Genomic DNA, 55,713 nt, shown 5'->3' with positions numbered 1-55,713 from the left:
TCCCGGTCTGTGCCGTGAAGTCGCTTCCGTCCGTCGCGGACCCGTCTATGGTTGCGTAGTCTACCGATACGTTCCCTGCGATGTCCCCGTTCAGGTTCACGGTGAACCTTGCGAATGCGTCTGTCCCCTCTGTCACGGTTACGTTGGTGCTGGCGAATGATATGCCCGTACCCGGTACCGCGTCGTCGTCGTTTATGTTCCCGTTGGCCGAATTGGTGGGCTGTCCGTCCACGAAGCCTATGCCCAGGTTGGAGACGATGTTGGATAGCTGTACGGAGAACGCCTCCTGTGGCTCTATCACGCTGTCGTCCAGGATCGGCACGTCGATGTCGAAGGACTTGGATGTGGGGGTGAAGGTAATGGTCCCGGTCTGTGCCGTGAAGTCGCTTCCGTCCGTCGCGGACCCGTCTATGGTTGCGTAGTCTACCGATACGTTCCCTGCGATGTCCCCGTTCAGGTTCACGGTGAACCTTGCGAATGCGTCTGTCCCCTCTGTCACGGTTACGTTGGTGCTGGCGAATGATATGCCCGTACCCGGTACCGCGTCGTCGTCGTTTATGTTCCCGTTGGCCGAATTGGTGGCCTGTCCGTCCACGAAGCCTATGCCCAGGTTGGAGACGATGTTGGATAGCTGTACGGAGAACGCCTCCTGTGGCTCTATCACGCTGTCGTCCAGGATCGGCACGTCGATGTCGAAGGACTTGGATGTGGGGGTGAAGGTAATGGCACGGCACAGACCGGGACCATTACCTTCACCCCCACATCCAAGTCCTTCGACATCGACGTGCCGATCCTGGACGACAGCGTGATAGAGCCACAGGAGGCGTTCTCCGTACAGCTATCCAACATCGTCTCCAACCTGGGCATAGGCTTCGTGGACGGACAGGCCACCAATTCGGCCAACGGGAACATAAACGACGACGACGCGGTACCGGGTACGGGCATATCATTCGCCAGCACCAACGTAACCGTGACAGAGGGGACAGACGCATTCGCAAGGTTCACCGTGAACCTGAACGGGGACATCGCAGGGAACGTATCGGTAGACTACGCAACCATAGACGGGTCCGCGACGGACGGAAGCGACTTCACGGCACAGACCGGGACCATTACCTTCACCCCCACATCCAAGTCCTTCGACATCGACGTGCCGATCCTGGACGACAGCGTGATAGAGCCACAGGAGGCGTTCTCCGTACAGCTATCCAACATCGTCTCCAACCTGGGCATAGGCTTCGTGGACGGACAGGCCACCAATTCGGCCAACGGGAACATAAACGACGACGACGCGGTACCGGGTACGGGCATATCATTCGCCAGCACCAACGTAACCGTGACAGAGGGGACAGACGCATTCGCAAGGTTCACCGTGAACCTGAACGGGGACATCGCAGGGAACGTATCGGTAGACTACGCAACCATAGACGGGTCCGCGACGGACGGAAGCGACTTCACGGCACAGACCGGGACCATTACCTTCACCCCCACATCCAAGTCCTTCGACATCGACGTGCCGATCCTGGACGACAGCGTGATAGAGCCACAGGAGGCGTTCTCCGTACAGCTATCCAACATCGTCTCCAACCTGGGCATAGGCTTCGTGGACGGACAGGCCACCAATTCGGCCAACGGGAACATAAACGACGACGACGCGGTACCGGGTACGGGCATATCATTCGCCAGCACCAACGTAACCGTGACAGAGGGGACAGACGCATTCGCAAGGTTCACCGTGAACCTGAACGGGGACATCGCAGGGAACGTATCGGTAGACTACGCAACCATAGACGGGTCCGCGACGGACGGAAGCGACTTCACGGCACAGACCGGGACCATTACCTTCACCCCCACATCCAAGTCCTTCGACATCGACGTGCCGATCCTGGACGACAGCGTGATAGAGCCACAGGAGGCGTTCTCCGTACAGCTATCCAACATCGTCTCCAACCTGGGCATAGGCTTCGTGGACGGACAGGCCACCAATTCGGCCAACGGGAACATAAACGACGACGACGCGGTACCGGGTACGGGCATATCATTCGCCAGCACCAACGTAACCGTGACAGAGGGGACAGACGCATTCGCAAGGTTCACCGTGAACCTGAACGGGGACATCGCAGGGAACGTATCGGTAGACTACGCAACCATAGACGGGTCCGCGACGGACGGAAGCGACTTCACGGCACAGACCGGGACCATTACCTTCACCCCCACATCCAAGTCCTTCGACATCGACGTGCCGATCCTGGACGACAGCGTGATAGAGCCACAGGAGGCGTTCTCCGTACAGCTATCCAACATCGTCTCCAACCTGGGCATAGGCTTCGTGGACGGACAGGCCACCAATTCGGCCAACGGGAACATAAACGACGACGACGCGGTACCGGGTACGGGCATATCATTCGCCAGCACCAACGTAACCGTGACAGAGGGGACAGACGCATTCGCAAGGTTCACCGTGAACCTGAACGGGGACATCGCAGGGAACGTATCGGTAGACTACGCAACCATAGACGGGTCCGCGACGGACGGAAGCGACTTCACGGCACAGACCGGGACCATTACCTTCACCCCCACATCCAAGTCCTTCGACATCGACGTGCCGATCCTGGACGACAGCGTGATAGAGCCACAGGAGGCGTTCTCCGTACAGCTATCCAACATCGTCTCCAACCTGGGCATAGGCTTCGTGGACGGACAGGCCACCAATTCGGCCAACGGGAACATAAACGACGACGACGCGGTACCGGGTACGGGCATATCATTCGCCAGCACCAACGTAACCGTGACAGAGGGGACAGACGCATTCGCAAGGTTCACCGTGAACCTGAACGGGGACATCGCAGGGAACGTATCGGTAGACTACGCAACCATAGACGGGTCCGCGACGGACGGAAGCGACTTCACGGCACAGACCGGGACCATTACCTTCACCCCCACATCCAAGTCCTTCGACATCGACGTGCCGATCCTGGACGACAGCGTGATAGAGCCACAGGAGGCGTTCTCCGTACAGCTATCCAACATCGTCTCCAACCTGGGCATAGGCTTCGTGGACGGACAGGCCACCAATTCGGCCAACGGGAACATAAACGACGACGACGCGGTACCGGGTACGGGCATATCATTCGCCAGCACCAACGTAACCGTGACAGAGGGGACAGACGCATTCGCAAGGTTCACCGTGAACCTGAACGGGGACATCGCAGGGAACGTATCGGTAGACTACGCAACCATAGACGGGTCCGCGACGGACGGAAGCGACTTCACGGCACAGACCGGGACCATTACCTTCACCCCCACATCCAAGTCCTTCGACATCGACGTGCCGATCCTGGACGACAGCGTGATAGAGCCACAGGAGGCGTTCTCCGTACAGCTATCCAACATCGTCTCCAACCTGGGCATAGGCTTCGTGGACGGACAGGCCACCAATTCGGCCAACGGGAACATAAACGACGACGACGCGGTACCGGGTACGGGCATATCATTCGCCAGCACCAACGTAACCGTGACAGAGGGGACAGACGCATTCGCAAGGTTCACCGTGAACCTGAACGGGGACATCGCAGGGAACGTATCGGTAGACTACGCAACCATAGACGGGTCCGCGACGGACGGAAGCGACTTCACGGCACAGACCGGGACCATTACCTTCACCCCCACATCCAAGTCCTTCGACATCGACGTGCCGATCCTGGACGACAGCGTGATAGAGCCACAGGAGGCGTTCTCCGTACAGCTATCCAACATCGTCTCCAACCTGGGCATAGGCTTCGTGGACGGACAGGCCACCAATTCGGCCAACGGGAACATAAACGACGACGACGCGGTACCGGGTACGGGCATATCATTCGCCAGCACCAACGTAACCGTGACAGAGGGGACAGACGCATTCGCAAGGTTCACCGTGAACCTGAACGGGGACATCGCAGGGAACGTATCGGTAGACTACGCAACCATAGACGGGTCCGCGACGGACGGAAGCGACTTCACGGCACAGACCGGGACCATTACCTTCACCCCCACATCCAAGTCCTTCGACATCGACGTGCCGATCCTGGACGACAGCGTGATAGAGCCACAGGAGGCGTTCTCCGTACAGCTATCCAACATCGTCTCCAACCTGGGCATAGGCTTCGTGGACGGACAGGCCACCAATTCGGCCAACGGGAACATAAACGACGACGACGCGGTACCGGGTACGGGCATATCATTCGCCAGCACCAACGTAACCGTGACAGAGGGGACAGACGCATTCGCAAGGTTCACCGTGAACCTGAACGGGGACATCGCAGGGAACGTATCGGTAGACTACGCAACCATAGACGGGTCCGCGACGGACGGAAGCGACTTCACGGCACAGACCGGGACCATTACCTTCACCCCCACATCCAAGTCCTTCGACATCGACGTGCCGATCCTGGACGACAGCGTGATAGAGCCACAGGAGGCGTTCTCCGTACAGCTATCCAACATCGTCTCCAACCTGGGCATAGGCTTCGTGGACGGACAGGCCACCAATTCGGCCAACGGGAACATAAACGACGACGACGCGGTACCGGGTACGGGCATATCATTCGCCAGCACCAACGTAACCGTGACAGAGGGGACAGACGCATTCGCAAGGTTCACCGTGAACCTGAACGGGGACATCGCAGGGAACGTATCGGTAGACTACGCAACCATAGACGGGTCCGCGACGGACGGAAGCGACTTCACGGCACAGACCGGGACCATTACCTTCACCCCCACATCCAAGTCCTTCGACATCGACGTGCCGATCCTGGACGACAGCGTGATAGAGCCACAGGAGGCGTTCTCCGTACAGCTATCCAACATCGTCTCCAACCTGGGCATAGGCTTCGTGGACGGACAGGCCACCAATTCGGCCAACGGGAACATAAACGACGACGACGCGGTACCGGGTACGGGCATATCATTCGCCAGCACCAACGTAACCGTGACAGAGGGGACAGACGCATTCGCAAGGTTCACCGTGAACCTGAACGGGGACATCGCAGGGAACGTATCGGTAGACTACGCAACCATAGACGGGTCCGCGACGGACGGAAGCGACTTCACGGCACAGACCGGGACCATTACCTTCACCCCCACATCCAAGTCCTTCGACATCGACGTGCCGATCCTGGACGACAGCGTGATAGAGCCACAGGAGGCGTTCTCCGTACAGCTATCCAACATCGTCTCCAACCTGGGCATAGGCTTCGTGGACGGACAGGCCACCAATTCGGCCAACGGGAACATAAACGACGACGACGCGGTACCGGGTACGGGCATATCATTCGCCAGCACCAACGTAACCGTGACAGAGGGGACAGACGCATTCGCAAGGTTCACCGTGAACCTGAACGGGGACATCGCAGGGAACGTATCGGTAGACTACGCAACCATAGACGGGTCCGCGACGGACGGAAGCGACTTCACGGCACAGACCGGGACCATTACCTTCACCCCCACATCCAAGTCCTTCGACATCGACGTGCCGATCCTGGACGACAGCGTGATAGAGCCACAGGAGGCGTTCTCCGTACAGCTATCCAACATCGTCTCCAACCTGGGCATAGGCTTCGTGGACGGACAGGCCACCAATTCGGCCAACGGGAACATAAACGACGACGACGCGGTACCGGGTACGGGCATATCATTCGCCAGCACCAACGTAACCGTGACAGAGGGGACAGACGCATTCGCAAGGTTCACCGTGAACCTGAACGGGGACATCGCAGGGAACGTATCGGTAGACTACGCAACCATAGACGGGTCCGCGACGGACGGAAGCGACTTCACGGCACAGACCGGGACCATTACCTTCACCCCCACATCCAAGTCCTTCGACATCGACGTGCCGATCCTGGACGACAGCGTGATAGAGCCACAGGAGGCGTTCTCCGTACAGCTATCCAACATCGTCTCCAACCTGGGCATAGGCTTCGTGGACGGACAGGCCACCAATTCGGCCAACGGGAACATAAACGACGACGACGCGGTACCGGGTACGGGCATATCATTCGCCAGCACCAACGTAACCGTGACAGAGGGGACAGACGCAACGGCAATATTCGAGGTGGTCCTTACAGGGAACTACCAAGAACCATTTGACGTATCTTTCGAGACAGCCTTTGGCACTGCCGATGCCACTGATTTTGATGCACAAGCAGATATCCTTTCCTTCCTAGGAAATGACGGAGAAACCCAGACAATTGAAATTACAATACTGGATGATACTATCATAGAGCCCACTGAGAATTACATTATAAGCCTTACCGGTGTCACCAACCCGTTGGTATTTATAAACACGCCACAGGCAAACGGTTCTATTCTAGATGATGATGCTGATCCTTCTCTTGGCGTTCAATTTGATGTTACATCTATTGATATTGACGAAGGTGCTGGAACTGTTTCGTTAAATGTTATCCTAAATGCTGATGTACAAAATGAGTTTACCGTAGCATTCAACACAACGGATGGCTTGGCAAATGATCCTTTTGATTATACGGGAGTCCCCGCAAACACTCAAATCTTGACCTTCGGTGGAGGAAATCCAAATACTCAGAATATTATCATTCCAATCATCGATGATATTATCATTGAGGATACGGAGGATTTCCAAGTCGTACTAAGCGATATTTCAACCAGTTTGGTGAATCTTTTGGCCAATGATACAGTTTCCATAAATATAATTGATAATGATGGCAATGAAGGTTACCCAACGGATAGTACCATTGAAGCTTGTGATACCATACCACCAGCAGCGGATATTACATCAAGTAGCTCTTGTGCCATCAATGTAGTACTTAACGAAGACATTTCGGGTCAAGATGATGAATGTGCCACTGAATATACAATTACAAGAACTTGGACAATTACGGATTGTGTCGGCAATGTACGGGAGCATGCGCAAGTAATTACGATTGAGGACACCGTTGCTCCAACCTTTGTAGAGGCCTTACCACAGGACATGACGGTAGCCTGTAATGAAGTGCCCGAAGCCATTGTTCTAACGGCTATTGACAGTTGCGAACCCAACATTGAAGTTATCTTTGATGAAGTAGTGACCAATAGCGCTAACTGCGCTACTGGATATACCGTTACACGTACCTGGAATGCAAGTGATTGCGCCGGTAATACCGTAAATCATATGCAGGTAATCACGGTACCCCCAACTGGCCCGATCATGGCTGATCCCTTTGAGGAAGAAATCACTATTCTTTGTGGCGACACCTTCCCGGAAATACCACAATTGACATTTACTGGCGGCTGTGGAGACTATCAAGTAGTTTTCAGCCAGGAACGACAGGATTCACAAGATTCGGATGACTTTATGATTATCCATACTTGGGACGTGACCGATTCCTGTGGAAATACGGCTTCCTTTGAGCAGATCATCTTTGTACTGCAACCACAATTGGTAGAAGTGACCATTGATATTTGTGTCGAAGACGAGGCAATAAATCTGTTGGACTACCTCCCAGAAGGATTCCATACCAATGGTGAATTCATGACTCTTGAGGGAGAGGTAATATTGAACGGCGCACTATTTGATCCTTTTGAACACAAGCCGGGGGAATATAAGATTGCCTATAGCTCAACAGGTGGAGAATGTAAATACTTTGTAGACTTTGCCATAGTTGTAAATACCGATTGTGTACCCTGTGGACGCGATGAAATTGAGATTTCAACAGCAGTTACCCCAAATGGGGATGGGACCAATGATCATTTCGAGATAAGAGGAGTCGATTTCTGCCAGTTTGTCTTTGATGTGATGGTCTTCAATAGATGGGGTGACAAAGTATATGCATCCAAAGATTACCAGAATGATTGGGGTGGTTCATCACCAGGAAGCTCTTTTGGTAATTCGGGAGTTCTTCCAGCAGGTACCTACTACTATATTATTACCGCGACCGATACAGAAGTTGGCAAAACACTTGAACCTTTCAATGGATACATATATCTAGGTTCCAATAGATAAAGTGCTCAAAACATGCAGGAAAGGTACAATCGTTAAGGATTGGCCTTTCCTCACATGTAATGCATAGATACGTTAGCCAAAAGCTTCTTCAAACGAATAGATCTGTAATTACATAAAACTGATTATCAATTGGTTATGAATTTTATGTCTTGTACATCCAGAGAAAATAACAGTTGGCCGAAACTAATGTATCAGAACGAATTTAGGGGTGGTTTAAACGTCTAAATTATTGATTAGCAGGGGTTCTTAATAGTTTTGAAGTATAAAATGACCTACTGCTAATTGTATAGTAAAATCTAAATCTTAACCTAGACATCATGTACAGTTTTAAAAAAGCATTGCTCTTTGTTGGTATTCTAAGTAGCGCTGTAATATCTGCACAGCAATTACCCCAATTTACACAATACATGTATAACACCATCTCGGTAAACCCGGCATACGCCGGAAGTAGGGAGACTATTAATTTGACCGTTCTCCACAGAAATCAGTGGGCAGGACTGGAAGGTAATCCGAGAACAAGTACATTTTCAATTCATTCACCATTGCGTAATGATAGGGTTGGATTGGGTTTTTCCTATATCAACGATAAATTAGGTTTTGAAAGCACCAATTACCTATATGGCGATTTTTCCTATACTGTTCCAGTAAGTGATGAAGTTAAGATGTCCTTTGGTCTTAAAGCCGGTCTTACCAATTATAATCTAAACAATCCAGATCCTAATGATAATTTTTTTAACCCCAACTTCAACAGTTGGAATCCAAATTTTGGCGCGGGCTTCTACATCGGATCAAATAGATGGTATGCCGGTGTATCCTCTCCTAGAATCTTGAATACGGATTTGAACGAAGGGGAATTCCAGGCACTGGAACGAAACAGCTATTACGCTATTGGAGGCCTGGTGTTTGATCTGTCCGAAAAAACCAAATTCAAACCCACCATGATTACAAAGTTCACCAATGGGGCCCCGGCTACGTATGACCTTACCGCCAACTTTTTGTTTAACGAGAAATTTTGGTTGGGAGCCTCATATCGTTTTAACGACGCCTCAAATTTTGGTGCAATAATGGACTATCAGATAACTAAGGATATTAGGGTAGGCTATGCCTATGATTTACCGACCTCCTCCATTAGACCATATACCGGCGGCACCCATGAAATTATTCTTATATACGAAGTAATCAAGCAAACAAAAGGACCTGCCAAATCTCCGAGATACTTCTAGGAACCAAAAAGATCAAATGATGAAAAACAACGCCAAAACATTCCTTATAGTGTTATTTCTTCTTGCCACCAATCAATCCCTGCAAGCTCAGTATGGTGCGCAAAAAAGAGCTGATTACTACTTTGGCCAATTTTCTTATGTAAAGGCCATACAGGAGTATGAAAAAATGGTTGCAGGGGGATTCAACGAGGCCTATGGCCACCAACAATTGGCTGAATGTTACCTATTGATCAGGGATTACAAGAAGGCTATTCCACATTTTGAAGCGGTTATACACAATTCAAGTCTACCTACGGACTATTACTTTAAATATGCAATGGCCCTATACAGCAATGGGGAACAGAAAGAAGCGGAAAAATGGTTGAAAAAATACAAGAAATACAATAAAAATGATTCCAGGTTAAAACGTTTTCTAAAAGATGGGAACTTGGCCTCTGTGGTTTTTAACAGTAGGGAACGGTATGAGGTAGAACTTGCAGATTTTAACTCTACCGAAAGTGATTTTGGGGTTTTCAAAAGAGGCGAACACATTTACTTCGCGTCCTCTAGAAAAGAAGATGTTGAAGGGAGTGCATATGGCTGGAACAACGAACCTTGGCTGGATCTTTTTGTATTAAGGGAAGGGGACTCACTTTCCGTCCCAGAAAAACTTCCAGGGGACGTAAATTCAAAATTTCATGAGAGTTCATTGATTTTCTCAACGGATTATAAAAATGATACGATCATTTACTTTACCCGTAACAATTATTACAATAACAAGGAAGGGTATGGTGCCCAAAAAGAAATAAATCTAAAAATATTCAGTGCCATTCAAAAGGACGGGGAATGGACCGTGAACCGGAACATTAGGATAAATAGCGACTATTATTCCAATGGCCATCCTACGGTAACTTCGGACAGGCTCAGAATGTATTACACATCCGATCGCCCCGGAGGATATGGCGGTACGGACATCTATTATTCTGAAATTCATGAACGAGGTGGCATAGGAACCCCAATAAATGCAGGACCTGTCATTAACACAGAGGGTAATGAGATGTTTCCTTTCGTAAATCAAGAAGGTAAGCTATTCTTCTCTTCGGATGGTCATGTAGGTTTTGGGCAATTGGATGTATTTTCCACTGTAACGGATGACGAAGGCAAGATTGTAGATGTCATTAATTTGGGAAGACCCATGAACAGTTCAAGCGATGATTTTGCGTTTTATGCGGACCCTAACGGGATTTCCGGTTACGTGAGTTCAAATAGGGAAGGTGGTATAGGAAGCGATGATATCTATGAATTTAAATTCACCCCATCTTTGGATATTGAGGGTTTTGTTACGGATGGTGTGAACAACAAACCTTTGGACAGTGTACAAATTAGATTGTTCGACCAGCAGACCAATACTTTGGCCGGAGAAACCGTGACGGACAAAAATGGTTATTATAGAATGCCCATCAACAGGAACGCAAATTATATGATTGAAGCGGTGAGAAGGACACATCCACATAAAAATACCTTCTTCAATACGCATAGCACTCCCCATGAAACCAAAATCATTAGGCAAGATATTGTTCTGGAACCTATTCTTGATTTAAAACTACTGGCTAATCTCAACAAAATTTATTTTGATTTCAATAAAAGTGATATAAGGCCAGATGCCGCTTTGGAATTGGACAAAGTGGTAAAACTTATGACCAAGACCTATCCAGATATGGTCATACGGCTCGAAGCACATACCGATCCCATAGGTAGCCATGCCTACAATGATAGATTATCGGAAAGTAGGGCAAAATCTACCTACGAGTACCTAGTCGCCAATGGTGTACCCCAGGAGCGTATATTGTCTTATAAGGGTTATGGCAAAAGGAAGCTTATAAATCATTGCACTAGCAAAAAGGACTGTTCTCCAGAAGAATTGGAACTCAATAGAAGAACCGAATTCCCTATAGTTCAAATCAAAAAAGGAATTTTAGCATCAAAATAAGGCAAACGACCATTACCAAAAAAGTCCTTCCCATGAAATTTGCGAAGGACTTTTTCAGTATTACAAATAACCGCTTTGACCAATTGGCCCGAAACTACTCCAAAATTCCATCGACAATTCCATATGCCACAGATTCTTCGGCGCCCATCCAGTAGTCGCGATCAAAATCTTTCATAACCTTTTCGAAAGTTTGCCCGCAATTCTCAGCCAAAATCTTGGCCCCCAATTCCTTGGTCTTGATGATTTCCTTGGCCTGGATTTCTATATTGGATGCCTGGCCCCTTGCACCACCACTGGGTTGATGAATCATTACCCGGGCATGAGGCTGGATGAACCGCCTACCTTTTTCGCCCACGGACAATAAAATGGAGCCCATTGAAGCGGCAAGACCTGAACATACCGTGGAGACCGGACTTTTTATTTGTTTGATAGTATCATAAATGGCAAACCCCGATGTTACATAGCCTCCAGGACTATTGATAATCAATTGTATTTCCTTGTTATTCTGAAGATCCAGATACAAGAGACGATCAATAACGTGTTTGGCCGAATCATCGTCCACCATGCCCCATAGAAAGACTTTCCGTTCATCGAGCAATTTTTCTTGAATGGCCTGCTGTACTTTTCCTTTTTTTGAACTCATTTTTTATTTTCTTGTGAAGTGGTAAAATTAATCAAATTATTGGGAATCTTGACTCCCCTAAATGAATGAATCGACATCTGGATAAAACTGATTATCTTTGAAAAAATCAAAGTATGAAACCATATCTATATTCCTTAATAGCTGCCTTTGCGCTGATTATAAGCTGTAAAAACGAAAAAAAAACGACCCCTGCCGAAGCTGAAAAAGAATTGACCGTTTTGGAAGAATTGGCCTATGCCAACGGATTCGAGAACTGGAACAAAGTCCAAGAACTAAAATTCACCTTTAATGTGGATAGGGACACCAGTCATTTTGAACGAACCTGGATATGGAAACCAAAGATCAATGAGGTTACCGCCATAAACGCTATCGACACCATTACCTACCTCAGAAAGGACATGGATAGTGTAACCCATAAAACCAACGGGGGTTTTATAAATGATAAGTATTGGTTGATTGCCCCGATTAACATTTTATGGGACAAGAATAGCATTGATTATGACCATTCCCAAAATACTGAGGCACCAATCAGTAAAAAACCGATGCAAAAACTCACGGTGGTCTACGGTTCCGAAGGGGGGTATACACCCGGAGACGCCTATGACTTTTACTTTGGAGACGACTATATAGTAAAGGAGTGGGTGTTCCGCAAAGGAAATCAGGCAGAACCCTCATTGACTACCACCTGGGAAGATTATGTGGATATGGGCGGTCTAAAAATTGCCAAGATGCACCAAAAAGAGGATGGTAGTTTTAAACTGTATTTCACGGATGTAGCGGTAAAAACCAATTAATGGCCAAGTCAGGATTTTATCCTTTTCTTGTTCATTGTAAAGGTGGCCCCTAAAATTAGCAGCGCACAGCAGGTTAATACTATAAAACAGGCTATTAAAGAAAAACTGTCCGCCAAAAACCCTAGGATGGGTGGGGCCAGCAAAAATCCAGTATATCCCGTTCCGGCAATAAAGGACACCCCTTGGGATGAATCCACACCTTTTACGTTACCTCCTATGCGAAAAATTTCAGGGACCATTACCGAAAATCCTAAGCCACTCAATGCAAATCCGGAAATGGCCAAGTATGTATGGGTAGATAGCACCAAAGCATACCCGGCAATAACGATTAAGGTACCCAAAGATACCATTTTCACCGAACCGATTTTGGAGCTAATACCATCACCCAAGAACCGTCCCAAGGTCATGGTTATCTGAAAGCCAAGAAATCCAGCACCCCAGAGTGCTTCCGGAGCAATGCTCACCTCCTTGAGATAAAGTCCGCTCCAGTCTACAATAGCGCCTTCGCTCCCCATGGAAACAAAAGAAATTAATCCCAATAACAATAAAGGCCTAAATAGTTTTAGGCTAAAAGGCTCCTTCTCTACGGGAGCCGCTGTTATATTCTTATAGCCGCTATAGAAAAAAAGGTTTACCAAAAACACCAGGGCAATGGCCATACCCATATGTAAAGCGGGGTTGCCCAATGGACCTATGAGAAAGCTCCCCAAGCCTGCCAAGACACCTCCTAAACTGAAAAAACCGTGAGAGGCGGACATGAATTTCGTCCCATCCTCCTTTTCCAATTCGGTAACCAAAGTGTTCATGGCTATATCCGTAAAGCCATTAGTGGCACCAAAAAGGAATAAGGCGGCCATAAGTGTGTAATAACTTGGGGCAATAATGGGCAGTATACCGGTTAAACAAATGAGTAGCACACCATACCCGGTGGCCTTACCTACGCCTATCCTATTTATTATCGTGGAGGCTATTGGAAATATGGTGAAAACCCCAAGGGATAGAAAAAAAATGGCGATTCCCAATTGGGCCTTATCAATACCTAAACTCTCCTTTACCGTAGGAATATATATAGCCCATGTTCCAAATAAAATATTTAAGCTGGCAAAAACCCAAGCAGGACCAAAATAACGGGCATTGGAAAGAATGAGTACTAGGGATTTCATCTACGGTCGGTACTATTAAAGGTTGGCGGTTTGTAATCGACGGCAAAGCTACTAAAAACCCACAACTATCCATTACTGATTCCAGAGAGAATGCCCTGTTTCAATAATTGCCCAAATTGGTACATATCCGTAAAAGAACAGTAAAAGGGTGCGGGCGCCAAACGAATGACATTAGGTTCCCGCCAATCCACAATTACGCCATTTTCCATCAGAAAATTAAAAAGGGGTCGCCCCTGCCCGTGCAACAGAACCGATAATTGACAACCTCTGTCCAAAGGGGTGATAATCTCAAAAGTACTATCCACTTCCTTGTCAATTTCCTTTAAAATAAATTCGAGGTAAGTGGTTAACCGATTCCTTTTTTCGATTAGAGCGGTCATCCCCACTTCATTGAACATTTCCAAAGAAGCCAAATAAGGGGCTAGAGCGAGAACAGGTGGGTTGCTTACTTGCCAGGCATCTGCATTGGGCATAGGTTCAAATTGAGGTTTCATTAAAAAACGGGTTTCTTTTTTGGTACCCCACCAGCCTTCTAACCTGGAGATAGTATCTTTTCCCAAATGCCTTTCATGTATAAAGATACCTGAAGCGTTACCCGGACCGCTGTTCATGTATTTATAGCTACACCACGCAGCAAAATCCACATCCCAACTATGTAACTCCAGTTCCACGTTTCCTACAGCGTGGGCAAGGTCCCACCCTACTTTTGATCCCACAGACCTTCCGGCCTGGGTTATGGCCTGTATATCAAAGAATTGTCCATTGTAGTAGTTTACACCTCCTATGAGTATTAAGGCCAGTTCATCCCCGATTTCTTCAACTTTTGAAAGGATATCCTCAGTTCGCCAAAAGTGCTCCCCATCTCTCTTTTTTACCTCCACAATGGCCGCTTCCGGATCCAGACCATGCCATCTGACTTGACTCTGTAGCATATATTGGTCCGAAGGAAAGGCCTTTTCCTCACACAAAATCTTAAATCTTTCCGGAGTAGGCATATAAAAAGAAACCATCAAAAAATGAAGGTTCACGGTAAGCGTATTCAAAACGCATACTTCCTCTGGCCTTGCCCCAACAACCTTTGCCAAGGGTTCGGCCAGCCTTTCATGATAATCCCACCAAGGTTTGTCAGCTCGAAAATGGCCTTCGACGGCCAATTCCTTCCAATCCGTCATAATCTCATCAATGTACCTTTGGGTGCGCTTGGGTTGTAACCCAAGGGAGTTGCCTGTAAAATAAATGACTTCCTTGCCATTTACTTTAGGGAAATAAAATTCGTCTCGATAGGGTCCAAGAGGATCCTCGGCATCTAATTTTTGGGCAAATTCAAGGGAGTTGTCGAACAACATACTAATTTTTTTCAAAACTACGACTTCAAAAAAGATATTGAAAAAGGGTCTAGCATAATTAAGTTAAGCGCATCTCAATAATATGCCTTTTAAAGCCAAACTTTTCATAAGCCCTAAGAGCTCCGGGATTATCTTCATAGACGGTAAGACGAATTTCCGTCAAGTCCTTGGAAATGGCCCAATCCTTTAAGGCGGAAAGAATCTTTTGATTTACTCCCCTCCCTCGAAACTCAGGATCTGTATACATAAAACCTAAGTAGGCATAGTATTTATGGTCTAAGTAATGTCTGGCCCTTTTTGCCATACCATAGCCGGACGCCACAATCCTATCCTCGTACTCCGCCACAATTACGGCAACATCCTTATCCAATATCATGGATTCCAAGTCGTAATAATGTACAGGGTCTTTTTTAATGGTGGGATCTAAAGGCCTTTCCGCTTGTATTACCCCCTGTTCAAATTTTTGGAGAACCGGCAAATCACTTAACAAGGCAGGTCGTATGTTAATTCCATCCATTTTTTATTCTTTTTGATTTCAAGGTAATCCATATTTTTGTTAAAACCATTTTATGCACTTTTTATCTCCCATATTGGAAGAATATATCGCGGCCCATTCCCAGGAAGAGCCGAAAGTATTACAAGAACTCACGCGTGAGACCCATCTTAAAGTAGTAAGACCCCGTATGTTGACAGGTCATTTTCAAGGTAGGGTGCTGAGCCTACTGTCAAAAATAATCCGTCCCCAAAACATTTTGGAAATAGGTACCTATACGGGCTATTCGGCCATCTGTTTGGCAGAGGGCCTCTCCAGTCAAGGGAAACTGCATACCATAGATAAAAATGAAGAATTATACGAGATACAAAGACGTTATTTTGATAAAAGTGGGTTCGGGGATAAAATTTTACAGCATACCGGAGATGCCCTGGAAATTATACCGGAATTGGATATTGTTTTTGATTTGGTGTTCATTGATGCGGAAAAATTGGACTACCCTGCTTATTTTGAAGCCGTTCTTAAGAAAACACGGTCTGGAAGTGTTATTTTATCGGACAACGTACTATGGTCCGGTAAGGTAGTAGATCCGTTAGACCCCAAGGATAAAACCACAAAGGTAGTATTGGATTATAACAGGAAATTAAAGGAAGATTCACGGATAGAAACCGCACTTTTGCCCATTAGGGACGGGCTAACTTTAAGTAGGGTACTATAAACCTAACATAAACCGCATAAAAAAGAAAGGCCGACAAGATTCCGACCATTGCACCCACGATAATATCAACGGGATAATGCACCCCAACATATATACGACTTAAGGCAAAGAGCAATGGCCAAACATAGAAAAGCCAGCACCACTTAAATCTATTCCTAAGAAAAAGCACAACCAGTGTAGTAACGGAAAACGAGCTTGCCGCATGTCCCGAAAAAAAACTATAAGTTATCGGAGTTTTTAGAATCCGTATTAAAGTATTGACCTCCGGGTCATTATTGGGCCGTAACCGGGCTACGTACTCCTTAGTTAAATCTGTGGCAGTGGTAATAAAAAACACCAGAGCAATTACGGTGAAAGTAACAAAAAGTGCCTCCCGTTTCGGGTATTTAAGGTAAATGATAATAAAAAAAAGCACGAACAACGGAATCCAAGTGGATATATTGGTAACCGTAGACCAAAAAAGGTCGTATTCTTCTATTCCGAGATTATTGAGGTAAATGAAAGTGTCCCTATCCCACTGAAGAATCTTTTCGAGCATAAGTGCAACTATTGTCGCTTGATGGTGCCCGTAACCTCATCCACACTTTTTTTCACATCACCCAACTCCTTTTTAATTCCATCACCCAAGTTAGTGCTGACACTGTTTTTCACATCATCAATATCTTTTTTGATATCCGATACCAAGCTGGTATCTATACCCTGTTTTTCCGCACTTCTCTGAATTTCTTGCTTGATATCTTCCGTGGCATCCTTTAATTGTCTCATGCCCTTCCCCAATCCTTTGGCAATGCCCGGAATTTTATCGGCTCCGAAAACCATGACCACGATAAACATGATGAAGAATATCTCACCTCCGCTTATGAACAAAAAGTGTAAAACATGCATACTACAAATATAGTCAAGTTTGGATAGCAATTGAAAAGACCCTCAAGGTTTCCTGTCCAAAAGATGAGCCAATTACTTGCAGCCAAGTGAATATATGGTTTTTTGTAGCCTATTTTCCCTTGATGTTCTCCTTAAATTTATCAAAGTCGGACTTTTCCTCTTTTTGAGGCCATGAATTATTGGTTAAGTCTATGTCCGCGGTTTCCATTTTTGGATCTACAACCACGCCCACCAATTCCTTTTCAGAAGCAATGACCCTGCTGACCTCGTCATCATTTTTCCTCCATATTTCCGCGGGATATGTGATGTTCTCCTTACTTCCGTCAGCATAGGTATATTCCACGATCAACGGCATGGGAATACCCCCTGGCTTGTCAAAAGTGATTTCATAGAAATATTTGGGCTTGTTTACGAGGTCTCTTTCCTCGGCACTCATCTTGTCCATTAGAAACTCTTTGAGGGGCATGGAATTTTGCGAAGCTTCCTTCCCCATTAAGTCCTTGTCAAAATCATCACTATCTTCCTCGGCCAGAAAAACCAGAGGCAGCAAATCAGCCTCGGTAATATTCCTTTCTGCCATATACTCACGCATCTTTTTTGTAGGGCCATTATTTACAAAATATTTTTTCATACCCTTTACACCAATATCCACATAATCCGTGGTATAGAACCAAGATCTCCAATACCAATCCAAATCCACGGCTGAGGCATCCTCCATAGTCCGGAAAAAGTCCTCCGGAGTGGGATGCTTAAACTTCCAACGTTGCGCATAGGTTTTGAAGGCATGGTCAAAAAGTTCTCGGCCCATAATGGTCTCCCGAAGAATGTTTAAGGCCGTTGCAGGTTTGCCATAAGCATTCGGACCTAGTTGGTATACATTTTCAGGATTGGACATAATGGGTGCCAATGTACTTTGGTCTCCCGCCATATATGGAACCACTTTATGCGGTGCTCCCCTTTTGGACGGGTAAGTATCATGACCCACTATTGCCTCTGGATATCGCTCTCCGAATTCCTGCTCCGCCATATACTGCATAAAAGTGTCCAAACCTTCATCCATCCAACCCCATTGCCGTTCATCGGAATTTACGATCATAGGGAAAAAGTTATGGCCTACCTCATGTATAATTACACTGATCATTCCAAATTTCACCTTGTCCGAGTAAGAACCATCGGTATTTGGACGACCATAGTTCCAACATATCATGGGATACTCCATACCCTGATTTTTGGCATGTACCGAAATGGCTTTTGGATAGGGGTAATCAAACGTGTGATCGGAATAGGATTTCAAGGTATGGGCCACCGCTTTGGTAGAATATTCTTCCCATAATGGATTGCCTTCCTTGGGATAAAGCGAAACAGCCATAACGTCCCTGTTGTTCATTTTAACGGCCTGCATATCCCAAATGAACTTGCGGGATGTAGCAAAACCATAATCCCTTACATTTTTTGCTTTGAAGCGCCAAGTTTTCTTTTTTTCAGAGAACCCCTTTTCCGCTGCCTCGGCTTCTTCCTGGGTAACGATTACTACAGGCTTGTCATAAGACTTTTTTGCTTGGTCATAGCGTTTCATCATCTCTCTGGAGAATACTTCTTTTCGGTTCTGCAAAGTTCCTGTAGCATCCAGCACATGATCCGCAGGTACGGTAATGTTCACCTCATAATCCCCAAAGGGCAAAGCAAACTCACCGTTTCCCCAAAACTGATGGTTCTGCCATCCCTCAACATCGCTATAAACGGCCATTCTTGGAAAAAACTGGGCAATAACGTAGGCCCTGTTCCCGTCTTTTGGAAAATACTCATAACCAGATCTTGACCGGTTCACGGTATGGTCGGGAATATTATAGTTCCATTTAATGGAAAAGGAGATCTGTTCCTTGCTCTTTAGCGGTTGGGGAAGATCTATCCGCAGCATTGTTTGATTAATGGTGTACGGCAATGGCCTCCCATTGGCATCCTTTACAAATTCAATATTGAAGCCGCCATCAAAAGGCTCGGATACATACTTTTTCACAAAGTCTTCTACCCTCTCGGCTTGGGCAATTTTTGTTTCATTTCGTAAGGCGGATTTGGTATCCTTGGTCCGTACATTTTGATCCACTTGTAACCAAAGGTATTCCAAGACGTCCGGGGAATTGTTGGTGTAGGTTATGGTCTCTTCACCATGTATTCTGGCATTCTTATCATCCAATTCAATATCCATGACATAATCTGCCTGTTGTTGATAGTAATCCGGACCGGGAGCACCGGAAGCCGATCGATACGTATTTGGCGTGGCAAACTCTTCATAGAGCTGCTTAAACTTGTTCTGGTTATAATGACCCGGTTCACGGTTCTCATTACTATCTTGCGCGAGCAGCGTTCCTCCATGAAGTGAGAACATTGCAGCTAAGCCAAAGGAAATAATTTTCATTCTTGTTTAATTTAAAAGCGCGGAAGTTAAACTTTTTTTGGGTTTAGAAGGAAAAATGTTACAAATTTAACATTCCGTTAGTATCTGACTTGGTAAGTACAAAGCTTTTTTTGTTTCCATCCACCCGAAAGTGGACTATGTTCTGCTGTTCATCGAACAAATCCGTGAGTACTTCGTTCCGAATACGTATACTACTTTTATTTTTTAAATCGATTTTGGGTATTTCCAAATAACATATGACCACATCATTGTCGTATTTTTTGCCCAAAAACTCATAGATCATATCTTCATCGTCTATCTGAACGGCAAATTTCGTTTTTAGGTATCTTTCAATAAATGTATTGGCGGTCTCGGATTCCTTGTCGGTTGCCAGATGCCCCTTAAAATCATAACGCTCTTCCAAGACACTTTCGAGGTCGTCGATGAAAATCCGGCAAGTTATCTGTAGGGCGTCCTCCTTTTCCGAATACCCAATGTTAGTGACGCTTACATAAAATTTATGTGCCATAACGAAGGCGAATAGGGGCAGGATCAATAGAAAAAGTCCTTTCTTAAGAATTTTCGTTTTCATACTTCAAAAATAAGCAAACCATATGCCAAAATGGTATTTTGGATTTGGTGTTTGGTTCCGGTTGAAGGTTTCTGGTTATTTATCACTTATGATTGTACCCTTCACCGTTTACCGCTCGCAGCCCATTGTTCACTGTTCACTGTTCACTGTTTACTGTTTACTGTTTACTGTTTACCAGAAGTTAAGTTTTTGGACTTTGAGATTTGATGCTTCGACTGCCTGCCCGAAAACGTTCAGGCGGGTGCTCAGCATAACATTTTTGGTGCTTCAATCCCAGCCCGACACGACATAGCGGTTAGCCGTTCATTGTTAATTGTTTACTGATTACTGATTACTGATTACTGATTACTGATTACTCATTACTGATTACTGATTACTGATTACTGATTACTGATTACTGATTACTGATTACTGATTACTGATTACTGATTACTGATTACTAAAAGTTAAGCTTTCAAATTTTGATGCTTCGACTTCATCCAGCATCTTAAAATTAATCCAATTCATTGTTACTTCGATAATACTTACTTTTTTTTCGCATGTATTCCCATATCTTTAACCGGTCATGGGTGTTTACGATTGCCTGAAAAGTAGAATCTACTTCACAGAAATACATAAAATCGGGTATGTTTTCTTCAGGTATTTTCAAATCCTTTACAAAAAGGGAGTCAGGATAAAATTCCCGAACCCTTTGGGTGCGTTCATATTTTGCATTTCGTTTTAGTCGCTGTTTCAGCATTTTGGTACGCCCGGAAATAGCATTCAAGATGGGGTTTATTGGAACTAGACCCCCTCCAGTAGTGGCTTCATGAAACTTTCGTTCGGCTTGTGAAGGGGGCTTCACGTAGGCATTGGGCAATCCCAAGGTAGAAGCGGTGACCACAGGTTTTGTATCCAGGTTGTTCAAATCCGTACCCACATCACCGGACAAATTGTAGAGGCGTACCACCACTTCATCCAATTCCGTAAGTGTTTCTTCCAAAGGGACCAAGAGCAAGGTGCTTTTGAAAATTTTTGCGGTCACAACAATTTCCTTGCGTTTGTACTGAATGGCAGAAAATACCAAGGTATCATTGAGTTTGACCGAAATGGAAAAAAATCCATTTACATCGGTTATGGTGGCCTTTTGAGCCGTAATATTCAATACATGGGTAGCCGCCACGTCCCCGTCTTTGCTATACACCCTTCCTTCCAATCTTTTGGAAAAAAGGGATTGGGCTTCCATGGCAATGGAGCATAAAAGAAAACCTATAAGAAGTGTACTACTTCCCTTCATCCAAGGACTTACGGAATGTTTGGCTATGGGTCACCAGAAAATCGATCAACTGAAATTCGTTGTCTTTTCGCAGTAAGGATTGCGCCGGCATTTGGGAATCACAATAAAGCAAGAAGGCATCAATCTTATCCTGGGGCAGCTTTAGATCCAATACAAAGAACTCGTCATCGTAGATCTGTCGTAAGGCTTCGCTCACCTTTAGCCTAGGTCTATCTTCTTCTTCTGCCTTGCCGGACTTCAACAACGCCCTAAAAATATTGGCAATATTGAGGCCGTCCCGCATTCCGCGATCCGTTTGCGACATGGCTATATTCTCAACCTCTGTGGAACGGTCTATTTCGTATTCAAAGCCTTTGAGTTGCTCGTTCTTGAGTTCCAGATAACGTTCTTGGTTCTCGGGGGACAGTACTACCTCGTCCAGCTCCGTAACTTTTTCGTTTACCTCTACCACCAAACGGTTGCGTTCAAGTATTTCATCGGTAATCTTTACAATCTGTAATTGATAGTTTACCGCTGTAAACACCAATTCGTCACCTTCTTTGACCCGGATGGCAAACTCGCCATTGTCATTGGTGATCGTGGCCCGCTCCGATGTGGTATTGATTACATTTTCATTAACAACACTACTGTTGCGATAGAGCACCTTTCCTCTAAGAATTGTACGCGTGTCATCCTGCGTAAATCCAACGTTTACAAAAAAAATACAAAGGAACAGGGATACCAGGAGTTTCATTATAGTTTTTTTAAGAAAGATAAAGAAAGTATAACTTATCCTCATAAAAAAACGGACGTCTCTAAACTTTTGTTAATTTACGGGAATCTGACATTTTTATCAGGAACGATTGTCGTGGTTTTAATACATCCGCGCTAGCTCGGAGCACTTTTCCGAACATTGTTTTCACTTTACCCTAATACCCGCGCATTTTAACCGCTAAAGTTAGGTATGTAGGTAGATAATTTTATTTTTGTTAGTCCCGCCGATCACGGCGTAAAGTGTCTTCCTATGAAAGCGAACATAGTGCTCCTGTCCATTGGCCTTCTCGTCTGTAGTCTAGCGAACGGTCAGATTAAAATTGGGGATAATCCTCAGAATATAGACCCCGCTTCTGTGCTGGAATTGGAAAGCGACTCACGGGTTTTGGTCATTACCCGGATCAATACGCAACAAATGGAAAATATTGTTCCCAATCCTGGGGCATTGGTATACAATACGGACACCCAATGCATCCATTATTTTGATGGTGTACAGTGGGCCAATTTGTGTGATTCCGCAGACCTTACATTTACCACGGATCCGATAGAAAACGATTTGAGTACCATTTTCATAACACGAAATGACGATATTATCAATTTGGAAGTAGCCCCCAACAGTATCCGTACCGAACAGATCGTAAACGGTGGTGTTAATGGGGTGGATATCCAGGACAATTCCATTGGCCCCAATAAATTGGCAGATGATGCCGTGGGTAGGGACGAGCTTTCCGAAAATGCGGTAGGCGTGGATGCCTTGGCGGTAGACGAGTTTAATTTGGGTGATTTTGCAAACACCCCAGGTTTTATTACCGGGGCGGATATTGTTAGCAATGACCCGGACAATGCCATTACGGATAGCGGCGGGGCCTTTTATGATGATGGTGTTTTGGAAGCTGACATAAACACTAATGCCAATGCAATAATCTTAAAAGAAGATGCGGCCAACAAATCTAATGACGTTGCCCTAGGTAACTCTGCTGTTCTTTTCCCCACACAAAATGCGGTAAAGACCTATGTAGATGCTACCGTAGGCGGCTCTGCACAGACCATAGTAAGTGCAAATACCCCAAACTCCATAGTTGCAGGTACGGATGGCGGAGCCTTGTTCAATGCAGTTCCCTTACAGACCGGAATAGCAACCAATGCGACCAACTTAACGAATCATATTGCCAATGATGATACGGATGACACCAACGAACTGACAAATTTGGCTTTCGATGGCACGACAAACATACTTACATTGACCAGACCAGCCACAATTGGTAATCAGGTTGATTTAAGTGCTTTGGCAGGAGGAGGGGCTGATGGTGTCGTTTCCAATGTCGCTCTGAACACAACGGATTTAGTGTTTACAGGTGCCAATGGAGGGTTTAATGGTACTGTTGATCTTTCTTCACTTGGGGGAGGGGGTGCCGATGGTGTAGTTTCCAATGTTGCCTTGAACATAACAGATCTCGTGTTTACAGGTGCTAATGGAGGGTTTAATGGATCCGTGGATCTTTCTTCGCTTGGTGGAACCGGGGCCGACGGGGTGGTGACAGGGGTAGCATTGAATGGAACAGATCTAGAATTCTCAGGAACTGCACCTGGATTTATCGGGACTGTACCTATAGGCAGTATAGACACTACACTGGATGAGGCGGCGGTAGATGCATTTGTGAATAACAATGGGTATCTAACTGTTGAATTGGATGATGACCCTACCAACGAACTTGAAATTCCAGGTGGAGATACCAACGGTCAAGTTTTAAGTTCCCTTGGGGGTGGTGTATATACATGGGCTACAATCACAGGAGGTGGTGGCATCGATACTAATGATTTTATCACAGGAGGCAACCTTAATATAGAGAATTTGGAGCTAACGGGAACTGGTGGTGCAGGAGCAATTATCGACCTTTCCGCCTTCGCTCTGGATACGGACATTGTGCCTGCTACCATTGTGAGTACCGACACACCCAATTCGATTGTGCCGGGAGCGGATGGTGGGGCATTATATGACGATCCAGATGCAGATCCAAGCAATGAGATACAGGCTTTTACCTCAATCGATGGTTCCGTTACTATCACTCCTGTAGGAATTAATGACTTCGATTTATCTGTGCCTGCTGGCTCCGACAATCAGAACTTGGGGGCGGCAACGCTCGCAGGGAGCGACCTGACCATAAACATAGAGGACGGGAACCCCACAACGGCCGACCTCTCGGCTCTGGCCACAGACCTTGAACTGGCCGCAGCCATCACCGCATCGGAGGGACTCGACAACGACACCGACGACCAGAACGAGATACAGGCCATTACCTCCACGGACAACTCGGTGACCATTGTACAGACAGGCGACGACTTCGACCTATCAGTGCCAGGAGGGGGAACGGACAACCAGAACCTGGGGGCGGCAACGCTCGCAGGGAGCGACCTGACCATAAACATAGAGGACGGGAACCCCACAACGGCCGACCTCTCGGCTCTGGCCACAGACCTTGAACTGGCCGCAGCCATCACCGCATCGGAGGGACTCGACAACGACACCGACGACCAGAACGAGATACAGGCCATTACCTCCACGGACAACTCGGTGACCATTGTACAGACAGGCGACGACTTCGACCTATCAGTGCCAGGAGGGGGAACGGACAACCAGAACCTGGGGGCGGCAACGCTCGCAGGGAGCGACCTGACCATAAACATAGAGGACGGGAACCCCACAACGGCCGACCTCTCGGCTCTGGCCACAGACCTTGAACTGGCCGCAGCCATCACCGCATCGGAGGGACTCGACAACGACACCGACGACCAGAACGAGATACAGGCCATTACCTCCACGGACAACTCGGTGACCATTGTACAGACAGGCGACGACTTCGACCTATCAGTGCCAGGAGGGGGAACGGACAACCAGAACCTGGGGGCGGCAACGCTCGCAGGGAGCGACCTGACCATAAACATAGAGGACGGGAACCCCACAACGGCCGACCTCTCGGCTCTGGCCACAGACCTTGAACTGGCCGCAGCCATCACCGCATCGGAGGGACTCGACAACGACACCGACGACCAGAACGAGATACAGGCCATTACCTCCACGGACAACTCGGTGACCATTGTACAGACAGGCGACGACTTCGACCTATCAGTGCCAGGAGGGGGAACGGACAACCAGAACCTGGGGGCGGCAACGCTCGCAGGGAGCGACCTGACCATAAACATAGAGGACGGGAACCCCACAACGGCCGACCTCTCGGCTCTGGCCACAGACCTTGAACTGGCCGCAGCCATCACCGCATCGGAGGGACTCGACAACGACACCGACGACCAGAACGAGATACAGGCCATTACCTCCACGGACAACTCGGTGACCATTGTACAGACAGGCGACGACTTCGACCTATCAGTGCCAGGAGGGGGAACGGACAACCAGAACCTGGGGGCGGCAACGCTCGCAGGGAGCGACCTGACCATAAACATAGAGGACGGGAACCCCACAACGGCCGACCTCTCGGCTCTGGCCACAGACCTTGAACTGGCCGCAGCCATCACCGCATCGGAGGGACTCGACAACGACACCGACGACCAGAACGAGATACAGGCCATTACCTCCACGGACAACTCGGTGACCATTGTACAGACAGGCGACGACTTCGACCTATCAGTGCCAGGAGGGGGAACAACGGTATCGGTGAATTCACCTTTAACAGGTGATGGTAGTGGGGGCAGTCCTTTGGGAATAGCCAATAATGGAATCACATCAGCCCTAATTGCCGTTGGCGCCATACAGGGAAGTTTTGGTGGTACTAGCGTGATTATACCTAATACTATCGGCCAAGGCGATATAGCAAACAATGCCATTGGACCAGGTGAGATTCAATCGGATGCTGTTTCCTCTGACGAAATTGATGATGATAGCATTACAAATGCTGACATAAATACTGGTGCAGGAATAGAGGGAACTAAAATCGCCCCAAACTTTGGTAATCAGAATATCACAACCAGTGGTAACCTATCAATTACTGGCGCTGGAACGGTTACGGTGCAAGGTAACCTAGAACACCCAGATTACGTTTTTGAAAAATATTTCAGAGGATATTCCAACATTTATCCAAATTATGACTTTGAGGATTTATCAACAATTGAACGTTTTGTAAAAAAGAACTTTCATTTACCGGGTCTGCAGTCAGCAAAAGAAATTAAAAATCAAGGGTTTTGGGATCTTGGAGAAGCATCTCGAATCAACCTAGAGAAAATCGAAGAACTCTTCCTCCATACCATAGCCCAGGAAAAGAAGATCGAGCAGCTTCAAAACGAAAAAGACTCGCTGTCCCAAGAAGTCCAGACGTTACGGAAGGATATCCAACAAATAAAGGCCCTACTCAAAACCAACAAAAGTAAAAAGTGAGGAAAACCCTTTATATACTCGCACTTGTAAGTACCCTAGGGGTAGCGGCCCAGACCGCCCTCTATAACAGTGGCAATATCCGTATCCACCAAGAAGGGCAACTAGGCTTTCATACGGATCTGATCAATGATTCCACCTTTGACGAAAATCTAGGACTGGCCGGATTTTATGGTGGTGCCCCCCTTACCGTTTCCGGAGCCTTTATTCCCTTGTTTTTTGATGTGGAACTGGCCAATGATAATGGGGTATTGCTCCAAGTGGGACTGGACAATGCCAACAATACCAATTTTATCTCCGGGGATTTTTTAACCCCCCGTAATCAGAGTGATGTTACTTATAATTTTTTGCCCGATGCCTTTTATGTCGGGGAGGGAAACTTCTCCAAGGTCAACGGCTATGCCGAGGTCATCAGTCAACAAAACTTTACCTTCCCTATCGGTGATAATCAACAATTACGACCCTTAATCTTAAATTCCGAAGGAGTCAATCCCTCTGCGAAATGCGCTTATTTTTTAGAAGACCCCAATAACCCGACCTCCTTTAATGAAGGTTTTGATACGGAAAACAGGCCCAGGGATATGGGTGCCATTAGCACCGTGGAGTTTTGGCGTCTGGTGGGCAATGTGTCCTCAACCATTAGCATCAGTTGGAACGAACGTAGTAATATGGCCGCGTTGACCGATGATGTCGGCACAGTAGTCCCTGTGGGATGGAACAAAAGTACAGGGCGCTGGGAAAGACTGGGAGAAGGTGGCGCTGTTGGAGATCTTGATCAAGGTTTTGTAGTATCCGCCCCGTTTATTCCCGATAACTATGAAATCCTCACCTTTGGAGTTTTGGGAGAACCCACGGACATACTCGATCTGGATAATTACCTGATTACACCTAATGGCGATGGCTTAAACGATTTTTTGACCATTCCCGAGCTGGAACAATCGCCCAACAATATCCTTCGGATCTATGACCGGAATGGGTTAAAGGTATTCGAGAAAAGGAACTACGTAAATGAGTTTAACGGATTTTCCAATGTGGATAATATGGTCATTGCCCGGGAAAAAGGACTCCCGATCGGAATCTATTTTTACATTGTTTCCATGGAAGACTTAAATCTTGATTTTCAAGGGTTTTTGTACCTTTCCCGCTAACAAAATTATTCTATCCTACCTCGTTGAAGTGTCATTTTATGGGGTAATTTGCCGGGACTACCCAATTCACAACATTTTATAGCAACTACACAACATTTTAGAAACCTCCATCCCTTTGTCCTGTAATTTTACAGGCAATTATACCATTGACCCCCAAATTATAGCCAAATGGACTTTAAAAAACTCGGATGGATACTACTACTTATAAGCGTTAATTTCGCAACCGCACAGGTAAAAATAGGAGAAAACCCGAATACCATCAACGGGGCCTCCATCGTTGAGCTCGAAAGTACGGACAAAGCTTTGGTACTTACCCGGGTCTCCACTTCACAAATGCAAAGTATTGTGCCTCTTCATGGGGCCATGGTTTACAATACCGATACCCAATGTATCCATTATTTTAATGGCGGGCAATGGAACAATCTCTGTGATGGCTCCGGTAAAATCGGAAGTTTTTCATTTGTAGATAATGGCAATGGGACATATACTTTAAATGATGGTGATGGAGGTACAATTACCTTTAATGGTGCTGCCGAGACCACAAGTACTCTGGTGGATAATTTTGATGGAACCTATACCTATACCAACGAAGAGGGAAACCAGACACTGATCTCTTTTTCTGCGACGGATAATCAAAACTTAGAATCTGCTACGATAGATGGAAATGATATCTTGACCATTGCTATTGAAAATGGCAATGATGCTTCAGTAGATTTAAGCGGATATGATACTAGTGTACAAACTTCTGCCAATGCAACGGACATCACCGACCTGCAGAACGGACAGGCCACGCAGGACGCGGCCATAGCGCTCAACACCGCCAAGACCGGGATCACCCCCGCTCAGGCAACCGTCATAGCCAACACCTCGGGGACCAATACCGGAGATCAGGACATTTCCGGAATCGCGGTAAACGCAACTAACATCGCCACGAACGTTTCCGACATCACCGACCTGCAGAACGGACAGGTAACCCAGAACGCGGCCATAGCGCTCAACACGGCCAAGACCGGGATCACCCCCGCACAGGCAACCGTCATCGCCAACACCTCCGGGACCAATACCGGAGATCAGGACATTTCGGGAATAGCGGTAAACGCCACTAACATCGCAACCAACGTTTCCGATATCGGCACCAATGCCACCGACATCACCGACCTGCAGAACGGACAGGCCACCCAGGATGCGGCCATAGCGCTCAACACCGCCAAGACCGGGATCACCCCGGCACAGGCAACCGTCATAGCCAACACCTCAGGGACCAATACCGGCGATCAGGACATTTCGGGAATCGCTACCAATGCAACGGATATCGCAACAAACGTTTCCGATATCACCGACCTGCAGAACGGGCAGGCTACTCAGGACGCGGCCATAGCGCTCAACACGGCCAAGACCGGGATCACCCCCGCTCAGGCAACCGTCATAGCCAATACCTCAGGGACCAATACGGGGGACCAGGACATTTCGGGAATCGCTACCAATGCAACGGATATCGCAACCAACGTCTCCGACATCACCGACCTACAGAACGGACAGGCAACCCAGGACGCGGCCATAGCGCTCAACACGGCCAAGACCGGGATCACCCCGGCACAGGCAACCGTCATAGCCAACACCTCAGGGACCAATACCGGCGATCAGGACATTTCCGGAATCGCTACCAATGCAACGGATATCGCAACAAACGTTTCCGATATCGGCACCAATGCCACCGACATCACCGACCTGCAGAACGGGCAGGCAACGCAGGACGCGGCCATAGCGCTCAACACCGCCAAGACCGGGATCACCCCCGCTCAGGCAACCGTCATCTCCAATACCTCAGGGACCAATACCGGGGACCAGGACATTTCCGGAATCGCGGTAAACGCCACCGACATCACCGACCTACAGAACGGGCAGGCCACCCAGGACGCGGCAATCGCACTTAACACCGCCAAGACCGGGATCACCCCGGCACAGGCAACCGTCATAGCCAACACCTCAGGGACCAATACAGGAGATCAGGACATTTCCGGAATAGCTGTAAATGCCACCGACATCACCGACCTACAGAACGGACAGGCCACCCAGGACGCGGCAATCGCGCTCAACACCGCCAAGACCGGGATCACCCCGGCACAGGCAACCGTCATAGCCAACACCTCAGGGACCAATACAGGAGATCAGGACATTTCCGGAATCGCGGTAAACGCAACGGACATCGCAACCAACGTTTCCGATATCACCGACCTGCAGAACGGGCAGGCAACCCAGGACGCGGCCATAGCGCTCAACACCGCCAAGACCGGGATCACCCCCGCTCAGGCAACCGTCATCTCCAATACCTCAGGGACCAATACCGGGGACCAGGACATTTCCGGAATCGCGGTAAACGCCACCGATATCACCGACCTACAGAACGGACAGGCCACCCAGGACGCGGCAATCGCACTTAACACCGCCAAGACCGGGATCACCCCTGCTCAGGCAACCGTCATAGCCAACACCTCAGGGACCAATACCGGCGATCAGGACATTTCCGGAATCGCTACCAATGCAACGGATATCGCAACAAACGTTTCCGATATCGGCACCAATGCAACGGACATCACCGACCTACAGAACGGACAGGCCACACAGGACGCGGCAATCGCACTTAACACCGCCAAGACCGGGATCACCCCCGCACAGGCGACCGTCATAGCCAACACCTCGGGGACCAATACCGGGGATCAGGACATTTCCGGAATCGCGGTAAACGCCACCGATATCACCGACCTACAGAACGGACAGGCCACCCAGGACGCGGCAATCGCGCTCAATACGGCCAAGACCGGGATCACCCCCGCACAGGCCACTATCATAGCCAATACCTCGGGGACCAATACCGGCGATCAGGACATTTCTGGAATCGCTACCAATGCAACGGACATCACGGACCTACAGAACGGGCAGGCCACCCAGGATGCGGCCATCGCGCTCAACACCGCCAAGACCGGGATCACCCCTGCACAGGCGACCGTCATAGCCAATACCTCGGGGACCAATACCGGCGATCAGGACATTTCCGGAATAGCGGTAAACGCCACTGACATCACCGACCTACAGAACGGGCAGGCCACTCAGGACGCGGCCATAGCGCTCAACACCGCCAAGACCGGGATCACCCCTGCACAGGCCACCGTCATCGCCAATACCACAGGGACCAATACCGGGGACCAGGACATTTCCGGAATCGCGGTAAACGCAACGGACATCGCCACGAACGTCTCCGATATCACCGACCTACAGAACGGACAGGCAACCCAGGACGCGGCCATAGCGCTCAATACGGCCAAGACCGGGATCACCCCTGCGCAGGCAACCGTCATAGCGAACACCTCGGGGACCAATACAGGAGATCAGGACATTTCGGGAATCGCTACCAATGCAACGGACATCGCCACGAACGTTTCCGACATCACCGACCTGCAGAACGGGCAGGCCACCCAGGACGCGGCAATAGCGCTCAACACCGCCAAGACCGGGATCACCCCGGCGCAGGCAACCGTCATCGCCAATACCTCGGGGACCAATACCGGAGATCAGGATATTTCGGGAATCGCTACCAATTCAACGGACATCGCCACGAACGTTTCCGACATCACAGACCTGCAGAACGGACAGGCAACCCAGGACGCGGCCATAGCGCTCAATACCGCCAAGACCGGGATAACCCCCGCTCAGGCCACTATCATAGCCAATACCTCGGGGACCAATACCGGAGATCAGGACATTTCGGGAATCGCTACTAATGCAACGGACATCGCCACGAACGTTTCCGACATCACAGACCTACAGAACGGACAGGCCACCCAGGACGCAGCCATAGCGCTCAATACGGCCAAGACCGGGATCACCCCCGCTCAGGCCACCGTCATCGCCAATACCACAGGGACCAATACCGGGGACCAGGACATTTCGGGAATCGCTACTAATGCAACGGACATCGCCACGAACGTTTCCGACATCACAGACCTACAGAACGGACAGGCCACCCAGGACGCAGCCATAGCGCTCAATACGGCCAAGACCGGGATCACCCCCGCTCAGGCCACCGTCATCGCCAATACCACAGGGACCAATACCGGGGACCAGGACATTTCGGGAATCGCGGTAAACGCCACCGACATCACCGACCTGCAGAACGGACAGGCCACCCAGGATGCGGCCATAGCGCTCAACACCGCCAAGACCGGGATCACCCCGGCACAGGCAACCGTCATAGCCAACACCTCAGGGACCAATACCGGGGACCAGGACATTTCGGGAATCGCTACTAATGCAACGGACATCGCCACGAACGTTTCCGACATCACAGACCTACAGAACGGACAGGCCACCCAGGACGCGGCAATCGCACTTAACACCGCCAAGACCGGGATCACCCCGGCTCAGGCAACCGTCATAGCCAACACCTCAGGGACCAATACAGGAGATCAGGACATTTCCGGAATAGCTGTAAATGCCACTAACATCGCCACGAACGCCACCGACATCACCGACCTGCAGAACGGACAGGCAACACAGGACGCGGCAATCGCACTTAACACCGCCAAGATCGGGATCACCCCGGCTCAGGCAACCGTCATAGCCAACACCTCAGGGACCAATACCGGGGACCAGGACATTTCGGGAATCGCTACCAATGCAACGGATATCGCAACAAACGTTTCCGATATCGGCACCAATGCCACCGACATCACCGACCTGCAGAACGGACAGGCAACACAGGACGCGGCAATCGCACTTAACACCGCCAAGACCGGGATCACCCCCGCTCAGGCCACTATCATAGCCAATACCTCGGGGACCAATACCGGAGATCAGGACATTTCGGGAATCGCTACCAATTCAACGGACATCGCCACGAACGTTTCCGACATCACAGACCTACAGAACGGGCAGGCCACCCAGGATGCGGCCATAGCGCTCAATACGGCCAAGACCGGGATAACCCCCGCTCAGGCCACTATCATAGCCAATACCTCGGGGACCAATACCGGCGATCAGGACATTTCCGGAATCGCGGTAAACGCCACCAACATCGCCACTAACGTTTCCGATATAACCGACTTGCAGAACGGACAGGCCACCCAGGACGCGGCAATCGCGCTCAATACGGCCAAGACCGGGATCACCCCGGCGCAGGCAACCGTCATCGCCAACACCTCCGGGACCAATACAGGAGATCAGGACATTTCGGGAATCGCTACCAATGCAACGGACATCACGGACCTACAGAACGGGCAGGCCACCCAGGATGCGGCCATAGCGCTCAATACGGCCAAGACCGGGATAACCCCCGCTCAGGCCACTATCATAGCCAATACCTCGGGGACCAATACCGGCGATCAGGACATTTCCGGAATCGCGGTAAACGCCACCAACATCGCCACTAACGTTTCCGATATAACCGACTTGCAGAACGGACAGGCCACCCAGGACGCGGCAATAGCGCTCAATACGGCCAAGACCGGGATCACCCCTGCTCAGGCGACCATCATAGCCAATACCTCAGGGACCAATACCGGCGATCAGGACATTTCTGGAATCGCTACCAATGCAACGGACATCACGGACCTACAGAACGGGCAGGCCACCCAGGATGCGGCAATAGCGCTCAATACGGCCAAGACCGGGATAACCCCCGCTCAGGCCACTATCATAGCCAATACCTCGGGGACCAATACCGGCGATCAGGACATTTCGGGAATCGCTACCAATGCAACGGACATCGCCCTTAAAGAAAATAGTGCCAACAAATCGACCGACGGAACACTTTCAGGTAATTCGGATGTGGACTTCCCAACCGAACAGGCCGTAAAAACTTATGTTGATACAGAGGTGGGAGCTATTAATACTGTAGGAGCTGAAACCAATAATAGCATTTCGGCCGGTGCCAATGGCGGAGCCTTTTATGAAAGTCCCATCAAAGCATTTGGAAAAATTGGTTCTAACGGAAGCGTTGTAAGAGCTACCACAGGCGTAACCTCGACAAGACTAAGTACGGGTCGTTATCGTGTCACGTTGCCAACAGGAATGGTATCGGATGCTAACTACATCATACAACTGACCCAGCCAGGAAGAGGTGGTGCTGGTAATGATGATCCCGGCATCTCTTACTCCAATCAAACGTCAACGAGTTTTGAAGTGATTGTTGGCGACAATGATAATGGTGGAACCGACAGAAGTCGTTTCAACTCAGAGTTTATGTTCACCGTATTGGATTTATAAGCGTATACATGAGAAAACTTTATGTCATATTAGTTGTATGGTCGTATTGGAATATATCCAATGCCCAAATCGATGGTACCTTGTTGATGGGGCTTACCAACGCCACGACCAGCGAAATGAATACGGTTTCAAACCCTGTTACCGGCTCATTACTATATAACACAACGGAACAAAGTGTGTTCCAATACAATGGTAGTACTTGGGAAAGTATAAGCAATACTTCAGGTTCCTGGAATATGAGCGGTAATTCGGGAACATTGGCCACTACTGACTTTATTGGGACGACCGATACGCAAGACTTTGTCCTGCGCTCCAACAACGTAGAAAAGCTGAGATTGGTTCAGAACAAAGGCCAAGTTTTGGTCAATCAGGCCCCTTCATTTAATGACCATCCTTTGGTGATACGTGCCAATGGGGTTGATGTACTCGCCTTTCAAGACAATACGGGTACGGCCAGGTGGCATTGGAATCTTTTGGGAAACGGGCTGAACTTTGTGGAGTCGAACGTTGCGGACTACCGCCTTTTTCTGGAAAACGGAGGCCAAGTGGGAATCAATACCAACACCCCTTCCGAGCAGCTTGATGTAAATGGTACTGCGAGAATACGAACCTTGGGAGCAGCCACAAATACAGATGATATTTTGGCCGTAAATGCATCAGGGGTTCTACAAAGATCTAAAATCAATTTTGGAGGCCGTTGGACCAACTCCAATACAAGTACCAATTTAAATGTAAACAACACAATAGCTCCAATATTTGGAACGCAGGATTATGCCGATGACGGAACCGATTTATACGAGGTAAGCGGAAATACGTTAGTTATAAAGGAATCGGGCAGATATGATATTCGAGCAAATTTATCTTTGGTCGGCATTAATTCTGGAAACAATAGACAAAGAACCAACGTCAATGCACGCATTGCCGTAAACGGAACGCCGGTTGGGGCGATAGCCGCTTCGGGATATATCCGATGGGCCAGCGGCCATGACCATTCGAGTATTCACCTAAACGAAATTCTGCAATTAAACACTAATGATGTGGTCTCCATTATCACATATAGGGAAGCCAATTCCGGTACCGTGAATTTTAGTGGTGCCGACGAATCTAGTTTTATGATCAATAAACTGCGATAACACTATGAGGATAAAGGCATTTATAGTTTCCTTTTGTTTTTGCATTGGTCTGTATGCCCAGGATGCCGTACACAATTATGGCGCCCTTCAATTGCATGACGGTACATCGGTCGGATTTCACTTAAATCTTATTAATGATGGGGATTTGAATCAAGACTTTGGTCTCGTCGGTTTTTATGCAGAAAATGAGAGCCTGGATGTTTCTGGGAACCGGACCCCGGTTTTTTTCGATACCGAAATCGCAGTGGATAACGGATTACTTTTAAATGTTCCCATTTACATTTCCAATAATGTAAATTTTGTTTCGGGCCACATTATTACCCCAAAAAATGACACCGATTTTTTTCTGAACTTTTTAGACAATGCCTTTTACGTCGGAGAAAACGATGTTTCCATGATAGATGGCTATGCGGCGGCAACAAATACGGATAGCTTTGTTTTTCCGGTGGGTGATGACAATAGGTTGCGTACACTGCAAATAGAATCAGTAGCCACGAACGCCTTGGTAAAATGCGCCTATTTTAAAGAAGACCCCAATACCTCCCAATCCTTGGGCAAGGGCTTTAGCACTACACAAAAAGCCACATCCTATGTTTCGATCAGCCAACGGGAATTTTGGAAGTTGGAAAGTGCCATGCCTTCACGGGTAACCCTTACCTGGGATGCCCATAGCAATATTAATGCTTTGGGGGAATTCATCAGCGATATAAAAGTGGTGGGATGGAGCAAGACGGAAAACCAATGGGTAAATCTTGGAAATACAAGAGTAGAGGGAAGTATGGCCTCGGGATCCGTAACCTCAGAGGAATTTATTCCCAATGATTATGAAATAATTACGATTGGAGGAAACGATGATCTTACGGAAACTTTTCAAACAATAGAACTGGATAACTATTTTCTTACACCTAACGGGGATGGCAAAAACGATTTTCTTGTCCTCGAAGGGATTGAAAATTCTCCCAATAATACCATGCAAATTTTTGACCGTTACGGGGTGCTGGTCTATTCAAAAACCAACTATAACAACGAGTTTAATGGATTATCCAATCAAGGGGCCATAGTAAACAAAAATGCAGGACTGGCTTCGGGAGTATATTTCTATATCATTACTATGAACGACCTACGACAAAAACACCAAGGGTATTTGTACGTTTCTTCCACCAAGAGATAAAAGCAGATTTAAAATCTCTCTGTTTTTTGAAATCCAAAAATTCATTTCCTAACAAATAAAGGGATTAATTGGTTAATTTTAGAGGTAGTTAAGAGGAAGTCCCAAATGAATAGGTTTTACAATGCACGGTTTTAAAGTCGAAGAAATTAAAGCAGAGGATACCTATCCGGTCAGACATTCGGAACTTAGAAAAGGAAGGCCGTTGGAGGAATGTAAATTTGTAGGGGACGAAATAAAGACTACCATCCATATTGGGGGATTTTATCAGAACCAATTGATTGCCGTAGCTACCTTTTTAAAACAAGATCATACGGATTATGATTTCCAAAATGCCTACCAACTTCGTGGTATGGCAGTAGTACAAGAGTACCATAAAAAGGGTTTTGGAAAAATACTCCTTACCTTTGCGGAAACACAGCTTTTGCGGAAATCGATACGCTGTATTTGGATGAACGCGAGAATTAGTGCCATAGCTTTTTACAAAAAGCTGGGATATAATACCGTTGGCGATGTTTTTGAAATTCCAAAAATAGGCGCACACTATGTAATGTTCAAAAAGTTAAATTAACCATGGAGCGAAGATCTTTTATTAAAAAAAGTGGCCTTTCCGGTTTGGCCCTTTCATTAATGCCCAATTTGGGCTTAAGCAAAGAATTTGAATATTCCATTTTAGAACTCATGGGCAAAGTGGATATTCAACTTTACGGGAAGGGTATCAATCTAAGGAAGAAGGCACATGATGCCTTTGTAGAGATGAAAAAGGCCGCCTATAACGATGGGATAGACCTAAAAATTGTATCTAGTTATCGTGATTTTTACCGCCAAGAAGGTATTTGGGAGCGTAAGTTTCTAAGATATACAGAAGATGATGGTATGGAACCATTGGAGGCCATTGACAAGATTATCGAATACTCTACCATTCCAGGGACGAGCAGACATCATTGGGGTACCGATATTGACATCACAGATGGTTACCGTAAGGTGGAGGGGGATGTACTGGATCCTTCCAAGTTTGAAAACAACGGTCCCTTTGTAGATTTGAAAAAATGGATGGACGAAAACTCCAATGACTATGATTTTTATTTGGTCTACACTGACAATCCTGGGAGAAGAGGTTTTAAGTATGAACCCTGGCATTACAGCTACGCCCCCATATCCATCCCTATGTTGACCGAATTCCGAAGAAAGAATATTTTAAAATTACTTCAAGAAGAAGATTTTATAGGAAGCGAGCATTTCACCAATGGATTTCTCAAAAATTACATCCAGGATAATATTTTGGATATTAATCCAACTCTTTTATAAGTTTTTTGGTATCTTGAATTTACGATAGGACACTAATATTATGAGAAGGGGAAGTTGGAAAATTCGTATTTTCATTGGTTTGGCCATTGTAGCCTTTGCCTTTATCCAACGCTGTAACAACAAAGAAGAAAATCCGTATACAGGAAGGGTGCAGACCATTGATATGACCGCTGAGCAAGAAATTGCCATTGGGCTGCAAAGTGCTCCCGAAATGGCGCAACAGCACGGAGGCCTTTATCCTGATGAACGCCTACAGTCCTTTGTAGATGCCATTGGCACCAAACTCATAAACAATAGCATAGCGCGGGAGACACCCTACAAATATGATTTTCATCTCTTAGCCGATGACCGTACCATAAATGCCTTTGCCCTGCCCGGGGGACAGATATTCATTACCTATGCCCTTTTCTCAAAATTGAACGAAGCTCAATTAGCCGGTGTTCTTGGGCATGAGATAGGCCATGTAATCGGTAGGCACTCAGCGGAACGAATCGCGGAAAGTAGCTTCTGGCGGACTGTTTCCATGGGAGCATCAGTTGGAGCGGATGCCGGGGGAATCGTGGGCAGTATTGGCCAAAACACCCTTTTAAAAAATGGAAGGGGCGATGAATTGGAAAGTGACGAATTGGGCGTATTATTCATGATTCGGTCCGGGTATGAGCCTAGGGAGATGATCAAGGTAATGGAAATCCTAAGAGACGCGGCCGGACCTAATCGAACACCGGAATTTCAAAGTACCCATCCAGATCCGGAGAATAGGATTCAAAAGATAAAGGAGGCCATCCAGAAGTACGAAGGACGAGAATAATGGTACTTCAACCTTAAAAAGGTTAATTCAACCCGCAAGCCTAGGTTTTTACACCCGTTTTGTTATATTTGTTTCACAAATCTTTCCTGCCTCAGATTTAACCCCTTATAGCTTTAATTTAATAACTTGTGCTGGATTTGTTTCAGCATTTAAATGAAACTATATGGGAACACTTACACATTTTAAGAACCTTTACACGGAAGCTTTTGAGAATTGCAAGCCCGAAATAGTGGTGGTACTTCTTAAGGTATATTCCGTTTTCTGTGCCCTTATGATCCTTATGGCGGTATATGCTTTTATGCACAGAGCCTTAAATGGATTTGAATTTTAAAACCGGAATTATTTACTCTTTTACGTGAACACTATTTGAAGTAAATAATGGGAATTAAAAAACCCTTCGGCCTGTCGGCCGAAGGGTTTTTTCTTTTGATTGATGAATTATCTTAGCTTCCCATGGCTGCCTCAATAACGGCCAAGGCATCAGTTGCCTTTGAAAGTTGTGCATATTTTTTAGCTGTATAACCTTTGTCACTTTTTAACCTAAGGTTAGCTCCATTTGCAATAAGTAATTCAAGAATCTCCGCTTTATTGTAACGGGCCGCAAATATGGCCGGGGTCATTCCCAAAGATTTTTTGTTTACGTCCTCGCCAAGCTCTATCAATCGCTTAACGGTATCAATATCCCCTTGCATGATAGCTTTGCAAAAGGCACTGACTTCAACCTTTGCCACTACATTAGGGGTGGCTAGATTTGTTTGATGGGTTTCTGATTTGGCATTCGCGGTTGCGCCTACTAGCAATAATGCAGAGGCAAGGGTTAGAATTGTTTTTTTCATGATGAATACATTTAATTGATGAAATAAATTTTGATTATACAAAGATAGACTGCTCTTATGTCCTTTTGTTACGTAATTAACAGTTAATTAATTAAACTTTAACAAATCCAAAAAAACCTTTATGGATTTTTTCACATTCAATAAATTCGTTTATTTTCTTAGGGTTCACTGCCTTATATATACAAAGCTCCACATTGGGCACAATTTATGCAATCCGTTTGTTGCGCAATTGTACATTTTCAAAACCATTGATCAAGTATTTCTTGTCCTTGCCCCAACCATATCCGCCCATTTCGCCCGTTTCCCTGATTACCCTATGGCAGGGTATTAAATAAGCAATAGGATTCTTTCCTATGGCAGTTCCTACGGCACGTACCGCATTGGGTTTATTTATGGCTTTTGCAATATCTCCGTAAGCTACAAATTGGGCAGAGGGAACGGAAAGTAGAGCTTTCCAAACACTAACCTGGAACGGCGTGCCCCTAAGATCTAATACGATTTGTTTTTCAGGAATTTTCCAACTAGTAAAGTAATCCTTCACCATCTGGCCGTAAGTTCCCAATTCCTGGCGAAAACAGGCTTCTGGAAATATGGACTCCAAAAGTTCAATAGGTGAAGTATTTTCCATTAAAAATTCCATTTGGGTTATCCCCAAATCGGATTCTGCAATGACTAATTTACCAAAAGGAGAATCGATTACCTGATATTTCAAAACCAGTCCTTCTCCTCTTTTCTGAAACTCGCCCGGGGTGCAAGATTCTATTTTAATGAACATGTCGTGCAAACGACCATTTCCCGAAAGTCCCACTTCGTAAGCGGTAGCCAGGGTGGATTGTCCTTCGTACAAGCATTTTTTAGCATGTTCCACTGTTATATACTGCAAAAATTGCTTTGGCGTAACGCCAGCCCATTCATGAAATAAGCGTTGAAAATGGTATTTGCTTAAATGAACATGTTTGGAAACCTCCTCCAAACTAGGCTGAGACCGATAATTTTCTACGATATAGTGGATTGCTCTTTCTATGATATGTCCGTGATATGTTTTTTCCATGTTTCAAAAGTAACCGAATTGGCCACGTCCCACAATCCGTTTCTTGCTACTTCATATAGGCAAAAAAGAAGGTCGTATTATTGGCAATTCGTACCAGATCATACTACTTTTGAAACTTTATAAAAATTGAGAGATGAACAAAAAAGTGATATTAATGATTTTGGATGGTTGGGGAAAATCCCCAGATCCTAAAGTCTCTGCCATAGATAATGCAAATACGCCATTTATTGATAGTCTTTATAAAAAATATCCCAGTGCCAATCTTCTTACGGATGGCATGAACGTTGGACTTCCCGAAGGCCAAATGGGTAATAGTGAGGTAGGGCACATGAATTTAGGTGCAGGAAGAATTGTATATCAGGATCTCGCCAAGATCAATTTGGCTGTAAAGGAGGATAAGCTTAAGGAAGAAAAGGTGTTACAAGAGGCTTTTGCCTATGCGAATGCAAACCATAAGGCCGTACACTTTTTAGGGTTGGTAAGTGATGGAGGAGTACATAGCCATATATCCCATTTAAAAGGTTTGATCAATGCTGGGGAGAGTTACAACGTGCAAAATATGTATGTTCACGCCTTTACCGATGGAAGGGATGTTGATCCCAGAAGTGGTAAAGGGTTTTTACAGGATCTTGTGGATTTCTGTTCGGATAAAAATGCCTCGTTGGCCTCTGTAATCGGCAGGTATTTTGCCATGGACCGTGATAAAAGATGGGATCGTGTTAAACAGGCCTATGATTTAATGGTCCAGGCCAAAGGGGAAAAGTCGTCCCAAGTATCGGAAACCGTCCAAAAAAGTTATGATGACGGTATAACCGACGAGTTCTTAAAGCCGATTGTTATGGTGGATAATACCAATGAGCCCCTGACCAAAATCGAGGAGGATGACGTGGTGGTTTTCTTCAATTTCAGGACGGACCGCGGGAGGGAACTTACCCAGGTGTTAAGTCAACAGGATATGCCCGAACATCAAATGCATAAATTAGACTTGTACTATGTCACCTTAACCAACTATGACGATTCCTTTAATGGTATCAAGGTGGTGTATGACAAGGATAACATTAAAGAAACTCTGGGAGAGACTCTGGCTCTGGCCGGAAAAAAACAAATACGTATTGCCGAAACGGAAAAATACCCGCATGTGACCTTTTTCTTCAACGGTGGCCAGGAAGTTCCTTTCGAAGGGGAACAACGGATTCTGTGTCCTTCACCGAAAGTGGCCACATACGACTTAAAACCAGAAATGAGTGCCTACGAAATACGGGATGCCATTATTCCTGAATTGGAAAAGAAGGAAGCAGGTTTTGTATGTCTAAACTTTGCCAATCCGGATATGGTAGGTCATACCGGGGATATGAATGCGGCCATAAAAGCTTGCGAGACCGTAGATCAGTGCGCGGAATCTGTAATTACGGCCGGACTAGAGAATGGATATTCTACCATAGTCATTGCAGACCACGGCAATTGTGATACTATGATCAATCCTGACGGCAGTCCCAATACCGCCCACACTACAAATCCTGTGCCCTTAATTATAGTTGATGAAGATATTAAGGAAGTAAAAGATGGTGTCCTAGGCGATATAGCCCCGACCATACTCAAACTAATGGGCATTCCCCAACCTCAATTGATGACCCAAAAGCCTTTAGTTTAAAGAACTTATTGCATTTGTTTACCTTTGCGGACTATGGTAAAAATAAAAACATCGGAAGAAATAGAATTAATGCGCGAGAGTGCATTGATCGTTTCCAAAACGTTGGGTATGTTGGCCGGGGAAATAAAACCCGGAGTCACCTCATTATACTTGGATAAGCTTGCCGAGGAATTTATTCGAGACCATGGTGCTAAACCTGGCTTTTTGGGTATGTACGACTTTCCCAACACCTTAAACATGAGCCCCAATGCGCAGGTCGTCCATGGTATCCCTAATAATGAGCCCTTGCAGGATGGAGATATCATTTCAGTAGACTGCGGTGCTCTTAAAAATGAGTTTTATGGAGATCATGCCTATACCTTTGAAGTTGGGGAGGTTGCGGTAGCAACCAAAAAATTGTTGCAGGTCACTAAGGAATCCCTTTATATTGGTATTCGCGAGTTCAGGATGGGAAACAGGGTTGGGGATGTAGGTTTTGCCATCCAAAACTATTGTGAAAGCCACGGCTATGGTGTAGTGCGCGAACTAGTCGGCCATGGTTTGGGCAAGAAGCTACACGAAAGTCCGGAAATGCCCAATTACGGAAAACGGGGGCGTGGGAAAAAATTTGTTGAGGGGATGGTGGTTGCCATAGAGCCAATGATCAACATGGGTACACGACGGATAAAACAACTAAGCGATGGATGGACCATTTTGACCGCCGATGGGAAACCCAGTGCGCACTTTGAGCATAACGTTGCCTTGGTGAACGGCAAACCGGAACTATTGTCTACATATCAATACATCTACGATGCCCTGGGGATACAAAGTGATGAAGAGGCAGAATTTCGAAGACACGAATTTCACTAATCTCTCGAATTTTTGTTATGTCCGACATCATTTACAAAGACGAATCCTATTGTATAATTGGTCTTTGTATGGATGTCCATAACGAATTAGGTAAAGGGTTTAGTGAAGCCGTGTACAGTGTAGCTCTTTAAAGATTAATGACAATTCGCGTAATTCGTGTCAAAATTTTTCAAATACATTCTTAACGCCATACCCAGACCCCTTCTGATAAAATTGAGTTATTGGGTCAGGCCTGTACTTGCCTTTTTCATGAAAGGCAGTTCCTATGTTGATCCCATAGACCAAAGGTCCTTTCGGACATTTCTTCCCTATGGCTACGAAAATCCTAGGGAGAATGTTTTATCGCCATCCACACTATCCTTGGAACGTCATCGATTGTTATGGTTGTTTCTACAAAATAAAACGGACTTCTTTTCCAAGAAATATAGCCTATTGCATTTTGCCCCGGAGCAGGCGTTTCACAAACGCTTTCAAAAACTGAAAAACTTGAATTACGTTACCACGGACTTGGACTCCCCTCTGGCAGACGTAAAGGCTGATATTTGTAACTTACCTTTTAAAGACAATTCGTTCGATGTTATTCTTTGCAATCATGTTTTGGAACATATCCCTGATGATACCAAAGCCATGCAAGAATTGTATAGAGTGCTAAAACCAAATGGATGGGGCATATTTCAGATTCCCCAAGACCTAAGAAGGGAAAAGACCTTTGAGGATGATTCCATTACCGATAGAAGAAAGCGCGCAGAAATCTTCGGGCAGTACGATCATGTCCGTATTTATGGCAGGGATTACTTTGATAAATTGCGCAGTGTAGGATTTACTGTAGACGAAATAGATTACACAGCATCCCTATCCGATAAGGAAATAGAAAGATATCGCTTGGCCAAAGGGGAAATCATTCCCTTGGTAAGAAAATGATTCCCCATAATCGAAATCTTTTTTGAACATAACTTATTAAAGGGTTTCAAGCTTGGTTTTCAGTTCTTCAGCGGTCATATTTCTCGCGATGATCCTACCCTCTTGGTCTAACAAAAAATTCGCTGGAAGGGATGATAACAAATACTGTTTAAAAATGGTCTGGTCTTTGTCCAAGATTTGATTCCAAACAGTTCCATCTTTCTGGATGGCTTTTTCCCATACGTCACTGTCCGAATCTATGCTTACCCCGATAATTTCAAACTTTGCTCCCTTATGATTGGTATAAAGTTCAAGGAGTTTCGGGTTTTCCACCCTGCAAGGCCTGCACCATGATGCCCAAAAATCCACTAGTACATAGCCTCCCCTATAATCGGAAAGATTTACCGGAACCCCTTCTTTATTTAGCGCCTTAAAATTTGCCATTTCGCTCCCTATGGCAAGTTGAGCGGCTTTATCTATGCGTGTTCTTAACGACTTGCTCATTCCGCTTGAAGGGTACTCCGCTTCAAACCTGACAATCATCTCCTTGAAAAAGTCTCTGTTTTTGGTAAGATCAAAATAGCCTAGGGCATTGTAAGCTTTGGCCGATGGCCCCATATTCCTTACCAGGTTCTCCATGGATTTTATAAATTGCACCAAAACCTTGTCCTTCTCCTTTTCAAGCTCTTCTATTCTTTGTTGATCGTTTTCTTTCATGGCTTTATCAAAATCCTGAATCATTCCGGCAAAAAATTGGTTGTTGAGATTTTCAATACTCTTATCAAAATCCAGATTGGAGGCAACCTTTGATTCCAGCTTTATCCCATCCTCAATTTTAATTTTGACGGCACCGCTTTGCTCAACTGCTATTCTCATCCCTTTACCCGTGTTTAGTTTTAAGGCGTAGATGGACGGTTCCAAAAACTTATCCGTTGTTTGATAGGTTTTTTGGGGAACCAGATTATCCAAGGATTTCCATTCAACCATTTTCTCCAAACCAAAATTGTACTTGGAAATGGTAACTGAAGTGATTTCATCTGATTCTGTTTCAAAGGAAAATGTAATTTCTGGGCCTTGTTGGGATCTACAACTACAGATAAAAATGCAGATTAGCGCTAAAATTTTGATCGTTTTCATAATTGATGTTTTTAAAGTTTGCTGCCAAAATTAGGTCGATTGCAAACATCAGTCGTCTGAAAACGCGAATCCGAACTCTTTTAAAAAGTAGTAGAAATGTTATTTGTACTTAGATTTAAACTCCGAAGGTGTAATTCCGGTTTTTTTCTTAAAAGCAGTATTGAATGATGATTTTGAATTGAATCCCACTTCATACAATACTTCCAAGATAGTTTCAGTCTGGCTCTTAGGACTCATAAACCTTTCCTTGGCGCTATTGATTCGGTACGTATTGATAAAGTCTACAAAATTTTGATCATAATGGTCATTGATCAATTCGGAAAGTCTTCTTTTGGGTATATCGATCTCTTGGGCCAAGGTGGCAATCGTTAGGTCATAGTTTTTAAAGGATTCATGGGTAAGCATATGACCTTCCAACTTCGCTATAAGTTTTTTATTTTCTTCAAGCGTGGTATTGATTCGTTTACGGGATGTTAATGTTAAGGCCGTAGTAAACAACAAATCTTCCTTACTGTAGCCAAAAGGTTTTCTGGAGGAGGTAAATCCATAGAAATAAAGCAAATTAATGGTTACAAGCATCAAGAGAAACACGGCATTCTCTAAAAAATAGGTGTTTAAGCCCAAAAAGAATGCGATGAACTGTGCAATATCCGTAAGAACGATCAAGCAAAATACAACAAAGACCCCATGCAGCCATCCTACGTTCAACGACTCCAATTGTGAATAGTTGGTCTTCATTACCTGTTTATATTTTTTTACCTGAATAAAACATAAAAAAATGTAAAAAAGAATATGGACCACATATCCGATATAGGTTTCTGGACTACATACCTTGCCATTTGTAAACCAAATACCAAAACAAATGACCAGGAAAGGAAAAAAATGAAGGAAGTCTACCTTTGAAAAAACAAACCGTTTTTGGGTGATGCACCTGATATAAAAAAACAATAACGGTCCGTACAAAAAGCCATACGCACAATTAACACTTTGAAACAAAGCGCTAGAGATGCCCCTATTCGCAAGGAAAAGCCCCAAAACCTGTATGGTAAGGGTTCCTATTATTGTAGCTAAAAGAAGGTCTCCCCTGCTTTTTTTGTTATTTGAGACCAAAATATAAATGGCAAGCAAGGTCCCCTGAAAAATGATGATAATATGGATTACATTGGTAAAGGAAAACATGCCAAACAGCCGAAGCAAATGGATTGATGAAGGCTAAATATACAAAGGGGCTTCCACATAACTGAAAACACCAATAGTTTTCCACACTTTAACCATTGGGATTCATTACTAAGTCCTTAAAACCCTCTGTCATAAATTCCTGGGCTTCCCCTGCTTCATCCAGATAAACGATATAGGCATCAAGTTCCTTTTGTGCGGCCAATAAAGCAAGTGCGTCCTGGAGATCCATGGCCATAAAAGCAGTCGCGTAGGCATCCGCTTCTCCACAGGTATTTGCCAAAACCGTAGTTCCCAAGGTGCTTCCATTTTTTGTGAATCCGGATTTGGGATCTATCGTATGTACATATTTTTTCCCTGTAATGGAATCTATCCGAAACTTCCGGTAGTTTCCCGAGGAGGCCAATGCCCTATCCTTTAATTGCATGAGAATTTTAAGGCGCCTTCCTTCTTCAATTTGGGGATCGTCTATACCCACTACCCATGGTTTTCCCTTTATCCGGTTTTCTCCTTTGCCTACAAGTTCCCCACCTACTTCAATAAGGTAGTCGGAAATTTCCTTTTCGTCCAAAAAAGCGGCCAATCGATCAATGGCATATCCCTTGGCAATAGCATTGAAATCCAAATAAATATTGGGATTCTCCTTTTTGACCCGATTGGATTCGGTCAAATCTACCTTTTCCAATCCTACGAAAGCCAGAAGACTATCAACAACTGTACTATCCATTTTGATGGACGGGCTTGGACCAAATCCCCATGCATTGACCAAAACTCCAACCGTGGGATCAAAATAGCCATCCGTCATACGATTTACCTCTTGGGAAAGTTCAAATACTTCCCTGAACATTTTATCCACCACTACGGTAGTATCGCCTTGATTGATTTTGGATATATCCGAATCCGGGAGATACGTGGACAAGGATTTGTTGATTACCGCGAATACAGAGTCGATTTCTTTTTCGAAATCCTGTTTCCCATTCGACAAATAAATAATGCTATAGGAAGTCCCTAAAGCACCTCCAGCATTCCCGTTTTGTACTAATTTGGAGGCGTCGGGGGAACAAGAAAGTATAAAAACGGTCGACAGAAAAAGTAATCCAATCCTATTCATCGTAAATTTCAATAAGTCCGTCATAATCCACTATATAAGCTTCATTCAAGAATACGGGTAATTTTTGATCGCTTGCATTGGAAAGCCCAACACCGGCATAATAGGTACGTGCCTCAAACTTTTCGGCATGTGCCCTTACCTTATGTACTAATTCCAAATCATAGTCTTTGGGGTCATTCGGATAATCCACATTTCGTACAACGATGAAGTGTAATTGTTTTTCCTTAAGACAAACAAATTGGGGATTCTTTTTGGGTTTACTGTTGACCCCCATAAATTCATAGCCCTCGGTTTCCAACTGCTTGCCCACAATATTCATGGCAAGGTTGTGAAGTTCCTGCTCCGTCAATGGTTTGCCCATGTTTCAAAATTACATCAAAAAAAACCTGACCGGTCCAGAGAACCAATCAGGTTATAAAATCATTTTGTATACCCGTTATCCTCCAAAATCGTCGAAACGGATATGCTCATCTGGAATACCAAAATCCTCACCCATTTTCTGAACGGCCTTGTTCATTAATGGTGGGCCACAAAAATAAAGTTCTATATCCTCAGGAGATTCGTGATGATTTAAATAGTTGTCAATAACGCAATTATGGATAAAACCTACAAAACCATCCCCAGGGGAATCCAAGTTTTCCTTCACCTTCCAATTATCCTCTTCCAGCGGTTCCGAAAGTGCCATATAGAACTTAAAGTTTGGAAAGTCTTTTTCCAACTGCCTAAAATGATCGATATAGAATAGCTCTCTTTTTGAACGGCCCCCGTACCAATAGGTCACTTTTCTATTAGTTTTCAAGGTCTTGAACAAATGGTACAAGTGCGAACGCATCGGCGCCATACCGGCACCCCCACCGACATACAACATCTCCGATTCCGATTCGTTGATAAAAAACTCGCCATAAGGTCCCGAAATAACCACCTTGTCCCCAGGTTTTTGGGCAAATATGTAGGACGAGGCTATACCGGGATTTACATCCATCCATCCGTTTTTGGAACGGTCCCAAGGTGGTGTTGCAATACGTACGTTCAGCATAATTTCCCTGCCTTCTGCAGGATAAGAAGCCATAGAGTAAGCTCTTTCCACCGTTTCGGTATTTTTCATTGCCAAAGGCCATAGATTAAACTTGTCCCACTCGGCCTGAAATTTATCCGGTGTTTCATGTTCCTCCGGATGTGCCGTAATATCGATATCGGCATATTTTATTTCACAGGGAGGAATCTCTATCTGTATATAGCCCCCTGCCTTATAGCCCATATCATCCGGTATTTCAACAACAAATTCCTTGATGAACGAAGCCACGTTGTAATTACGTACGACTGTGGCATCCCATTTCTTAATACCGAAGACTTCCTCGGGAATGGTAATCTCCATATCTTGCTTCACCTTTACTTGACAGGCCAAGCGAGCCCCCTCGTTCAATTCCCTTTTGGAAAAATGTGGTGTCTCCGTTGGCAAGGCCTCGCCACCTCCGGCGAGTACGTGGCACTCACATTGTATACAGGTCCCCCCGCCACCACAGGCGGATGGTAGAAACACTTTTTGATTACCCAGTGTGGACAACAAAGAGCTGCCAGAGGCAACTTCTATTTGCTTTTCCCCGTTTATGGTAATGGTCACCGGACCAGACGGAGATAACTTTTCCTTGGTGAACAATAATAGGGCCACCAACAAAAGTAACAGAATCAAAAATGCAACTACGGTGATTAATATGGTTCCTCCTATGCTTGTAGCTAAAATCATTTGTATTCTTTTACGGCATCGTTATAGGAGATCTCTTTCTCATCGATTTCCTCTTTAATTTCTTTTTCTTCTTTCTCAATTTTTTGTACAGTGGTCTCCTCCACCGGGGCAGCGGCCTCGTCACCTCCTGTCAACATGCCTCCAAAACTTTGGAAACCAATGCCCATCAATCCAGTAATTATAAATGTAATGCCCAATCCCCGCAACGGAGGGGGAACATTGGAATATCGGATTTTCTCCCGAATCGCGGCTATGGCCAAAATAGCCAGAAACCAACCAATACCGGAGCTTATACCATAGTTCACGGCCAATCCCAGCGTGGCAATTTCCCTAGATTGCATGAAAAGGGATCCTCCTAAAATGGCACAATTCACAGCTATCAGAGGAAGAAAGATGCCCAATGAGTTATATAGCGACGGCGAAAATTTTTCTACTACGATTTCCACCAACTGTACCATGGTAGCAATGGTGGCAATAAATAGGATAAAGGATAGGAAGCTCAGGTTATAATCCGCATATTCCGGGCCCAACCAAACCAAAGCGCCATCCCTTAACAAATACTGGTCTAGAAGCCAGTTCAAGGGCACAGTTACGGCCAAAACAAAAATAACCGCAGCTCCCAAACCTACAGCTGTGGCAACTTTTTTGGAAACCGCCAAATACGAACACATTCCCAAGAACACGGCAAAAACCATGTTATCTATGAAAATGGATTTAAAAAACAGCTCAATATGCTCCAACATAATTTTCTTTTTTAACTAGTCTTCTAATTATCTTCTATCAAGGCCGTATTACGCGATCGTTGTACCCAAATGATGATTCCCACCACAATTAATGCCGCTGGTGGAATTATCATAAAACCATTGTTCTCATATCCCGTGGAATAAAGTCCGGTCATTTTAACGGGGTCGCCCAGTACTTTGTAGCCAAACAATGTACCAGATCCCAATAATTCCCTAAAAAAACCGACAATGATAAGAATTACACCATAGCCCAAAGCGTTGCCAATACCATCCAAAAACGATTTCCAGGGACCGTTACCAAGGGCAAATGCCTCAAAACGACCCATAATAATACAATTGGTAATTATCAACCCTACAAATACGGAAAGGGTCTTACTCAACTCATAGGCAAAGGCTTTTAGCACTTGATCAACAATGATTACAAGTGTAGCCACTACAATCAATTGAACAATAATTCGGATTTTTGAAGGGATAACGTTCCGCATCAGCGAAATGACCACGTTACCCACTCCCAATACGAATATTACAGATATGGCCATGACCACGGATGCCTTTAATTCTGCTGTAATGGCCAATGCCGAACAAATACCTAAGACCTGTATGGTAATCGGATTATTGTCCGCTAGGGGATCTAATATTAGACTAGCATCTTTTTTAGTAAGTAAAGCCATAGTTATTTTGCTCTAATAGTTTCTAAATAGCCCTTGTATAGGTTCACACTTTGGCTTATCATGGCGGATACCCCGTTACCCGTAATTGTAGCACCGGCCAAGGCATCTACCTCGTTATCGTCCTTTGTGTTATTCAGTGGGTCGTTGTTTCCTTTGGCCACTGCAATGCCAGCGTATAGGGTGCCATCTAAGATAGATTCCCCGGTAAAATCGTCCATGAAATAACGCTGTTTAATGTTGGCACCAAGACCAGGGGTTTCAGATTGATGATCAAAATATACCCCTTGGACTACCATTTGATCATCCAAAGCTGCAAAACCCCAAATAGGGCCCCAAAGACCTTTACCATACAGCGGAATGATATAGAACTTTTTGTCCTCTTTTTCACCGATCAACAAGGGCAACCTTGGTGTTGTCCCATTCTTCATTTCGGAAAGCTGTTTTTTCATGTCGATAAGGTAGGCGTCATCATCCTGGGTAATTTGGTCTCCTTCAATGACCAATTGCTCCTTTATGTAATTGGAGAACTCCCCCTCTACCCTATCCGTCGGTATGAAATTCACACTGCCTTCGTCTTGGTTTTCATTTACCCCCATGGCATAAAGGATGTTCTGCTGTTTTTCAAAACGTTCGTTCTCCTTTATTTTATCACTTAGCGATGATGCCAAAAAAGCCAGGATAGAACCGACTACCACTACCATGATGCAGGCAAAAATTACGGTATACGTATTTTTTTCGGTATTAATGGCCATAATTATACTGTTTCAACTTTTAGTTCCTCTTCTTTACTATCCGAATCTTTTGGGAAAATAGTCGCATTCTTCAACCGTTTCATTCGCCGTGCCACATTGCCCCGTATGACATAATGATCTATGGTAGGAGCAAAAACGTTCATCAGCAATATGGCCAAGAAAACACCTTCAGGATAGGCAGGATTGAAAACCCGTATCATTACGGAAAGGAACCCTATTAGGAATCCATAAAACCATTTTCCACGGTTGGTCTGTGATCCGGTTACGGGATCCGTAGCCATATACACAATACCAAAAGCCAATCCTCCCACTATTAAATGTTTCCAGAATTCGAAACTCATCAGTCCATAAAAATTACTGGTCTCGGTAATCCATCCAGCATCCACAACTCCGTTAAAAATCAGTCCCATAACCAAGGAACCGATAACGGCACTGACCATGATACGCCAACTTGCTATTTTACTGAAAATAAGAAAAAGACCTCCGAGCAATATCAGAAATGTAGAAGTCTCTCCCACCGAACCAGGAATAAATCCAAAAAACATGTCGGATATGGTATAGGAATACTCATCTGCCTTATTCTGTGCGAGAAAGCCCAAAATGGTCTCCCCGGAAATGGCGTCGGGTCCTCCAGCACGTTCTACCGCCTCATGCACCCAAACCTTGTCTCCACTCATCCAAGTAGGATAGGCAAAAAACAAAAAGGCTCTAATGGTTAGAGCAGGGTTAAGAATATTCATGCCTGTACCACCAAAAACTTCTTTCCCAATAATTACCCCAAAAGCAACGGCCACAGCCAGCATCCACAAGGGGGTATCCACAGGAACGATCAAGGGAACCAACATTCCGGTTACCAAGTAACCTTCCTCTACCTCGTGCCCTTTTATGACGGCAAAAATAAATTCTATGATCAAGCCTACCCCATAGGATACTATGACCAAAGGCAATACCTGGGTTATTCCAATCCAAAGGTTTTCCCAAGTGAAAAAATTACCCCATAGGGACAGTTCCCTTGCAACTCCATTGGCGGCATCGATGGCCGCATAATGTTGGTATCCCGTATTGAACATAGAGAAAAGCAATACTGGAACCAAAGCCATGATAACCGTGTTCATGGTACGCTTTAGGTCATCGGCACCTCGGATATGAGATCCGGAATGTGTTGTTTCATCTGGTGAGAATAAAAAAGTATGGATGGCGTTGAAGGCCGGTGCCATTTTCTTGCCCCTATACCTATGCTTTAAGATATGTAGTCTTTTCTTAAAGGTTAGTCTATTATCACTCATATTTTATCCTATTTCTTTATGTAATAAATCCAATCCTTCACGAATAATCTGTTGATGGGGCTGTTTTGATATGCAGACAAATTCGGTCAAGGAAAAATCCTCCGGAGCCACCTCGTAAAGTCCCAATTGCTCCATTTCATCCAGATCCTTTACCATACAAGCCTTCAATAACTGAAGGGGATAAATGTCCATGGGAAAAACCTTTTCATACATACCGGTTACCACAAATGCCCTATGTTCTCCATTGGTATTGGTGTTCAGGTCATATTTTTTGTTAGGCTGCATCCATGAGAATGTCAAGGCCCTAGTAGCGGAAACCTTATTAAAAATGGGTTTGTTCCAGCCAAAAAATTCATAGTCATCCCCTTCGGGAATAGCCGTTACCGTGTTATTGTAAGAACCTAAATACCCATCAGGATTACTTTTGGTCCCCGTAAGTACATCTCCATTAATGACCCTAAAATCGTCGGAGTTAACACCACTGGCATATAGAAAAGTAGAAATTTCCGCCCCTATTTTGGTTTTATAATACTTCGGGGCCTTAACACAGGAGCCAGACAAGGCAACGATGCGTTCGGGATTAAAAATACCGGTCAAAAGCAACTCACCCATGATTACAAGATCTTGGGGAGTAACCGTCCAAACAATTTCTCCTTTATTTATGGGGTCTAATTTATTGATCTGCGTTCCGACCAACCCTGCAGGATGAGGCCCGGAAACTTTGTGCAATTCAATCCCGTTTAGTCCCGCCAATGGCGAATTGGAGGATTTGCCAACCGAAACATGTATTTTCCCCGGAGTCATTTTGTCCAAGGCTGTAATTGCCGTTTGTAGTTCCTTTTCCTTTCCTTGAAGCACAAAATCATAATCTGCCGCTAAAGGGGCCGATGTGTATCCCGAAATAAAGATTGCCTTGGGAACGGTATCCGGATCGGCTATGATGTCATAGGGACGCTGCTTTATAAAAGGCCAACATCCTCCTTTAAGGAGATAGGCCTTTAGTTCTTGGGAAGAGGCACTGGAGACATCTAGGACATCGTGCTCCAAATTTTGTTGTGACTTATCTGCCAGTATCCTCAAGGTCAAAATGCGTCTTCGGGCACCACGCTCAATCTCAATTAGCTCTCCGCTTACTGGGGAAACAAAAAACATGTCTTCCCTATTTTTATTATAAAAAAGCGCTTCGCCGGCCTTTATTTCGGCCTTCTCCTTTACCAACATTTTAGGTGTAATACCGTGAAAATCGTTGAGGTTTATTGCGTAAACATTGCTTAAAACGGCTTTGGAAATAGTTTGCTCTGCGGCACCGACAAGATTGATGTTCAAGCCTTTCTTAATCCGAATGTCTTTGGACATGTTATAGTAGAGCTTAGGTTAGCAAAATTAGGGGCAAAAATAGTATTTAAAAGAAAGTTTTCATAATAATTGCCTAGAAATTTGGGCATTACACCGATGTTAATTCCCTAGGCACGCTTTTTGTTTACCTTTGCCCAAAAAATAGTCCATAAATGCATTTAAATCTTAAACAGATTTTCTTGTTTTTTTTTGTGTCCTCCCTGTTCGCACAGGTTCAGGAAGAAATAGACCCGCCCTCAAACATAAAGTCCATCATTTTTAAAGGACCTACGGAAGATCAATTTCCCGTAGTTCAAATCGGCGAACCTATCTATTTGGAGTTTGATGACATTCTGGCCATTGAGCAGGATTACTATTACAAGATTGTTCATTGTGATTACGATTGGACCCCATCGGACCTATTAAAATCGCAATACCTCAGCGGCGTGGACAACCAGCGTATTATAGATTACGAGAACAGCTATACCACTTTGCAGCCCTATTCCAATTATCGCCTCACCATACCCAATGAAAATGTGCGCCTAAAAGTGAGCGGCAACTATCTCATAGAGATTTACAACAGCAGTTATGAGCTTCAATTCTCTAGAAGGTTTGTGGTCTACAAAGATCTGGTAAAGGTTGGCGGGACCATAAAACGTTCTCGCGACTTTAATTTTTTGAACGAAAAACAGGTAGCCCAATTCAATATCAATGCCGGTAATTTCCAATTGGTAAATCCGAAGAAAGAGGTAAAGGTGGCCATCATACAGAATTATTACTGGCCAACCACTTTATACAACATTAAACCGCAATTTACCATAGGCAACGAACTTGTGTACAAGTACGATCAGGAGACCAGTTTTTTTGGGGGAAACGAGTTTCTCAACTTTGACACCAGCGATTTAAGGGCGCCAAGCGCACAGATATCGAGAATAGAAATTGGGGATTTATACCAACATTATCTATTTAGTGATGATTATAGGTTTAACGAACCCTATACCTATTTTCCCGACATTAACGGAGATTTTGTGATTCGCACCCTTCAGGGTACTGAAAATTCCCGTGAAGCTGAATATACCAATGTGCATTTTAGCCTTCCTTACGATGCAATTTTGGAATTGGATGAAGTATATATTTTTGGCAAATACAACAATTACGCCCTGCTGGAGGAGAACAAAATGACCTACAACGAGGATAATGGAATGATGGAGGCCGAAATTAGATTTAAACAGGGCTTCTACAATTATAAATACGTCATAAAACGGGAAGGTGGCATTATCGATTTAAATACGGTCTGCGGCAATTTCCACTTTACCGAGAACACCTATTTAATTTTGGTGTACTATCGCAATTTTGGTGATCTCTACGACAGTATTATTGGCGTGGGTTCCACAAACTCGCGCAATATCAGCAATTAACGTATATTTATCCTTCATTCCAAACCAATGATGGAGAACAAGCCGACCATAACTTCCAAAGGTAGGTATCAACTTAAATATCGAGGAACCAAATGTTTAAACTGTGGACATCCGTTGGACCTCAGTGATAAATATTGCCCAAATTGTTCGCAGGCCAATAGCACTAAAAAATTGACGATCAAGGATTACTTTGATGAGTTTTTTTCCAATATGCTATCCTATGATTCCAAACTTCTAAAAACACTATCCGCCCTATTGATTAGACCTGGCAAAATTACAAGGGATTATGTGGAGGGAAAAAGGATGTCCTATACCAATCCATTCCGATTTTTATTAAGCCTTGCCATTATCTATTTTTTGATTCAAAATTTTAGTGGAAATTTCTCGGAATTGGATAAATACGGGGTAGACAAACAGGATAGTCCGATTGATTTTCAAGGTCCGTTTGGCATAGAGCTAGATGTTGAAGACGAGAATAGGGAAGAAGCAATAAAGGTTTTGGATTCAATAGGAATTTCGGAACAGTTGGATCGCGTAGTAGATTATAGGGATTCATTGATAATGGAAAATCCCCAGGCCCATTTTGCATCCCTAGATAGT

43 protein-coding genes (1 of these 43 cut by a window edge) are annotated in these 55,713 nt (G+C 45.5%); 20 read left to right on the top strand and 23 right to left on the bottom strand.

Features of this window, described 5'->3' with window-relative positions:
- A partial coding sequence (locus ACP2AF_RS01520) for a Calx-beta domain-containing protein (RefSeq protein WP_425234478.1) occupies positions 1 to 685 on the bottom strand: 685 nt, incomplete at its 3' end.
- Here ACP2AF_RS01520 and ACP2AF_RS01515 point away from each other — a divergent pair.
- The 3 genes from ACP2AF_RS01515 (at position 632) to ACP2AF_RS01505 (ending at position 11,185) form a co-directional block, all read left to right on the top strand.
- Positions 632 to 7,993, top strand: a complete 7,362-nt coding sequence (locus ACP2AF_RS01515) for a Calx-beta domain-containing protein (RefSeq protein WP_425234485.1) — start codon at positions 632 to 634, stop codon at positions 7,991 to 7,993. The genes ACP2AF_RS01520 and ACP2AF_RS01515 overlap by 54 nt on opposite strands.
- A 317-nt stretch (positions 7,994 to 8,310) precedes the next feature.
- Positions 8,311 to 9,216: a PorP/SprF family type IX secretion system membrane protein gene (locus tag ACP2AF_RS01510; RefSeq protein WP_425234477.1), complete on the top strand. Its 906-nt coding sequence runs from the start codon at positions 8,311 to 8,313 to the stop codon at positions 9,214 to 9,216.
- 16 nt (positions 9,217 to 9,232) lie between these two features.
- A complete protein-coding gene (locus tag ACP2AF_RS01505) occupies positions 9,233 to 11,185 on the top strand; it encodes an OmpA family protein (RefSeq protein WP_425234476.1) in 1,953 nt (650 codons plus the stop codon).
- Positions 11,186 to 11,279: 94 nt separating this feature from the next.
- On the opposite strand, the gene ACP2AF_RS01500 is transcribed toward ACP2AF_RS01505, so the two are convergent.
- Entirely contained in the window at positions 11,280 to 11,828 is a 549-nt protein-coding gene (locus tag ACP2AF_RS01500) for a ClpP family protease (RefSeq protein ID WP_299529401.1), read from the bottom strand.
- Between the two features lie 113 nt (positions 11,829 to 11,941).
- Here ACP2AF_RS01500 and ACP2AF_RS01495 point away from each other — a divergent pair, with 113 nt between their 5' ends.
- Positions 11,942 to 12,622, top strand: a complete 681-nt coding sequence (locus ACP2AF_RS01495) for a hypothetical protein (protein WP_425234475.1) — start codon at positions 11,942 to 11,944, stop codon at positions 12,620 to 12,622.
- An 8-nt stretch (positions 12,623 to 12,630) separates the two neighbouring features.
- Here ACP2AF_RS01495 and ACP2AF_RS01490 read toward each other — a convergent pair whose 3' ends face one another.
- From ACP2AF_RS01490 to ACP2AF_RS01480, 3 genes are all read right to left on the bottom strand, one after another.
- Positions 12,631 to 13,785: an MFS transporter gene (locus tag ACP2AF_RS01490; protein WP_425234474.1), complete on the bottom strand. Its 1,155-nt coding sequence runs from the start codon at positions 13,783 to 13,785 to the stop codon at positions 12,631 to 12,633.
- A gap of 65 nt (positions 13,786 to 13,850) precedes the next feature.
- The gene (gene kynU, locus ACP2AF_RS01485; protein ID WP_425234484.1) at positions 13,851 to 15,131 is read right to left on the bottom strand and encodes a kynureninase; all 1,281 of its coding nucleotides are present in this window, start codon (positions 15,129 to 15,131) and stop codon (positions 13,851 to 13,853) included.
- A gap of 58 nt (positions 15,132 to 15,189) precedes the next feature.
- The gene (locus ACP2AF_RS01480; RefSeq protein ID WP_425234473.1) at positions 15,190 to 15,648 is read right to left on the bottom strand and encodes a GNAT family N-acetyltransferase; all 459 of its coding nucleotides are present in this window, start codon (positions 15,646 to 15,648) and stop codon (positions 15,190 to 15,192) included.
- 52 nt (positions 15,649 to 15,700) lie between these two features.
- On the opposite strand from ACP2AF_RS01480, the gene ACP2AF_RS01475 reads away from it, so the two are divergent.
- Positions 15,701 to 16,342, top strand: coding sequence for an O-methyltransferase (locus ACP2AF_RS01475; protein WP_425234472.1), 642 nt, complete (start codon positions 15,701 to 15,703; stop codon positions 16,340 to 16,342).
- On the opposite strand, the gene ACP2AF_RS01470 is transcribed toward ACP2AF_RS01475, so the two are convergent.
- The 6 genes from ACP2AF_RS01470 to ACP2AF_RS01445 all read right to left on the bottom strand — a co-directional run bounded on the left by ACP2AF_RS01470 (position 16,308) and on the right by ACP2AF_RS01445 (position 22,223).
- A complete protein-coding gene (locus ACP2AF_RS01470) occupies positions 16,308 to 16,880 on the bottom strand; it encodes a phosphatase PAP2 family protein (RefSeq protein ID WP_425234471.1) in 573 nt (190 codons plus the stop codon). The two genes, ACP2AF_RS01475 and ACP2AF_RS01470, sit on opposite strands and share 35 nt — an antisense overlap.
- An 8-nt stretch (positions 16,881 to 16,888) precedes the next feature.
- On the bottom strand, positions 16,889 to 17,227 hold the full coding sequence (locus ACP2AF_RS01465) for a Sec-independent protein translocase subunit TatA/TatB (protein WP_425234470.1): 339 nt from the start codon (positions 17,225 to 17,227) through the stop codon (positions 16,889 to 16,891).
- Between the two features lie 109 nt (positions 17,228 to 17,336).
- The gene (locus tag ACP2AF_RS01460) at positions 17,337 to 19,643 is read right to left on the bottom strand and encodes a M1 family metallopeptidase (protein ID WP_425234469.1); all 2,307 of its coding nucleotides are present in this window, start codon (positions 19,641 to 19,643) and stop codon (positions 17,337 to 17,339) included.
- Between the two features lie 58 nt (positions 19,644 to 19,701).
- Entirely contained in the window at positions 19,702 to 20,214 is a 513-nt protein-coding gene (locus ACP2AF_RS01455; RefSeq protein ID WP_425234468.1) for a DUF6702 family protein, read from the bottom strand.
- 493 nt (positions 20,215 to 20,707) lie between these two features.
- Positions 20,708 to 21,490: a carboxypeptidase-like regulatory domain-containing protein gene (locus ACP2AF_RS01450; protein ID WP_425234467.1), complete on the bottom strand. Its 783-nt coding sequence runs from the start codon at positions 21,488 to 21,490 to the stop codon at positions 20,708 to 20,710.
- Positions 21,477 to 22,223, bottom strand: coding sequence for a carboxypeptidase-like regulatory domain-containing protein (locus tag ACP2AF_RS01445; protein ID WP_425234466.1), 747 nt, complete (start codon positions 22,221 to 22,223; stop codon positions 21,477 to 21,479). Before ACP2AF_RS01445 ends, ACP2AF_RS01450 begins: the two co-directional genes overlap by 14 nt.
- Before the next feature lie 270 nt (positions 22,224 to 22,493).
- Here ACP2AF_RS01445 and ACP2AF_RS01440 point away from each other — a divergent pair, with 270 nt between their 5' ends.
- The 9 genes from ACP2AF_RS01440 (at position 22,494) to ACP2AF_RS01400 (ending at position 38,784) form a co-directional block, all read left to right on the top strand.
- Positions 22,494 to 26,630: a hypothetical protein gene (locus tag ACP2AF_RS01440; RefSeq protein ID WP_425234465.1), complete on the top strand. Its 4,137-nt coding sequence runs from the start codon at positions 22,494 to 22,496 to the stop codon at positions 26,628 to 26,630.
- Complete coding sequence (locus ACP2AF_RS01435) at positions 26,627 to 27,775, top strand: gliding motility-associated C-terminal domain-containing protein (protein ID WP_425234464.1); 1,149 nt, start codon at positions 26,627 to 26,629, stop codon at positions 27,773 to 27,775. Before ACP2AF_RS01440 ends, ACP2AF_RS01435 begins: the two co-directional genes overlap by 4 nt.
- Before the next feature lie 168 nt (positions 27,776 to 27,943).
- Entirely contained in the window at positions 27,944 to 34,036 is a 6,093-nt protein-coding gene (locus ACP2AF_RS01430) for a beta strand repeat-containing protein (protein ID WP_425234463.1), read from the top strand.
- 8 nt (positions 34,037 to 34,044) lie between these two features.
- On the top strand, positions 34,045 to 35,169 hold the full coding sequence (locus ACP2AF_RS01425; RefSeq protein ID WP_425234462.1) for a hypothetical protein: 1,125 nt from the start codon (positions 34,045 to 34,047) through the stop codon (positions 35,167 to 35,169).
- A gap of 4 nt (positions 35,170 to 35,173) precedes the next feature.
- Positions 35,174 to 36,340 carry a gliding motility-associated C-terminal domain-containing protein gene (locus ACP2AF_RS01420; RefSeq protein ID WP_425234461.1) on the top strand — a complete coding sequence of 389 codons (1,167 nt, stop codon included), beginning with the start codon at positions 35,174 to 35,176 and terminating at the stop codon, positions 36,338 to 36,340.
- A gap of 121 nt (positions 36,341 to 36,461) precedes the next feature.
- Complete coding sequence (locus tag ACP2AF_RS01415) at positions 36,462 to 36,908, top strand: GNAT family N-acetyltransferase (protein WP_425234460.1); 447 nt, start codon at positions 36,462 to 36,464, stop codon at positions 36,906 to 36,908.
- A gap of 2 nt (positions 36,909 to 36,910) precedes the next feature.
- The gene (locus tag ACP2AF_RS01410; RefSeq protein ID WP_425234459.1) at positions 36,911 to 37,645 is read left to right on the top strand and encodes a M15 family metallopeptidase; all 735 of its coding nucleotides are present in this window, start codon (positions 36,911 to 36,913) and stop codon (positions 37,643 to 37,645) included.
- Between the two features lie 40 nt (positions 37,646 to 37,685).
- Positions 37,686 to 38,453, top strand: a complete 768-nt coding sequence (locus tag ACP2AF_RS01405; protein ID WP_425234458.1) for a M48 family metalloprotease — start codon at positions 37,686 to 37,688, stop codon at positions 38,451 to 38,453.
- A 163-nt stretch (positions 38,454 to 38,616) separates the two neighbouring features.
- A complete protein-coding gene (locus ACP2AF_RS01400) occupies positions 38,617 to 38,784 on the top strand; it encodes a DUF6747 family protein (RefSeq protein ID WP_170158856.1) in 168 nt (55 codons plus the stop codon).
- A 112-nt stretch (positions 38,785 to 38,896) separates the two neighbouring features.
- On the opposite strand, the gene ACP2AF_RS01395 is transcribed toward ACP2AF_RS01400, so the two are convergent.
- Entirely contained in the window at positions 38,897 to 39,289 is a 393-nt protein-coding gene (locus ACP2AF_RS01395) for an ankyrin repeat domain-containing protein (protein WP_425234457.1), read from the bottom strand.
- 205 nt (positions 39,290 to 39,494) lie between these two features.
- Positions 39,495 to 40,340, bottom strand: coding sequence for a bifunctional helix-turn-helix domain-containing protein/methylated-DNA--[protein]-cysteine S-methyltransferase (locus ACP2AF_RS01390; RefSeq protein WP_425234456.1), 846 nt, complete (start codon positions 40,338 to 40,340; stop codon positions 39,495 to 39,497).
- A gap of 133 nt (positions 40,341 to 40,473) precedes the next feature.
- On the opposite strand from ACP2AF_RS01390, the gene gpmI reads away from it, so the two are divergent.
- Genes gpmI through ACP2AF_RS01370 form a run of 4 tightly spaced genes read left to right on the top strand, consistent with a single transcriptional unit; the run spans position 40,474 to position 43,761 of the window.
- Positions 40,474 to 41,991 (top strand): 2,3-bisphosphoglycerate-independent phosphoglycerate mutase, encoded by a 1,518-nt coding sequence (gene gpmI / locus ACP2AF_RS01385; protein ID WP_425234455.1) that lies wholly within the window; start codon positions 40,474 to 40,476, stop codon positions 41,989 to 41,991.
- Positions 41,992 to 42,024: 33 nt separating this feature from the next.
- Complete coding sequence (gene map / locus ACP2AF_RS01380; protein ID WP_425234454.1) at positions 42,025 to 42,840, top strand: type I methionyl aminopeptidase; 816 nt, start codon at positions 42,025 to 42,027, stop codon at positions 42,838 to 42,840.
- Between the two features lie 17 nt (positions 42,841 to 42,857).
- Complete coding sequence (locus tag ACP2AF_RS01375) at positions 42,858 to 42,971, top strand: GxxExxY protein (RefSeq protein WP_425234453.1); 114 nt, start codon at positions 42,858 to 42,860, stop codon at positions 42,969 to 42,971.
- A gap of 25 nt (positions 42,972 to 42,996) precedes the next feature.
- Positions 42,997 to 43,761: a class I SAM-dependent methyltransferase gene (locus ACP2AF_RS01370; protein ID WP_425234452.1), complete on the top strand. Its 765-nt coding sequence runs from the start codon at positions 42,997 to 42,999 to the stop codon at positions 43,759 to 43,761.
- A gap of 36 nt (positions 43,762 to 43,797) precedes the next feature.
- Here ACP2AF_RS01370 and ACP2AF_RS01365 read toward each other — a convergent pair whose 3' ends face one another.
- The 10 genes from ACP2AF_RS01365 to ACP2AF_RS01320 form a co-directional block, all read right to left on the bottom strand.
- Complete coding sequence (locus tag ACP2AF_RS01365; protein ID WP_425234451.1) at positions 43,798 to 44,877, bottom strand: TlpA family protein disulfide reductase; 1,080 nt, start codon at positions 44,875 to 44,877, stop codon at positions 43,798 to 43,800.
- A 99-nt stretch (positions 44,878 to 44,976) separates the two neighbouring features.
- The gene (locus ACP2AF_RS01360) at positions 44,977 to 45,615 is read right to left on the bottom strand and encodes a helix-turn-helix domain-containing protein (RefSeq protein ID WP_425234450.1); all 639 of its coding nucleotides are present in this window, start codon (positions 45,613 to 45,615) and stop codon (positions 44,977 to 44,979) included.
- A gap of 529 nt (positions 45,616 to 46,144) precedes the next feature.
- On the bottom strand, positions 46,145 to 47,164 hold the full coding sequence (locus ACP2AF_RS01355) for an FAD:protein FMN transferase (RefSeq protein ID WP_425234449.1): 1,020 nt from the start codon (positions 47,162 to 47,164) through the stop codon (positions 46,145 to 46,147).
- Entirely contained in the window at positions 47,157 to 47,525 is a 369-nt protein-coding gene (locus ACP2AF_RS01350; RefSeq protein ID WP_425234448.1) for a Na(+)-translocating NADH-quinone reductase subunit F, read from the bottom strand. Before ACP2AF_RS01350 ends, ACP2AF_RS01355 begins: the two co-directional genes overlap by 8 nt.
- A gap of 75 nt (positions 47,526 to 47,600) precedes the next feature.
- Positions 47,601 to 48,908, bottom strand: a complete 1,308-nt coding sequence (nqrF, locus tag ACP2AF_RS01345; RefSeq protein ID WP_425234447.1) for an NADH:ubiquinone reductase (Na(+)-transporting) subunit F — start codon at positions 48,906 to 48,908, stop codon at positions 47,601 to 47,603.
- Positions 48,905 to 49,651 carry an NADH:ubiquinone reductase (Na(+)-transporting) subunit E gene (gene nqrE, locus ACP2AF_RS01340; protein WP_425234446.1) on the bottom strand — a complete coding sequence of 249 codons (747 nt, stop codon included), beginning with the start codon at positions 49,649 to 49,651 and terminating at the stop codon, positions 48,905 to 48,907. Before nqrE ends, nqrF begins: the two co-directional genes overlap by 4 nt.
- A gap of 23 nt (positions 49,652 to 49,674) precedes the next feature.
- Complete coding sequence (locus ACP2AF_RS01335) at positions 49,675 to 50,322, bottom strand: NADH:ubiquinone reductase (Na(+)-transporting) subunit D (protein WP_120713334.1); 648 nt, start codon at positions 50,320 to 50,322, stop codon at positions 49,675 to 49,677.
- 2 nt (positions 50,323 to 50,324) lie between these two features.
- Entirely contained in the window at positions 50,325 to 51,074 is a 750-nt protein-coding gene (locus ACP2AF_RS01330; protein ID WP_425234445.1) for a Na(+)-translocating NADH-quinone reductase subunit C, read from the bottom strand.
- A 2-nt stretch (positions 51,075 to 51,076) separates the two neighbouring features.
- A complete protein-coding gene (locus ACP2AF_RS01325; protein WP_425234444.1) occupies positions 51,077 to 52,360 on the bottom strand; it encodes an NADH:ubiquinone reductase (Na(+)-transporting) subunit B in 1,284 nt (427 codons plus the stop codon).
- A 3-nt stretch (positions 52,361 to 52,363) separates the two neighbouring features.
- Positions 52,364 to 53,716 carry a Na(+)-translocating NADH-quinone reductase subunit A gene (locus ACP2AF_RS01320; RefSeq protein WP_425234443.1) on the bottom strand — a complete coding sequence of 451 codons (1,353 nt, stop codon included), beginning with the start codon at positions 53,714 to 53,716 and terminating at the stop codon, positions 52,364 to 52,366.
- Between the two features lie 152 nt (positions 53,717 to 53,868).
- On the opposite strand from ACP2AF_RS01320, the gene ACP2AF_RS01315 reads away from it, so the two are divergent.
- Together ACP2AF_RS01315 and ACP2AF_RS01310 are read left to right on the top strand one after the other, a co-directional pair.
- Positions 53,869 to 55,113 (top strand): DUF5103 domain-containing protein, encoded by a 1,245-nt coding sequence (locus ACP2AF_RS01315; RefSeq protein ID WP_425234442.1) that lies wholly within the window; start codon positions 53,869 to 53,871, stop codon positions 55,111 to 55,113.
- Positions 55,114 to 55,140: 27 nt separating this feature from the next.
- Positions 55,141 to 55,713 carry the 5' portion of a DUF3667 domain-containing protein gene (locus ACP2AF_RS01310; protein ID WP_425234441.1) on the top strand. 555 nt of this gene lie beyond the right edge of the window, so only the first 573 of its 1,128 coding nucleotides appear in the window; the start codon lies at positions 55,141 to 55,143; its stop codon lies off the right edge, out of view.

This window comes from Ulvibacterium sp., assembly GCF_965248315.1.
GTDB lineage: Bacteria > Bacteroidota > Bacteroidia > Flavobacteriales > Flavobacteriaceae > Ulvibacterium.
This window is presented reverse-complemented; position numbering and strand designations above follow the sequence as displayed.

Excerpts from the sequence above, each read along its gene's own strand:
- ACP2AF_RS01410 (WP_425234459.1), top strand. The coding sequence starts at position 36,911 with ATGGAGCGAAGATCTTTTATTAAAAAAAGTGGCCTTTCCGGTTTGGCC.
- ACP2AF_RS01330 (WP_425234445.1), bottom strand. The coding sequence starts at position 51,074 with ATGGCCATTAATACCGAAAAAAATACGTATACCGTAATTTTTGCCTGC.
- ACP2AF_RS01395 (WP_425234457.1), bottom strand. The coding sequence starts at position 39,289 with ATGAAAAAAACAATTCTAACCCTTGCCTCTGCATTATTGCTAGTAGGC.
- ACP2AF_RS01460 (WP_425234469.1), bottom strand. The coding sequence starts at position 19,643 with ATGAAAATTATTTCCTTTGGCTTAGCTGCAATGTTCTCACTTCATGGA.
- ACP2AF_RS01335 (WP_120713334.1), bottom strand. The coding sequence starts at position 50,322 with ATGGCTTTACTTACTAAAAAAGATGCTAGTCTAATATTAGATCCCCTA.
- ACP2AF_RS01355 (WP_425234449.1), bottom strand. The coding sequence starts at position 47,164 with ATGAATAGGATTGGATTACTTTTTCTGTCGACCGTTTTTATACTTTCT.
- ACP2AF_RS01430 (WP_425234463.1), top strand. The coding sequence starts at position 27,944 with ATGGACTTTAAAAAACTCGGATGGATACTACTACTTATAAGCGTTAAT.
- ACP2AF_RS01405 (WP_425234458.1), top strand. The coding sequence starts at position 37,686 with ATGAGAAGGGGAAGTTGGAAAATTCGTATTTTCATTGGTTTGGCCATT.
- kynU (WP_425234484.1), bottom strand. The coding sequence starts at position 15,131 with ATGTTGTTCGACAACTCCCTTGAATTTGCCCAAAAATTAGATGCCGAG.
- nqrF (WP_425234447.1), bottom strand. The coding sequence starts at position 48,908 with ATGATTTTAGCTACAAGCATAGGAGGAACCATATTAATCACCGTAGTT.
- ACP2AF_RS01480 (WP_425234473.1), bottom strand. The coding sequence starts at position 15,648 with ATGGATGGAATTAACATACGACCTGCCTTGTTAAGTGATTTGCCGGTT.
- ACP2AF_RS01350 (WP_425234448.1), bottom strand. The coding sequence starts at position 47,525 with ATGGGCAAACCATTGACGGAGCAGGAACTTCACAACCTTGCCATGAAT.
- ACP2AF_RS01415 (WP_425234460.1), top strand. The coding sequence starts at position 36,462 with ATGCACGGTTTTAAAGTCGAAGAAATTAAAGCAGAGGATACCTATCCG.
- nqrE (WP_425234446.1), bottom strand. The coding sequence starts at position 49,651 with ATGTTGGAGCATATTGAGCTGTTTTTTAAATCCATTTTCATAGATAAC.
- ACP2AF_RS01420 (WP_425234461.1), top strand. The coding sequence starts at position 35,174 with ATGAGGATAAAGGCATTTATAGTTTCCTTTTGTTTTTGCATTGGTCTG.
- ACP2AF_RS01450 (WP_425234467.1), bottom strand. The coding sequence starts at position 21,490 with ATGAAGGGAAGTAGTACACTTCTTATAGGTTTTCTTTTATGCTCCATT.
- ACP2AF_RS01400 (WP_170158856.1), top strand. The coding sequence starts at position 38,617 with ATGGGAACACTTACACATTTTAAGAACCTTTACACGGAAGCTTTTGAG.
- ACP2AF_RS01470 (WP_425234471.1), bottom strand. The coding sequence starts at position 16,880 with ATGCTCGAAAAGATTCTTCAGTGGGATAGGGACACTTTCATTTACCTC.
- ACP2AF_RS01495 (WP_425234475.1), top strand. The coding sequence starts at position 11,942 with ATGAAACCATATCTATATTCCTTAATAGCTGCCTTTGCGCTGATTATA.
- ACP2AF_RS01365 (WP_425234451.1), bottom strand. The coding sequence starts at position 44,877 with ATGAAAACGATCAAAATTTTAGCGCTAATCTGCATTTTTATCTGTAGT.
- ACP2AF_RS01325 (WP_425234444.1), bottom strand. The coding sequence starts at position 52,360 with ATGAGTGATAATAGACTAACCTTTAAGAAAAGACTACATATCTTAAAG.
- ACP2AF_RS01315 (WP_425234442.1), top strand. The coding sequence starts at position 53,869 with ATGCATTTAAATCTTAAACAGATTTTCTTGTTTTTTTTTGTGTCCTCC.
- ACP2AF_RS01475 (WP_425234472.1), top strand. The coding sequence starts at position 15,701 with ATGCACTTTTTATCTCCCATATTGGAAGAATATATCGCGGCCCATTCC.
- ACP2AF_RS01440 (WP_425234465.1), top strand. The coding sequence starts at position 22,494 with ATGAAAGCGAACATAGTGCTCCTGTCCATTGGCCTTCTCGTCTGTAGT.
- ACP2AF_RS01465 (WP_425234470.1), bottom strand. The coding sequence starts at position 17,227 with ATGCATGTTTTACACTTTTTGTTCATAAGCGGAGGTGAGATATTCTTC.
- ACP2AF_RS01360 (WP_425234450.1), bottom strand. The coding sequence starts at position 45,615 with ATGAAGACCAACTATTCACAATTGGAGTCGTTGAACGTAGGATGGCTG.
- ACP2AF_RS01455 (WP_425234468.1), bottom strand. The coding sequence starts at position 20,214 with ATGAAAACGAAAATTCTTAAGAAAGGACTTTTTCTATTGATCCTGCCC.
- map (WP_425234454.1), top strand. The coding sequence starts at position 42,025 with ATGGTAAAAATAAAAACATCGGAAGAAATAGAATTAATGCGCGAGAGT.
- ACP2AF_RS01390 (WP_425234456.1), bottom strand. The coding sequence starts at position 40,340 with ATGGAAAAAACATATCACGGACATATCATAGAAAGAGCAATCCACTAT.
- ACP2AF_RS01505 (WP_425234476.1), top strand. The coding sequence starts at position 9,233 with ATGATGAAAAACAACGCCAAAACATTCCTTATAGTGTTATTTCTTCTT.
- ACP2AF_RS01500 (WP_299529401.1), bottom strand. The coding sequence starts at position 11,828 with ATGAGTTCAAAAAAAGGAAAAGTACAGCAGGCCATTCAAGAAAAATTG.
- ACP2AF_RS01445 (WP_425234466.1), bottom strand. The coding sequence starts at position 22,223 with ATGAAACTCCTGGTATCCCTGTTCCTTTGTATTTTTTTTGTAAACGTT.
- ACP2AF_RS01320 (WP_425234443.1), bottom strand. The coding sequence starts at position 53,716 with ATGTCCAAAGACATTCGGATTAAGAAAGGCTTGAACATCAATCTTGTC.
- ACP2AF_RS01425 (WP_425234462.1), top strand. The coding sequence starts at position 34,045 with ATGAGAAAACTTTATGTCATATTAGTTGTATGGTCGTATTGGAATATA.
- ACP2AF_RS01375 (WP_425234453.1), top strand. The coding sequence starts at position 42,858 with ATGTCCGACATCATTTACAAAGACGAATCCTATTGTATAATTGGTCTT.
- gpmI (WP_425234455.1), top strand. The coding sequence starts at position 40,474 with ATGAACAAAAAAGTGATATTAATGATTTTGGATGGTTGGGGAAAATCC.
- ACP2AF_RS01490 (WP_425234474.1), bottom strand. The coding sequence starts at position 13,785 with ATGAAATCCCTAGTACTCATTCTTTCCAATGCCCGTTATTTTGGTCCT.
- ACP2AF_RS01510 (WP_425234477.1), top strand. The coding sequence starts at position 8,311 with ATGTACAGTTTTAAAAAAGCATTGCTCTTTGTTGGTATTCTAAGTAGC.